The organism is Pseudomonas sp. BW16M2 (genome assembly GCF_014268865.1).
Classification (GTDB): Bacteria; Pseudomonadota; Gammaproteobacteria; order Pseudomonadales; family Pseudomonadaceae; genus Aquipseudomonas; species Aquipseudomonas peradeniyensis.
On record NZ_JABWRI010000010.1, the window covers coordinates 1 to 56139 of the forward strand.

Here is a 56139-nt window from a genome sequence, read left to right on the forward strand (position 1 = left end):
GGTGGACGATGGGAATCGAACCCACGACAACCGGAATCACAATCCGGCGCTCTACCAACTGAGCTACGCCCACCATATTGCGGTACTGCTTACTTGCCCAGGCCTTAATGGCGCACCCGGCAGGACTCGAACCTGCGACCATCCGCTTAGAAGGCGGATGCTCTATCCAGCTGAGCTACGGGCGCTTAAGCTTACAGTCCAGCCGAACAAACGAACCGCTTATTCTGCCCGACTTTGCCAACCCGTGCCAGGCAGTGCCCGACAAGTGCGGCGAATCTTATAGGCGACCCTGCAGGTCGTCAACACCTTTCGCAAAAAAATTTAAATTATTGAAGGGGTTAGGGGATTTGCCCGACCACCCGCCTTTGCCCTTGGGCCGTGTCGTGCGAGAATGCGCGCTTCTTATATATGTTCCCTTCTCGATGGTTAATCACGCGTCTATGACTGCACACCTAATCGATGGCAAGGCGATCGCCGCCAACCTGCGCCAGCAGATCGCCCAACGTGTCGCCGAGCGCCGCCAGCAGGGCCTGCGCACGCCAGGCCTGGCGGTGATCCTGGTCGGTACCGACCCGGCCTCCCAAGTCTATGTCTCGCACAAGCGCAAGGACTGCGAAGAGGTCGGCTTCATCTCCCAGGCGTTCGACCTGCCCAGCGAGACCACGCAGCAAGCCCTGACCGACCTGATCGATCGCCTCAACGATGACCCGGCCGTCGACGGCATCCTGCTGCAGTTGCCGCTGCCCGAGCACCTGGACGCCTCCCTGCTGCTCGAGCGCATCCGCCCGGACAAGGACGTGGACGGTTTCCACCCCTACAACATCGGCCGCCTGGCCCAGCGCATCCCGCTGCTGCGCCCGTGCACGCCGAAGGGCATCATGACCCTACTGCACAGCACCGGCCAGGACCTGTACGGCATGAACGCAGTGATCGTCGGCGCTTCCAACATCGTCGGTCGGCCGATGGCCATGGAGCTGCTGCTGGCCGGCTGCACCGTCACCGTCTGCCACCGCTTCACCAAGGACCTGGCCGGCCACGTCGGCCGCGCCGACCTGGTGGTGGTCGCCGCCGGCAAGCCGGGCCTGGTCAAGGGTGAGTGGGTCAAGGAAGGCGCCATCGTCATCGACGTCGGCATCAACCGCCAGGACGACGGCAAGCTGGTCGGCGACGTGGTCTACGAGACCGCCCTGCCCCGCGCCGGCTGGATCACCCCGGTGCCGGGCGGCGTGGGCCCGATGACCCGCGCCTGCCTGCTGGAGAACACCCTGTATGCGGCTGAAGAGCTGCACAAGTAAGGTTGTTCCGGCAATGACGCAACGGCGCCTCTCGAGGCGCCGTTTTCATTTGCGCACTTCATCCTCGTGGGAGCGGGCTTGCCCGCGATAGCGTCGCCAGCCCCATCGCGGGGCAAGCCCGCTCCCACGAGGGTGAAGGCCTTTTCTGTGACATCAGCCGATTCGGCTGGTAACCCATCCATTTCAGCTGGACCGGCTGCCCAGCTCTCACGCTTCAACCAGGATTGCCTCGCGATCCCTCTGACAATGGTCACACAGCCCACCCGTGGATGCGTGCCCAATGCAAACAACAAATACCGTCCTCATGATTCGCCCGGCGCGGTTCGCCTTCAACCCCGACACCGCCGCCAACAACCGCTTCCAGCAGGCGCCGCCGGACCCGCAGGCCGCCAGCGAGAAGGCCCTGGAAGAATTCGACGGCTACGTCGACACCCTGCGCCAGCACGGCGTCGATGTGCTGGTGGTACAGGACACCCCTGAACCCCATACACCCGACTCGATCTTCCCCAACAACTGGTGGAGCAGCCACGCCGACGGCAGCCTGGTGCTGTACCCGATGGAGGGCGAAAACCGCCGCCTTGAGCGCAGCAAGGGCGTGCTGGCCGTGCTGCAGGAGCGCTTCGCCATCCAGCGCACCATCGACCTGAGCCCGCTGGAACAGCAGAATCTGTTCCTCGAAGGCACCGGCAGCATGGTCCTGGACCGCGAACACCGCATCAGCTACGCCTGCCACTCCGGGCGCACCCATGAACACGCCCTGCGCCAGTTCGCCGAGCGCCTGGACTACCGCCTGTGCCTGTTCCACGCCGTCGACCGCCGCCAGGCGCCGATCTACCACAGCAACGTGATGATGAACGTCGGCCGCCAGCTCGCCGTGGCCTGCCTCGACGCCCTGCCCCGCCACGATGAACGCCGCACCCTGGAGCATTCACTGCGCGATACCGGCAAGCAGGTGCTGGCGCTGAACTTCGACCAGCTGGAGAACTTCGCCGGCAACATGCTCGAAGTCCACGACCGTGACGGCCGCTCCCTGCTGGTCATGTCGCGCAGCGCCTGGAATGCGCTCGACGCCGACCAGCGCCGCCAGGTCGAGCGGCACAGCCACCCACTGGTGGTGAACATCGACCATATCGAACGCATCGGTGGCGGCAGCGCGCGCTGCATGCTCGCCGAAGTCCACCTGCCCTCGCGCCACTGATTCGACAAGGAGAATCATCATGACCCGCTACATCGACGTGCACGACCTCGCCCACCTGGTCAACCGCAAGGGCCTGCCCACCTGCCTGGCCGAGATGGCCGAGTACATCCGCCAGGACTACCTGCGCTGGCACGACTTCGAAAAATGCCCGCGCCTTGCCAACCACTCGGCAGACGGGGTGATCGAGCTGATGCCGGTGTCCGACGCCAACCTGTACGCCTTCAAGTACGTCAACGGCCACCCGAAGAACACCCACAATGGGCTGCTCACCGTGATGGCCTTCGGCGCCCTGGGCGATGTCGACACCGGCGCGCCGGTGCTGCTCAGCGAGATGACCCTGACCACCGCCATCCGCACCGCCGCCACCTCGGCCCTGGCCGCCCGCTACCTGGCACGCCCGGACAGCAAACGCATGGCGCTGATCGGCAACGGCTCGCAGAGCGAGTTCCAGGCCATCGCCTTCCATACCTTGCTCGGCATCGAGGAGATCCGCCTGTTCGATATCGACCGCAAAGCCTCGGAGAAACTGGTGGCCAACCTGGCCGGTTTCCCGCTGCTTAAGCTGATGATTGCCGGCAGCGTGGCCGAGGCGGTGCGCGGTGCCGACATAGTCACCACGGTCACCGCCGACAAGGCCTACGCCACCATCCTCACCCCAGAGATGATCGAGCCAGGCATGCACCTCAATGCCGTGGGCGGCGACTGCCCGGGCAAGACCGAGCTGCACCGCGACATCGTCGAGCGGGCGCGGGTGATCGTCGAGTACGAACCGCAGAGCCGGATCGAGGGCGAGATCCAGCAGATGCCGATGGACTCGCCGACCACCGAGTTCTGGCAGGTGGTCGAGGGGATCGCCGCCGGGCGCGAGAACACCGCGCAGGTGACGCTGTTCGACTCGGTCGGCTTCGCCCTGGAGGACTACTCGGCGCTGCGCTATGTGCTGGACGCGGCCAGGGCGCTGGACATCGGGCGCGATATCGCGCTGGTGCCGGAGCTGGAGAATCCGAAGGACCTGTTTGCCCTGCTGCAGCCGAAAGCGGCGCAACGCAAGGCCAGCGCCGCCTGACCGCCCCCCTGTAGGAGCGGCCTTGTGCCGCTCCTACAGGGGACCGCGTACACCGTGACCGACAAGCATGACGGTCGCTCGACCTGACAGAAACCGCTGTCGCACTTCCATAAATCTTTGTCGGAACAGCCGATTCGGCTGCAAAAAGAAACTTTACAGCCGAATCCGGCAGCCCACGCGCAGGCAAACGACACAAAAAACCTGTCTATCTCGCGCATTCTGAGCCCGACCCATGAGTCACCGACGGACCTACACGCGCTAATCGCCCTACTACCAATAACAACACCCAGGGACCCAAGACCATGCCCTCCATGCGAAAACGCCTCGGCGTGCTGCTGTTCTCGTTGTGCGCCACCACCCTCACCCAGGCCAAGGAGTGGACCGAGATCCGCTTCGGCGTCTTCCCCGAATACCCACCGTTCGAATCCGTCGCCGCCGATGGCAGCCTGCAAGGCTTCGACATCGACCTGGGCAATGCCATCTGCGCCAAGCTGCAGGTCAAGTGCACCTGGGTGCACAACGAGTTCGACGGCATGATCCCCGCCCTGCGCGCCCGCAAGTTCGACGCCATCATGTCGTCGATGGCCGTTACCCCGGCACGACTGAAGCAGATCGACTTCACCAATCGCCTGTTCCTCAGCCCCACCTCGGTGATCGTGCGCAAGTCGGCCGACTTCGGCGACAGCGCCGAATCGCTCAAGGGCAAACAGGTCGGCGTGCTCCAGGGCTCGCTGCAGGAAGCCTACGCCCGCGCCGTGCTGGCGCCGCTGGGCGCGCAGGTCAAGGCCTACCAGGGCCAGGACCAGAACTACGCCGACCTGCTCAACGGCCGCCTCGACGCCACCGTCACCGACAAGCTCGAAGCCCAGCTGAACTTCCTCTCCAAGCCCGAGGGCGCCGATTTCAGGAGCGGCCCGGCGATCAAGGACCCGACCCTGCCGCTGGACATCGCCATGGGCCTGCGCAAGACCGACCCCGAGCTCAAGGCCCTGCTCGACAAGGGCATCGCCATGATCCACGCCGACGGCACCTACGCCGAGATCCAGAAGAAATACGTCGGCGACCTGGACATCTACAACGAGTGACCCGGCAGGCCGCCCGCCTCCCTGTGGGAGCGGGCTGGCCCCGCGATAGCCTCCCCGCGAGATCCCTCCCATGCACGACTTCCTCACGAGCGGCCTGCAAGGCTTCGGCCCGCTGCTGGCCCAAGGCACCTGGATGACCGTCAAGCTGGCCCTGCTGTCGCTGGCGCTGAGCCTCGCGCTCGGCCTGATCGGCGCCAGCGCCAAGCTGTCGCGATCCCGGCTGCTGCGCCTGCCGGCCACCCTCTACACCACGCTGATCCGCAGCGTCCCGGACCTGGTGCTGATCCTGCTGATCTTCTACAGCATGCAGATCTGGCTCAACGACCTGACCGAGGCGCTGGGCTGGGACTATGTCGAGATCGATCCGTTCGGCGCCGGGGTCATCACCCTGGGCTTCATCTACGGCGCGTACTTCACCGAGAACTTTCGCGGCGCCATCCTCAGCGTGCCAGCTGGCCAGCTGGAGGCCGCCACCGCCTACGGCCTGAGCCGGGCACAGCGGTTTCGGCTGGTGCTGTTCCCGCAACTGATGCGCTTCGCCCTGCCGGGGCTGGGCAACAACTGGCTGGTGCTGCTCAAGTCCACCGCGCTGGTGTCGATCATCGGCCTGGCCGACCTGGTCAAGGCCGCGCAGAACGCCGGCAAGAGCACCAACGACGTGTTGTTCTTCCTGTGCCTGGCGGGCCTGGTGTACCTGGTCATCACCAGCCTGTCCAACCGCCTGCTCAAGCACCTGGAGCGGCGCTACAACATCGGCATCAAGGAGCTGGCGCGATGATCGAACTCCTTCAGGAATACGGCCTGGCCTACCTCTACCACGACGGCAGCGGCCTGTCGGGCCTGGCCATGACCCTCTGGCTGTTCCTGGCCAGCATGGTGCTGGGCTTCGCCCTGTCGCTGCCGCTGGCCCTGGCACGCACCTCGCGCCACGCCTGGCTGCGCCTGCCGGTACAGCTGTACACCTTCGTGTTCCGCGGCACGCCGCTCTATATCCAGCTGCTGATCTGCTACACCGGGCTCTACGGCCTGCAGGTGGTGCGCGAGCATGCCCTGCTCGACCAGTTTTTCCGCAACGCGCTCAACTGCACCCTGCTGGCGTTCGTGCTCAACACCTGCGCCTACACCGTGGAAATCTTCGCCGGGGCCATCCGCAACCTGCCCGCCGGCGAGCTGGAAGCGGCCCAGGCCTACGGCCTGCGCGGCTGGAGGCTCAACCTGTTCCTGGTCCTGCCGGCGGCCCTGCGCCGTTCGCTGCCGGCCTACAGCAACGAGTTGATCCTGATGCTGCATGCCACCTCGCTGGCCTTCACCGCCACCGTCGCCGACATCCTCAAGGTGGCCCGCGACGCCAACGCCGCGACCTTCCTGACCTTCCAGGCCTTCGGCGTGGCCGCCCTGCTGTACATGCTGCTGTCCTTCGCCCTGGTCGGCCTGTTCCGCGTGGCCGAACGTCGCTGGATGCGCTTCCTTGACCCTGCCCGAGGCTGAACCCATGACCGCTACCGCACTGCCACTCACCACCTTCGAACAGGCTCCCAAGGCGCGCGCCCATGCCGGCGCCATCAAGCTCAGCGTCGAGGGGCTGCACAAGCACTACGGCGAGCACCAGGTGCTCAAGGGCGTCTCGTTGCAGGCGCGCAAGGGCGACGTGATCAGCCTGATCGGCGCCAGCGGCTCGGGCAAGAGCACCTTCCTGCGCTGCATCAACTTCCTCGAGCAGCCCAACGCCGGCAGCATCACCCTCGACGGCCAGACCCTCGACCTGAGCAAGGGCGCCCCGCCAGCGGCCCAGCTGCAGAACCTGCGCACGCGCCTGGCCATGGTGTTCCAGCACTTCAACCTGTGGAGCCACCTGACGGTGCTGGAGAACATCTGCCTGGCGCCGCGCAAGGTGCTGGGCATCAGCGCCGGCGAAGCCGAGGCGCGGGCACGCAAGTACCTGGACAAGGTCGGCCTGCCGGCCCGTGCCGCCGACCAGTACCCGGCATTTCTCTCCGGTGGCCAGCAACAGCGCGTGGCCATCGCCCGGGCGCTGGCGATGGAGCCGGAAATCATCCTGTTCGACGAGCCCACCTCGGCGCTGGACCCCGAGTTGGTCGGCGAAGTGCTCAAGGTGATACAGACGCTCGCCGAGGAAGGACGTACCATGCTCATGGTCACCCATGAAATGGGGTTCGCCCGCCAGGTGTCGAGCCAGGTGCTGTTCCTGCACCAGGGCCTGGTCGAGGAAAGCGGCAGCGCCGAGATCCTCGACCGGCCACAGAGCGAGCGCCTGCGGCAGTTCCTCTCCAATCGTCTGAAGTGAAGTCACGCCGCATATGGATACCAAGGCCATCACCCCCGCCGCCGCACCGCTGGATCGCATCGACGAAGCGATCATCGACGTGCTGCGACACCAAGGAAGGATCACTTACGAGAAGCTCTCCACCCTCGTGCACCTGACCCCCAGGCCCTGCCTGGAACGGGTGCGCAAGCTGGAGCGGCGCGGGGTAATCCGCGGTTACGGGGCCATCATCGACCTGCAGCAGGTCTCCCCCGGGTTGTCGTTGCTGGTGCTGGTGGCGTTGTCCAACCAGAGCGGGCGCTCGGCGCAACGGGCCTTCGAGGCCACCGTGCGCGCCTGCCCGCAGGTCTACGAGTGCCAGCTGATCAGCGGGCACTTCGACTACAGCCTGCGCATGCGCTGCCGCGACATGGAGCACTATCGGGTGCTGACCGAGACCTGGATGAACAACGACGAGCTGCATATCGACAAGCTGGTGGCGCATCCGGAGCTGGCGGCGGTGAAGAGCACGGCGCCGCAGGCGTGAACAGGCACTACCCCTGCAGGAATGGGTTTGTCCGTTCCTGCTGGGGCAAGCTCAGCACCACTGCTGCGGCTGCCGGTAGTCCGCCACCCACTGCGCCACCGCCTCCACCGGCATCGGCCGGGCGATGCCGTACCCCTGGGCCAGCTCGCAGCCCAACCCCATCAGCACCCGACCGTGCTCGACAGTCTCCACCCCCTCGGCGATCACTTCACGCCCGAACGCCCGCGCCAGTCCAATCACCGCGCCGGTCAGGGCCAGGTCGTCATGATCATGAAGGATGTCGCGCACGAAGGACTTGTCGATCTTGATGGTCTGCGCCGGCAGGCGCTTGAGGTAGCTCAACGAGGAATAGCCGGTACCGAAGTCGTCCAGGGAAAAACGCACACCCAGGGCTCGGCAGGCATCGAGGCAACGGCCAACCCGCGGCAGGTTGTCGATCGCCACCGACTCGACGATTTCCAGGTCCAGACGCCCCGGCGACACCCCGGGATGACGCGCCAACAGGTGCGCAAGGCGCTGGGCGAAGTCGCCGCGTTGCAGCTGGCGGGCGGCGATGTTGACGCTCAGTGACCAGTCACGCCCGGACAGCTGCCACTGCTGCAACTGGGTCAAGGCCTGGTCGATGACCCACTCGCCCAGCTCGACGATCAGGTCGGTCTGCTCCACGAAGGGCAAGAACTCCCCCGGCGGCACCGGCCCCTTGGACGGATGCATCCAGCGCAGCAACGCCTCGAAACCAATCACCTGGCCGCTGCGCATGTTCACCTTGGGCTGGTAGTACAGGCACAGTTCGCCCTGGCGCAGGGCCTGGCGCACCCGCGCCACGGTCTGGTGGGTGGCTTTGAGCTCAAGCTCCTGGGACACGTCGAACAGGTGGTAGCGGTTGCGCCCGCGCTGCTTGGCCACGTACATGGCTTGGTCGGCGTGGCGCACCAGAGTATCGGCGTCCTCGTCATCCTGCGGGAACAGGGTCACGCCGATGCTCGCGCTCAGGCTCAGCGGGTGATCGCGCACCACATAGGGCGCGGCCAGCGCCTGGAGAATGCGCTGCAACGCCGCATGCAACTGCTGCGGGCCTTCGATATGGCGCAGGATCAGCACGAACTCGTCGCCCGACAGCCGCGCGACCGCATCGCCGCCGCGCAGGATGTTCTGCAGGCGCTGAGCGACTTCCACCAACAGCAGGTCGCCGGTGGCATGGCCGTAGCCGTCGTTGACCGCCTTGAAGCCATCGAGGTCGAGCATGCACACCGCCAACGGAATACTCTCCCGCCGGGAGAACGCCAAGGCCTGGTTGAGCAGGTCGGACAGGTAGGCACGGTTCGGCAGGCCGGTCAGCACGTCATGTCCCACCCGCCACTGCAAGGTGTGCAGCAACTGGCGCTTCTCGGTGACGTCGAAGCGGATCGACACGTACTTGCGCACCTGGCCGGTGTGCGGGTCGATCAGCGGCACCATGGTGCTGTCCACCCAGTACAGCGAGCCGTCCTTGGCGCGGTTGCAGATCTCGCCCTTCCACACCCGGCCGGCGGCCAGCGCGCGCCACATCTCGAGGAAGAAGGTCGGCTCGTGCAACCCGGAATTGAGGATCCGGTGGTTGGCCCCTAGCAGTTCCTCGCGGCTGTAGCCGGAGATGCTGCAGAACTGCTGGTTGACGTAGGTGATGTGACCGCGCAGGTCGGTTTCGGAAAAGATCGCGGCCGCATCGACGGCCGCGCGGTAGTTATCGTCCATAAGCCTCGCAACCTAGCGGTTGAAGCGCTCCACTAGGGCGCGCAGCCCGGCGCACACTTGCTCCAGTTCAGCGCCGCGCACGGCCGCGGCATTGGCGCGGCGGGCGCTCTGCTGCACCGTGCCGGCCACGCCGTTGATCTGCCGCGAGACATCCTCGGCCACGCTGGACTGCTCCTGCGAGGCCGCGGCCATCTGCTGGCTCATGTCGCTGATGCGCTGCACCGCGTGCTGGATGCCCTGCAGGGCCTCCCGGGTCAGGGCGACCTGGGTCACGCCCTGCTGCGCGCCTTCCAGGCCCTGGCTGGCGATGCTCACGGCCTGCTCGGCACCGCCGCGCAGGCTGTCGATGATCGACTGGATATGCAGGGTAGACTGGCGGGTCTTGTCGGCCAGGGCGCGGACCTCGTCGGCAACCACCGCGAAGCCGCGCCCTTGCTCGCCAGCGCGGGCCGCTTCGATGGCGGCGTTGAGCGCCAGCAGGTTGGTCTGCTCGGCGATGGCGCGGATCATTCCGGCTGCCTCGGCAATGGCTCCGGTCTGACCGGCCAGGTCGTTGACCGCCTGGTTGATCTGCCCGACCGTGCCGGCCAGACTCTGGATCGCCGCCCCGCTGGCGTCGGCCACCTGGCTGCCCTGACCGGCCAGCAGGTGCGCGGTGTGCGCCTGCTCGGCGGTCAGTTGCACGTGGCCGGCGACCTCGCCGATGGAGGCGGCCATCTCGGTCATGGCGGTGGCGGTGAGGTCGGTCTCGGCACGCTGCTCGAGCAGCGCCGACTCGGTACTGCGCGACAACCGCCCGGCATCCTGGGCAGCGCCGGCCATCTGCACGGCGAGGTCGCTCAGGCGGGTGAGCGCGGTCTTCAGGCGTGCCTCCTCGCTGACCAGGATCAGCTCCAGCTGCCCGGCGGCACCGGGCAGGTCGCTGTAGGTCAAGGCCGCGACCGGGTCGCTGAAGGTGTTGTCGGCAACCTGAACGATGCGCCGCAAGTGGCGTCCCATGCGGCTCTGCGCCCACAGGCCGACACCAGCGAACAGCGCCAGGGTCAGACCTTGGGCGGGTAGTTCCGGCAACACCTGACCGGCGCCGATGGCCACGGCCCCCGCCAACAGCGGCAACGCCATGGCCCGAACCAACAAAGCCAGGCGCCGGGTCGGCGACAGCGCCGCCTTGCCTTCACGCAGCCGAGCGTACAGGGCTTCGGCGCGGGCCACCTGCTCGCGGGTGGGACGCACGCGCACCGACTCGTAGCCGACCACCTGGCCATTGTCGAGCATCGGTGTGACGTAGGCGTTGACCCAATAGAAGTTGCCGTTGCGACAGCGGTTCTTGACGATGCCCATCCAGCTGCGGCCAGCCTTGAGGTACTGCCACATCAGCTCGAACACCGCCTCGGGCATGTCCGGGTGACGCACCAGGTTGTGCGGGCTGCCGATCAGCTCGTCCTGGCTGTAGCCGCTGATGGCGGCGAACTCGGCGTTGCAGTAGGTGATCAGGCTGGCCGTGTCGGTCGCCGAAATCAGCCGCTGGTGCTCGGGAAAGCTTTGCTCGACCGGATTGACCGGCAGGTTCTGACGCACGATGAGACTCCGTTCATACACGGTCCGACGCACGGCCTGACAGGAGGCCAGGGGCGCCGGAACCGTTCATCCTGGATCAGTTCCAATGTCCGACAACGCTTGCACACGGGCCGGCAAATGGCCGGATCGCCCTGGACGACGACTTGAATGACTGATCAATCAAAGCGGCGAATTCTACGAATTCCATCACATTTTGCAAATAAAGGTGACGAATCATGGCGTTGCGCCATATCGACATATATCGTTAAGTGCTTGATTCTAAATGGGAATTGAGCGATGACGAGAACAGGTCTAGGTCCAGCCCTGCGCCGCTACCGCAAACTGGCGGGCCTCACTCAGGCGCAACTGGGCGAGCGAACCGGCTTCGACCCCAAGACCATCAGCCGTTTCGAAACCGGTACCTACACCCCCAGCATCGAGTCATTGGTGAGCTTCGCCGAGGCCCTGGGGGTCAAACCGAAAGTGTTCTTCAGCGACCCCGACGACGAAGACGAACAGCGCGCCTACCTCTTCGGCGTGATCCACAACGCCCCTCCCAAGGACCTTGGCAAGCTGATCGCCGCCGTCGATCAGGTGCTTTCCAAGCCCTGAAATCCCCCCGCGCACCACACTAGAGCAGTAGCGTCTTCACTGCACCACAACTGGTCAGACCGGTAAGGCCGAAATCACTTGCAAAGTGAAAAAAATCGGCGTTTTATGGCTCGGCAGTGAACAAACCGGTAAGACCACAATAATTAAGTCCTGCGCTCTTTCGCTCCGTGTGGCTTGGGGGGCAAGGACACCGACCAGAGACTCCTCCCATGCTCAAATGGTGTTCGCGTTCGATCTTTCTCCAGGTTGTGCTCGGCCTTGCCCTCGGCATTGTCTGCGGCCTGAGCTTCCCCGACCTGTCCCTGCAACTCAAACCCCTGGGCGACGGCTTCATCAAGCTGATCAAGATGCTCATCGGCCTGATCGTGTTCTGCGTGGTGGTCAGCGGCATTTCCGGCGCCGGCGACCTGAAGAAGGTCGGACGCATCGGCCTGAAGTCGGTGATCTACTTCGAAGTGCTGACCACCCTGGCCCTGGTCATCGGTCTGGTGTTCGCCTTCTCCACCGGCATCGGCAGCGGCGCCAACATCCACCTCGACCAGCTGTCCAGCGCCGACGCCGGCGCCCTGGCCGAGCGCGGCGCGCACATCCACAACACCACCACCTTCCTCATGGACCTGATCCCCACCTCGGTGGTGGGCGCCTTCGCCGACAACAACATCCTCCAGGTGCTGCTGTTCTCGGTGCTGTTCGGCAGCGCGCTGAACCTGGTGGGTGAGTCGGCCTCGGGCATTTCGCGGTTGATCAACGAGCTCAGCCACGTGATCTTCCGCATCATGGGCATGATCGTGCGCCTGGCCCCGATCGGCGTGTTCGGCGCCATCGCCTTCACCACCAGCAAGTACGGCCTGAGCTCGCTGCAGCACCTGGGCGGCCTGGTGGCGCTGTTCTACCTGACCTGCGCCGGCTTCGTGCTGATCATCCTCGGCACGGTGATGCGCCTGTCGGGCCTGAGGCTGCTGCCGCTCATCAAGTACCTGCGCGAGGAGCTGTCCATCGTCCTCGGCACCGCCTCTTCCGACGCCGTGCTGCCCCAGGTGATGCGCAAGCTCGAACACCTCGGCATCGGCAGCTCCACCGTCGGCCTGGTGATCCCCACCGGCTACTCGTTCAACCTCGATGGCTTCTCCATCTACCTGACCCTGGCCATCGTGTTCATCGCCAACGCCACCGGCACGCCGCTGGCGATGACCGACCTGCTGACCATTCTTCTGGTCTCGCTGGTGACTTCCAAGGGTGCCCACGGCATCCCAGGCTCGGCCCTGGTGATCCTTGCCGCCACCCTGACCGCGGTGCCGGCGATCCCGGTGGTGGGCCTGGTGCTGGTGCTGGCCGTGGACTGGTTCATGGGCATCGGCCGGGCGCTGACCAACCTGATCGGCAACTGCGTCGCCACCGTGGCCATCGCCCGCTGGGAGAAGGACATCGACCTGGAGCGCGCCCATAACGTGCTGGCCAACAAGCCTGGCTTCGCCCCGATCACCCGCAAGCAGGGCCAACCCCATCAACAGGAATTCTAAGCCCAAGGCCGCCGGCGCCCAGCGCCGGCCGGCCAAGCGCAAAGATGCCGCGTCAACCAAGGAGCGAACCGTGATCAGCTCTTCGACCGTAGTCAATTCAGTGGTGGAGAAACTCCGCCTGGCCCTGGCCCGCGGCCAGTGGCGCAGCGGCGACATGCTGCCCGGCCAGCGCGAGCTGGCCGAACAACTGGGGATCAGCCGGCCAAGCCTGCGCGAGGCGGTGATCGTCCTGGAAACCCTGGGCCTGGTACGCTCGATGCCCGGCAAAGGCGTGCTGGTGCTGGATGCCGAAGCCGCCCAGGCGCAGGAAGCGGATACCATCGCCGAGGCCAGCCTGGCCGACGTGCTCGAGCTGCGCTACACCCTCGAGCCCTTCATCGCCGGGCTGGTGGCGCAATCGGCCGGCAGCCAGGACATCGGTCAGCTGCGCCTGACCCTGATGGACATGCGCGAAGCCCTCGAGGCCGGTGACAGCGAGGCCGGTATCAACGCCTATATCACCTTCCACGAGGCGTTGTTCGCCCTGACCACCAACCCGATCTTCCAGAGCGTGGTGCAGCAGACCGGCAATGCCCTCAAGCAGAGCGCCGCCATGCTGCGCAACTCGCCCGAACACCTGGCCGCGCGCCTGAGCGAAAACGAGGCCGTGGTGCGCGCCATCCGCGAGCGCAACAGCGCCAAGGCCAGCCAGCAGATGCGTCAGCATATCCTTGCCGAAGGCCAGCGCATGGGCATCGCCCTGAACATCCCGGACGACCAACCAGGCACCTGAACAAAGAAGGAGAGCGACCATGACCGCCTGCGCCCAAGCCGCCCCCCGCCTGCCTGCCCTGCTCGGTGCCGGCGAGACCCGCCTGTCGGCGGAACAGATCTACCCCCGGCTGTTCGACGCCATCCTCGAACAGCGCCTGCCGCCCGGCAGCGCCCTGCCCGAGCAGGCGCTGGGCAATGCCTTCGGCGTCAGCCGCACAGTGATCCGCCGGGTGCTCGGGCGCCTGTCCGACCAGCAGGTGGTGGTGCAGCGCCCCAGCCATACCGCGCACCTGGCCGCACCCGACCCCGAGCAGGCGCGCCAGGTGCTCAGCGCCCGGCGCCTGGCCGAGACCACCCTGATCGGCCTGGCCACCCAGCGCGCCCGGCCGGCACAGATCCGTCAGTTGCGCCAGCTGGTCGAGCGCGAGCGCCAGCACCATGAGCGCGGCGAACGCTGCACGGCGATCCGCCTGGGCGGCGAGTTCCACATGAAACTGGCGCAGATGGCCGCCAACGCGCCACTGGCGCGCTTTCTCAATGGCCTGGTGCCGATGACCTCGCTGATCATCGCCCGCTATGAATCACCCTGCTGCGAGCACTGCGCGTGGCAGGAGCACGCGGCGATCATCGATGCGGTGGAAAGCGGCGACGGCAAGGCTGCGCTGAGCCTGATGCACGAGCACCTGGACCGCCTGGAGGACAAGCTGGAACTGGACGGACCCAAGGGAAGCCGTGCCGGATGATCAGGCGGCGGGATCCGGGCGAGACTCCAGGGCATCCCGACATCCCGTCGGGCTTGTCCAGCCGAAGGCGCCATGAACACAACTGCAACGCTTACCCAATCAGTCAGCCATTCACCCGATCGCATTCCCACGGCCCCGCCGGAGGCAGCGCCCGCGCCAAGACCAAGCCCAGCGGGCGGTGAACTCAGCGCGGCAATGTCACTGGACACGCTGGCCAGTGACGAGTCGTATGTACTGTTCGACGAACACGGGCGAGTCCTGTGCGCCCAGCAGCAAGGTTCATGGGGCTGGGCCTACCTGGGCGACTTCGACACCTACAACTCGGACGTGCTCTACATCGCCGTATCGGCCTCAGGCCATGGGCGCCTTGCCGCACTGGATGTCTCGGCGAACGATCGCCCCTGGCGCCTTTACGCCAATGGCCCCATCGGCAGGGACCCTTGGCTGTTCGCCTCCGGCCAGAACTGGCCAGGCTATCCGCGCATCAACCTGTGCCCCGTCAGCAACGGCAACGACGCCCAGCAGTTCACCCTGCAGGTCGAAATCGACGGTGAGCGCAAAGCCTTCAAGGCCGGCAGCAGCACCTGGGACTGGCTGTACCTGGCAAGCCCCGGAAAGGAAGACACGCGCTTCACCCTGCATCGTTACCATATCACCGGCCAACGCCTGTTCGACCTCATCAAGACGACCTGGCCGACCGTTGCCGCCGACGCGCTTTGTGAAGCCGACAGCGCCTACCAGGCCATCTCGTCACACCATGCCAGGCAAATCTGGCAGGACACGGGCCTTGGCCGTTGCCGCTGGCGCAGCGAAAGCTTCGACTGCGATGACTTTGCCTTCGTCTATAAAGGCCAGGCCTCGCTCGACGCCTACCACGGCAATGCAACCTACCCCTACGCCGTAGGCTGGATCGCAGGGACGTGTGGGGACGAAGCACACGCGGTGAACCTGTTCCTGGACCTGGATGGCCATCTCAAGACCCTCGAGCCACAAACCGGCGAGATCATGCTGGCGCAAGACTGGTCCTATGCGCCGTATCAAGTACTGATCTGAGACCTGTCACTTTCCACCTGCTGCATCGACCAAGCTGAACGCCACCGAGTCGACGCCAGGCAGGATCAACACTTCGTCCCCCAACGACCATTCCGCCACCCGCGCCGCCAGGGCGGCGGGCACACCCGGCGAGTCACCTGGGCCGGCCGGCACGTCGTAGGTGGCGTGGGCGTCGTGCGCCAGCAACACCTCGAAACCCCGTTGCAGCGCGGCGCGGGCGGTGGCGGCCAGGCACATTTCGGAGAGCAGGCCGCACAGGGCCAGGCACTGGACGCCCAGCTCATCCAGCAAGGCCTGCAGCCCGGTCTCGACAAAGCCGTCGTCCTCGGACTTGAACAGCACGTGCTCGCCCCGGCCCGCCGGGAAGTACAACTGCCAGCCGGCTGTGTGCGGGGCGTCCGGGGTGTCGGGGGCGCCGTCGTTCTGCAGGAAAATCACCGGCACGCCAGCCTGCCGCGCACGTGCCAGCAAGCGGGCGATGCTCGCCTGCAGGGCGAGGTGATCGGGTACGGCGTCGGCCCCTTCCATGAACGCGCATTGCACGTCCACCAGCAACAGGGCCTCGGCCCGGGGGATCGGTTCAGCGGGCATGCGACGCTCCAGGGTGAGAGATGAAAGGCCGAGCATAGCGCAGCCCCAAGGCGCGCCGTACCATGAGCGCCGATTCATCAGAGTGCCTTGGAGGCCAACATGAAACACGCTATCGCGCCGGTGGGCGCGGAACATTTCGATCGGCTGGCCGATCTGTGGGAAGCCTCGGTGCGGGCGACCCATGACTTTCTTCCCGATGGCTATATCGAGCGTCTGCGGCCGCTGGTGCGCGAGCAGTACCTGGGGTTTGTCGAACTGCGTGCCTGGCGGGACAGCGACGGCCATATCCAGGGGTTTGCCGGGGTGCATGACGGCAAGCTGGAAATGCTCTTCATCGACCCCGCCTGCCGCGGCCAGGGCATCGGCAAGACACTGCTGGCCGCTGTGGTCGAGGAACTGGGCGTGCGTGAGGTGGACGTCAATGAACAGAACCCGCAAGCAGTGGGGTTCTACCTGAAACAGGGGTTCGTTCAGGTGGGCCGTTCCGAGGTGGATGGCCAAGGCGATCCGTATCCATTGCTGCACTTGAAGCTGGAGGGGTGAGCATGTCATTCACGCCTGCAAAGGGGGCCGCTTTGCGGCCCATCGCGGGGCAAGCCCGCTCCCACAGGTACTGCGTGGTGGTCTCTGTGGGAGCGGGCTTGCCCCGCGATGAGGCTGCCAAGACAAACCTATACTTCGGATAACCACCCAGCCTCTCGCCAAGGGGGCAATCCGCGTGAAATCAATCCTCGTGATGTTTGCGCTCTGCCTTCTGCTGGCCCTCGCCGGCTGCGCCGGCAAACGCCCCCCGGCCCCGCCGCCACCGCAGAACCTGCCCCCCGCCGTCTGGCAACGCATCGACCAGGACATCATCGAGGCCTCGGTCGCTGCCGCAGGCTCGGCCAACGACTATGCCCGACGCTCCATGCGCGTGTGGAAGGAGCAGGTGCAGCAACGCACCGAGAACGACTTCATCCCCTGGTTCACCGGCTACTGGACCCAACAATGGCTCACGCTCAAGGTGGCCTGGTACACGATGAACAGCGGCAACGGCAACGAGCCGCCGGAAAAGCGCCTGGGCTTGTATCTGCAGGCGCAATACCGCGAACGGGTGATCGACCCGGTGGCCGAGCAGATCAACCCCGAGGGCATCCGCGACCGTGCCAGCGAGCTGTACCTGCAACTGCTTGGCCAGCAACTGCCGGCGATCATCCAGCGTTACAACGCGCCGCCCGAGCAGTTCAGCCGGCGCCTGAACCGCATCCCGATCATCGCCCTGGGGCCGCCGGACGCACGCAACGCCTCGCTCTACCAGTTGCTGCGGGCCAAGTCGCTGGACCAGCAACCGGCCTGGCAGTCGCTGCGCCAGCACCTGCACCAGCAGGCCGCGAAGGGCCCTGGGCAGACCGAGGCGGGGCTGTCGTCGGTGGCCACCCAGGCCAGCGAGAAACTCGGCGCCACCCTGGCCCCGCGCGGCGCCGCCAGCGCGATCGCGGCGGCGGTGGGCAAGGCGGCGGGGGCGTTGATCTCGGTGGCGGCAACCGGCTACGGCATCATCACCCATGACCGCGAGCAGCCGCAGATGGTCGAGCAGTTGCGGGTGATCCTCAATGTGGCGCTGAACCAGGAATGGCAGGAGCTGATGGAGAACCGCCAGAGCGGGGCCATGGCCGGGGTGTACTACCTGTCGGGGCAGGTGGAGGACAGTTTACTGGGTTATCGAGCGCCCTGATCCGAAGCCAACACGCTCCTACAGAAAGCTCAGGCTGGCGCCATTGCCGAGGTCGGCAGCCCAAAGATCCGGTCGAACGCCCAGTTGTAGACGAACGTGTAGCACGGCACCAGGATGATGAACGCCAGGTCCACCAACAGTGCTTCCAGCAGGGTCATGTCCAGCCACCAGGCGATCAGCGGGATCAGGTACACCACCAGGGTCAGCTGGAAGCCGAAGGCATGCGCCACCCGCCGGCCCAGGCTGCGGCCGCGCTTGGCCTGGCGGCTCTCCCAACGCTCGAACAAGGTGTTGTAGATGAGGTTCCAGACCATGGCAATGGTGGTGATCATCACTGCCAGGGGGCCGGTGTGCGAGGCCTGGGTGTCGGACAGGTAGGCCAGGCCCAGGGTCGACATGCACAGGCCGATCAGTTCATAGAAAGTCACGTAGACCAGTTTGCGTTTGAGTCCTTGCACGGGATTACCTTGCTGCGGGGATGACGAAGGCGCGCAGGATGCATCAACACACTTGACAGAAAAAGTCGGCAGCTTTCAGATTTACTGAAAGGAGACTGCCATGAACTTTTCCAGCGACACCATCCTGCTGTTTCTCGCCGTGCTCGACCGCGGCTCGTTTTCCGCCGCCGCTCGGGCACTCGGGCGGGTGCCCTCGGCGGTGAGCATGGCCATCGGCAACCTCGAAGCGGAACTCGGCTACCCGTTGTTCGAGCGCGGCTCGCGCGAGGCGCGCCCGACTGCCCAGGCCCAGGCCCTGGAACCCCATGCCCGGCTGATCGCCGAACAGCTCGGGCTGCTGGAAGTGCACGCGCTGGAGCTGTCGCGCGGGCTGGAAAGCAGCCTGGCCATCGCCGTGGTCCCGGACATCGACCAGCGCCCGTTGCTCGACGCCATTACCCGCCTTGGCCAGCGCTACCCGCTGCTGGACATCGAACTGCTCGCCGCGCCCCAGGAGGAGGCCCTGCAGTTGCTCGACAGCGGTCGCGCCGGCCTGTGCCTGGCCTTCGCCGGGTTGCAGGTGGACCCGCGGCGCAGCTTCCAGCACATTGCCATGGAATCGCTGGTGGCCACGCTGTCGCCGCAGCACCCCGCCCTGCGCGAAGGGCGCATCCGTCACCTTGAAGACCTGGTCAACCTGCGCCAGATCCTGGTACGCGGCCGCGACCTGCCGCTGTCCGACCCACGCTCGCTGATCGGCACCTCGCACTGGCGCACCGACAGCCTGGACCTCGCCATGCAGATGGTCGAGGCCGGCCTGGGCTGGGGCGATTTGCCCCTGTCGCGGGTTGCGCCGCTGATTGACGCCGGGCGCCTGGTGCGCCTGGAATTCCACAACACCCGCAACGAACTGCAGTTGCCGGTGAATGCCTTCTGGCTCAAGCAGCAACCCCTCGGTCAGGCGGCCAGGACGCTGGTTGGCTTGCTGGCATCGAAACAACTTGTCACCCACTGAAGGCGATTCGGCCAAGCACTGCGACATTTAGTCTTTCAACATTTTTCAGATTCGGCCGATAGCGTTGCAACAGGCTCCGCCATTCGTGCCACAAGCACGCGGCGCCCTCCTTTCACTGGCTCAAGGTCTCGAAACATGAACCTGAAATTCCGCCACAAGATCCTGCTCAGTGCCTGCGCCGTCGTTGTACTGGCCTTTGCGCTGTTCACCCTCTACAACGACTACCTGCAACGCAACACCATCCGCCAGAACATCGAGTCGTCGGTGCGCCAGGCCGGCGCGCAGACCGCCAGCAGCGTGCAGAACTGGATGAGCGGACGCATCCTGGTGCTGGAGAACCTGGCCCAGGACATCGCCCAGCAAGGCGCCGGCAGCAACGTGCCGGGCCTGGTCGACCAGCCGTCGTACACCAGCAACTTCCAGTTCACCTATTTCGGCCAGAACACCGGCCTGTTCACCCAGCGCCCCGACGCCAAGATGCCCGATGGCTACGACCCGCGCCAGCGCCCCTGGTACACCCAGGCCGTAGCCGCCAACCAGACCATGCTGACCCCGCCCTACATGGCGGCGGTAGGTGGCCTGGTGGTGACCATCGCCATGCCGGTCAAGGCCAAGGGTAGCGGCGAGCTGATCGGTGTGGTCGGCGGTGACCTGAGCCTGAACACCCTGGTCGACATCATCAACGCCGTCGACTTCGGCGGCATCGGCCACGCCTTCCTGGTCGACCGCAATGGCCAGGTGATCGTCAGCCCGGACAAGGACCGGGTGATGAAGAACCTCAAGGACATCTACCCGGGCTCGCCGCTGCGTGTGGAAACCGGCATCCAGGAAGTGAGCCTCGATGGCAAGGAGCGCATCATCTCCTTCGCCCCGGTCGACGGCCTGCCGTCGGCGCAGTGGTACATCGGCCTGTCGATCGACAAAGAAAAGGCCTACGCCCCGCTGAGCCAGTTCCGCACCTCGGCCATCATCGCCATGCTCATTGCCGTGGCCGTCATCGCCGGCCTGCTGGGCCTGCTGATCCCGGTACTGATGAGCCCGCTGACCACCATGGGCCGCGCCATGCAGGACATCGCCGAAGGCGAAGGCGACCTGACCCGCCGCCTGGTCGTGCAGCAGAAGGACGAGTTCGGCGAACTGGCCACCTCGTTCAACCGCTTCGTCGAGCGTATCCACGCCTCGATCAGCGAAGTGTCGTCGGCCACCCGCCTGGTGCATGACCTGTCGGAAAAAGTCGTGGGCGCCTCCAACGCGTCCCTTTCCGGCTCCGAAGAGCAGAGCATGCGCACCAACAGTGTCGCCGCCGCCATCAACGAACTGGGCGCCGCCACCCAGGAGATCGCCCGCAACGCCGCCGACGCCTCGCAACACGCCAGCGGCGCCAGCGAGCAGGCCAACGGTGGCCGCCAGGTGGTCGAAGAGGCCATCAGCGCCATGACCGCCCTGTCCGAGCGCATCAGCGAATCCTGCGAGCAGATCGAGACCCTCAACGCCAGCACCGACGAGATCGGCAAGATCCTCGACGTGATCAAGGGCATCTCCCAGCAGACCAACCTGCTGGCGCTCAACGCCGCCATCGAGGCCGCCCGTGCCGGTGAGGCCGGCCGTGGCTTCGCCGTGGTCGCCGACGAAGTGCGCAACCTGGCCCACCGCACCCAGGAGTCGGCCGAAGAGATCCACCGCATGATCACCAGCCTGCAGGTCGGCTCGCGCGAGGCGGTGCACACCATGAACACCAGCCAGGTCTCCAGCGAAGAGACCGTGCAGGTGGCCAACGAGGCCGGCGAGCGCCTGGCCAGCGTCACCCAGCGCATCGGCGAGATCGACGGCATGAACCAGTCGGTGGCCACCGCCACCGAAGAGCAGACCGCCGTGGTCGAGAGCCTGAACCTGGATATCACCCAGATCAACGCGCTGAACCAGCAAGGGGTGGAGAACCTCAACGAAACCCTGCGCCACTGCGACGCCCTGAGCCAGCAGGCCGGGCGCCTGAAGCAACTGGTGGGCAGCTTCCGCATCTGACCTGCCGCCCGCTCCCGCACGCATTGCGGGGGCGGGCTTGCCTCAGGCCACCGCCACCTTAGCCCCCCTACCCCGCCGCAACCACCCCACCAGCACCGCCGCCATCAGCACGAATCCCAGGTAGCCGAACAGCGGATACACCTGCCCGACCAGGCTGATGAACCCCACCAGGCTGCAGACGAACCCTACCCCACCGGCCGCCACCGCTCCCCAGCGGAACTTCACCGTGCCCGCCGGCAACAGCCGCGACAGGAACGAGAACAGCGTCCCCACCGCCGTGTTGACGATCATCCCGAAGATGATCAGGCACATCACCAGCCCCAGCAGCGGCGACACCTCGCCGGCGATCGACAGCATCGGCATCGGCAGCACGGCCACGCTGTCCAGGCGCGACAGCAGCCCCGCGCTCATCACCAGCATCAACCCGCCAAGCACCGCGCCACCCAGCAGGCCGCCGACCACGGCGACCCACCCGTTGCGCGCCGAGCCGCCGAGGATCGCCAGGATCGGCGCCCCTGCAACGATGTTGTAGGAGACATACAGGAACGCCCCGAGCAACCAGTGATGGGTGCCCGCCTCCTGCTGGCTGGCCACCTGGTCGAGCGCCGCGAAACTCAGGCTGCGGGTGCACACCGCATACAACGCGATGGCCGAGGCTACCAGGATCAGCAACGGAGTGATCGCGCCGATGGCCACCATCACCTTCTGCACATCCAGGCAGACGATGGCCACCACCAGCACGGTGACCAGCACACTGCCGGCCAGCGCCGGAATGCCGAACTGCTGTTCGAGCAGCGCGCCGCCACCGGCGAGCATCACCACGGTCACACCGAACATGAAGAAGGTGATCAGCCAGTCGACCAGCACGCCCAGGTGGCGACCGCAGATGGCCTGGATCACCTCCTTGTGCGAGGTGGCCTTCAGGCGATTGCCCAGCCCCGCCAGGGCCATGCCGAGGAACGTGAACAACGCGGCGCTGACCAACGCGCCGACCAGGCCCCAGACGCCGAAATCGACGAAGAACAACAGCAGTTCCCGCCCGGACGCAAAGCCCGCCCCCACGATCACGCCGACGAATGCGCCGGCGATCTTCAGCTGCTCTTGCATGTGCACCTCTGGTTCTTATTGTTGTATCTCTTTGAGGGCCCTATCGCCGGCAAGCCGGCTCCCACAGGGCATCGCATAACCTTGTGGGAGCCGGCTTGCCGGCGATGGGCCGCAGCGCGGCCCCGACTTCGATCAATCCTGACCGACGTAGGCCTGCACCTCGATCTCCACATCCACCCCCAGCGCCAGTGCCGAGGCCACCGTCGAACGCACCGGCAGCGCCGCGCCGAAGAACTCCTTGTAGACCTCGTTGAAACCGGCGAAATGGCTCATGTCCGACAACCACACGGTGCATTTCACCACCTGGTCGAAGCGCGCACCGCACACCGCCAGGCTCTCGGCGATACGCTCACAGGCCGCTCGGGTCTGTGCCTGGATATCGCCACGCACCACCTCGCCGCCCGGGCTCATCGGCACCTGCCCGGACAGGAACAGGAAGCCCCCGGCCTTCACCGCACGGGAGAAGGGAAACGGCAGGCTGCTGGGGAAACGCTGGATTTCATTGCTCATGGGATGCTCCGTTCAGGGTTGAATGAAACGTGCCGGGGACAGCCGTGCTGGCTCGACCCCCTGGCTGACAAGGCTGGCGCACAGCGGCAGGCCCAGTAACAGGTCGGCCGCCAAGCGCGAAGCCCCGGCGGCGGACTGGATACCATAGCCGCCCTGGGCGGCCAGCCAGAAGAACGCGGGGGAAACCGGGTCGAAGCCGATCACCAGGTCGCCATCGGCGACGAACGAACGCAGCCCCGCCCAGCTGTGGCTGGGCCGGCGGATCTCGAGGGTGGTCATCGCCTCGATGTTGTAGATCCCCAGCGCCAGGTCCAGCTCTTCGGGCGCGGCGTCCTGGGGTTCGACCGGGTCGGCGTTGGCGGGCGAGCCCAGCAACTGGCCAGCATCGGGCTTGAAGTAGAAGCTCTCGTCGACGCCAATCACCGCCGGCCAGCGGGCGAAGTCGTGCTGCGCCGGGCCGGGGAAGGTGAACGCGCTGCGCCGGCACGGCTGCAGACCGACCTTGCCGACCCCGCACTGCTCGGCCACCCGATCGGCCCAGGCGCCGGCGGCATTGACCAGCACCCGCGCCCGCAGGCGACTGCCGTCGGCCAGCTCGACATGCCACAGGTCATCCAGATAGTACGCCTGCACCAGCTCGGCATTGCAGCGCAGCTCGCCACCGGCCTGGCGCAGGCCGCGCAGGAAGCCCTGGTGCAGGGCGTGCACATCGAGGTCCATCGCCCCGGTCTCGTGCACGGCGCCGGCCAGCAGCTCGCCGCGCAGGCTCGGCACCAGCTCGAGCGCCGCCGCGCTGTCGAGCAGGCTGACGGCGGTGCCATTGGCCAGGTTCTGGGCGTAGGTGCTTTCCAGCAGGTCGTGCTGCTCATGGCTGGCGACATACAGGCAGCCACGGGGTTCGAGCAGCGGGTGTTCGCAGAAGCCTGCCGGCGGCTGCTCGTAGAACGTCCGGCTGGCGCGGGTCAGGGCCTGGATCTGCGGGGTGCCGTAGGCCTCCATGAACATCGCCGCCGAGCGCCCGGTCGAGTGATAGCCCGGCTGCGCCTCACGCTCGAGCAGCAGCACCTGGCGCTGGCCGGCCAGGCGGTAACCCAAGGAGGCGCCGGCGATGCCGGCACCGATGATCAGAATGTCGTGGACCTGTCCCATGCACGCTCCTGCGGCGCCAATTATCATTTGTGAGAATTCTAATATATGAGAATTTAGGATTGCGCAAGGCGCCAAGGTAAGATGCCCGACCAAAGCACAGCCCGAGAGCCCCGATGCCCGACGTCCCCTCCACCCGCCCCCCGCTCGACCGCAGTGAAGTCGGCGCGCGTCTGCGCCAGGTGCGCAAGGCCCGGCAGATGACGCTCAAGCAGCTGTCGGCGCTCAGCGGCGTGCCGCTGTCCACGCTGTCGAAAATGGAGTTGGCGCAGGTCTCGGTGAGTTACGAAAAACTGGCCGCCGCCGCCCGCGCCCTGAACCTGGATATCGCTCAATTGTTCCGCGCCAGCGGCCCGGTGGGCGAACCGCAGCCGGCCACCGTGGTGGTCGATTCGTTGGCGACGGTGGCGGGCTATTCCACCGGCACCTACGACTACTACCCGATAGCCGGTGCCTTCCCCGAGCGGCGCATGACCCCGGCCTATGCCCGCATCATCGCCCGTGAACGTGGCCAGTTCGACGATTTTATCCGCCACCCCGGCCAGGAGTTCGCCATGGTCATCAGCGGGCGCGTGCGCATCGAGTTCGAGACCGGCGAGGCGGTCAGCATCGGCCTGCGGGAGACGGCGTATTTCGACAGCCAGGTGGGGCATATCTACCTGTCGGAAAGCGAGGATGGTGGCGATGCGCAGGTGATGGTGGTGATGACTGATCGGTGAAGCGCCTGGAGGCTACTCATCCCCCGGTAGGAGCGGCCTTGCCGAGGCGTCGGACCGGCCGGAAAGGGGCGCGAAGCGGCCCCAGGATTTCAGCGGTTAAGCAACAATCGCCGGGGCCGCTTTGCGGCCCTTTCGCGACACAAGGCCGCTCCTACACAAGGCCAGTGGACTCCCGCAACAGTTATAACCTAATAACGAACAAGTCTATTTGGCTATAAAAAAATCTATATGCTGGCATGCATCCGATCACGGGCAAGCTGGGCGTCGAGTAGCGTATGGATGTAGGTTCTTTCGGTTTCACCATTGCGGGCCTGGTTGTGGGCTTCATCGTCGGCATGACCGGCGTCGGCGGCGGTTCGCTGATGACCCCGATCCTGCTGTGGTTCGGCATCAACCCGGCCACCGCCGTGGGCACCGACCTGCTCTACGCCGCCATCACCAAGGCCAGTGGCGTCTGGGTGCATGGCCGCAACAAGAACATCGACTGGAAGATCACCGGTTGGCTGAGCCTGGGTAGCGTCCCGGCCGCCGCGCTGACCCTGTGGTTCCTCAGCACCCTGCATGCCGACACCTCCGCGCTCAACGCCATCATCAAGCAAGGCCTGGCGGTGGTGCTCATCCTCACCGCCCTGGCAATCCTGTTCAAATCGCGCCTGCAGGCCTTCGCCAGCAAGCATGCCGGCGATCACTACCACCTCAGCGACCGCACCCTGAACATCCTCACCGTGATCACTGGCGTGGTGCTGGGCGTGATGGTCACCCTCACCTCCATCGGCGCTGGTGCGCTGGGCACGGTGGCGCTGTTCCTGCTGTACCCGTTCCTGGTCACCCGCCGCCTGGTCGGCACCGAGATCGCCCACGCCGTGCCACTGACCCTGGTGGCGGGCTTGGGTCATGCCGGCATGGGCAACATGGACTGGTCGCTGTTGGGCTACCTGCTGCTGGGCTCGTTGCCAGGGATCTACCTGGGCAGCCACCTGACCGGGCGCATCTCCGACCGCGTGCTGCGGCCTTGCCTGGCGACCATGCTGTTGCTGATCGGTTACAAGCTGGCGTTCTGAACCGCGCTTCAGGCCATGCACACGCCCTCTGTAGGAGCGGCCTTGTGTCGCGAAAGGGCCGCATAGCGGCCCCGGCAATATCAACTTGATGCGCAGATCTGGGGGCGCTTCGCACCCCTTTCGCGACACAAGGCCGCTCCTACAGGGGACGTGTCAACCAAGGCGCCATAGCACCGGCCAGAACTCCGGTTTCACGTACCCACAGCGATCCAGCCGGGCCACGCGCTCCAGGCGCATGTGCTCACCGTCATAGCGCCATTGCTGGACCAGCCCGCAACCGCGCTCCAACAGGCTTTTATCAGTGACCTGTAATTGGCCACTTTGCGGATCGAACGCAACATGACCACTGAGTTGCGGCGCCAATAGCGGCGACGGGGTCTCGAACGCCATCTCGTGGATCTGGTAAGGCGCAGTGCGGGACACCCGATACAGGTAATTGGCGCAGAACTCGCCACTGCACCCGACATTGAGAATGACCAGGGCGCTGTCAGCGTCAAGCGGGTACACCTCATAGTGGCTGGAGCTGAGGCCTGGCACATCACCCTCGACCTTCGCCTGGCGTTTCACCGCCCTGCCGATCTCATGGGCCTGCTCGTCGTTCATGCCCGGCGCGACGACGAACCGTGGCAACGCCGCCACGGCAGGAGCTTCAGGCACCTCGGCAGCCGGGGCGTCACCCACCCGCACCAGCGCATCGACATGCCCTACCCGCCCCTGAACCGCATCGATGGCCAACAACGCGCCACTGATCCCCTGCAACGACGCCACAAGCTCGCCATCCTCGGTCAACGAACTCAGGCGATTGCCATTGCGTATCTGACGGATCAGCGCCAGAGCCGCATCGCCTTCGAGCTGCAGGTCGAAATCGTACTCACCTTGGATCCGCCGCCATTGAGCCGGCAGTTCCTGGCCATCGAGCAGCACCTGGTCGGCAAACGCCGGCCCAACACGCAGCGTCAGCTCGAGCTTGCCCTGCGGCCCCGCCTCGCGCCGGACGATGGTCTTCAGGCCGCTCATCAGCTCGTCGTCGATCGCCAGCAACGCGGTACAGGCGCGGGTGTTGTCACAGCCGACCGCCCAGTCCTTGACCTGCCGGTACAGCGGTACCGCTTCGAGTGCTGTCTGGGCGCTTTCGGCCTGCGCGGCCAGTGGCGCCACGAGCACCAGCAGCAGTGCCGCACGGTAGTGTTTCATCCATTGCATGGTGTTGCCCCTGACGTCCCTTTCACGTTTTCAGCCTTCGCTGCGCCATAGTACCGGCCAACTGTTAGTGCCCACTTCGGCGCATCGGTCCATCCGCGCCAACCTGACCAGGCGCATGCGCATGCCGTCGTAGCGCCAGCTTTCCTCGACCCCGCAACTGCCGGGATAGTCGTCCTTGGCATAACTGTAGAGTTCGCCCTTTTTGGGGTAGAACTCGATGGCGTCGCGCATTCGGCTGATCAGCACCGGGCTGGACGGTGCCTCGAACTCCAGCGGCCCAAGGGCGTAAGGCGCCTTACGCGACACCTTGTACAACGCGTAGAGGCAATGGAAGTCGTTGCAGTTGTAGCTGAGCAACGCCAGGGCGTGCTGGTCGTCCAGGGCGTGCAGCTCAAGCTTGGGAGCGACATCGTATTCGTTCTTCAACTGGTCTTCGGCGGCCGCCTTGGCCATCACTACCGGATTGATGCCCGCCAGCTCCTGCTCGCTAAGCGGCGTGGCTACCACAAACGCCGGTACCTGGGGCTTGGCCGGGATGGGCAACTGGGCGTCCGCGACGCTGTCGCCGGGGCGCACCAACGCACTGTAGTGACCGACCCGGCCCTGCACCGCATCCATCAGCAGCAAGGCGGCGCTCAGGCCTTGCAGCGAACTCACGCGCTCCCCTGGCCGGGTGTCGTCCACCAGGCGCTGGCCGTTGCGCAATTGCCGCAACACGGCGTAGGCATCGGCACCTTCCAGTTCCAGGGTGGTCTCGACACCACGGGTCATGCGCCAGGGGGCGACCAGCAGCTGGCCGTCGAGCAGAGGCTCGCCCGACCAGTCGGTGCTACCCACCAGGGTCAAATGCAGGTTGCCCCAGGCGCCCGCCTCGCGCTGCACCAGCATGCCCACCCGCATCTTCTCCGGATGATCGGCCAGCACCGCAGTGCAGAAACGCGTGTTGTCGCAGCCCACCACCCAGTCCTTGATCTCCCGGTACACCGGTACCGGCTCTGGCTCCGCCGCGCCGACCAGGCCCGGTAGCAACGCCAGCCCCAGGGCCAGCCAGTTCCTTGTTGTTGCGCGCATCGTGCTGCATTCCTGTAATAGCCGTGAAAGCCCCACTCCAGAGGCGGCGCAATGATTCCACAGATCAAATGCCAGGTGCGGAAAATCGACAGTGGTGGTTGCGCCATGGGATCTGGCAGTATCGGATGCGTCCTGTTCAGAGCCTGCGCCATGTCCGTTACCGTCAGCCCGCTGTTGCTTGCCTTGCGCGAGGGTACCCGCGCCTGCCACGAAGGGCTGGAGGCGCGCCTGCCGTTCTTCAGTGAAGGTTTCGACCGGGTGGCGTATGCGCGTCTACTTGCGGCTTACCATGGCTTCCATGCACCGCTGGACACCTTGCTGGCCGAGTACCAGGGCACCGAACGCAACAAGACACCCGCCTTGTCTCGCGACCTGGGCGCCCTGGCCATCGATGTCGAAGCGCTGCCCTTGTGCCATGCCCTCCCTCGCATCGACGATGAAGCCAGTGCACTCGGTGTGATGTATGTACTGGAAGGCTCCACCCTGGGCGGCCAGGTACTCAAGCGAGCCATGGCTGAACGCCTGGGCATCGACGCCGACAACGGCGGTGCGTTTCTCGACGTCTACGGCCCGCAGACCGGAGCGCGCTGGCGCAGCTTCCTCGATCGACTGGCTGGCGCCGATCCGGAGCCTGCCTCCCAGGCCCGGACGGTAAAGGCAGCGGTCGAGACCTTCACCTGCTTCGAACGATGGCTCGAGGAACGACGCGTGCTGGTCTGCTGATCCCCCGCGCTGGGGCCCTCACCTGCGGCACCTGTTCAACAGCGATGTCACCGTGGGCGTCATGCTGATCGCCGCCCCGCACAAACTACCGCATAGCAGCGCGAAGCCCAGCGCCCGCAACGGGTGCAGGGTATTGAAGAACGCCAGCACCAAAAGCACCAGCAACAACGCCAGCGCGTAGCGGATTGACGCTCTTGGAATGGCCACCATCAGCAGGTTGAAGAGCACGAAGGCGTAGAACACCATCATCGTCGCCAAGCCGGCGCTGACGCCTCGCGCCATGGGCGGGCCGACATGCTGCCGGTACAGATCGAAGCCCAGGCTCAAGAGGAAGGGAAACGCCACACAGGCCAGTGCGTGCAGCAGGAAACGGGAAAGCAGCGGCAACATTCGTCCTTGATCCTGGAGCCGGCCATGCTTTGCGCAGGGCCGTGAGTGAGGAAAGCGGATGCTAATGGCCTGAATGGATGCCAGCAAGCCGCAGCATTGACTGGCAACCCCTCGTGACAAAGACTTGCTTTTCCGGCTAAGCGCCACACAGCAGAATCCCTACGTCATGAATTGCTCCAGATGATGAAGGAACTGAGCCATGCCCCTGACTGAAAAAGAACTGATGCAGCGCGATGCCAAGCGCAATATCGCAGAAGAGCTGCTTCAGTCCATTCGCGATGTCAAAGCCGGACGATTTGGCGCTGTACACCAGGTCGAGGTGACCGAAGCCGCAGAGGCCCGTAGCAAGACCGGCTTGTCCCAGCTGAAGTTCGCCGAGATGCTCGGCGTATCCGTACGTACGTTGCAAGAGTGGGAACAAGGCCGGCGCACGCCTTCGGGAGCTGCACGTACGCTACTGCATATCGCCTCTGTACGGCCGGATGTGTTTCATGAAATCCTGCAGGATCGCCCCACATAGCAAGGGCGCTGGACAGCCTGATAGCGAGCCCCGACATGAACGTCATTGCCTGTGATCTGCACCACCTGGACGCCGCCGCGGACCTCTTCAACCAGTACCGGATGTTCTACCAGGAGGCGGATGACCTCCCCGCTTCCCGCACGTTCCTCAAGGCCAACCTCGAAACCGGCAACTCGCGTATCTACCTGCTGCTGGACGCCGACGGCCAGGCCATCGCCTTTGCCCAGCTGTACCCGGCGACCTGCTCGCTGGCGATGAAGCGCTTCTACTGGCTGTATGACCTGTTCGTTGCCCCGCACGCCCGCAGGGGCGGTCATGCCCGCTACCTGATGCAGCAACTGACCGATATTTTCCAGGCCGAGGGCGCGCAGCGGTTGAGCCTGGACACCGCCCGGACCAACCTTGCCGCCCAGGCGTTGTACGAATCGCTGGGGTATGTGGCCGAGCAGGACTTCGTGACCTATCACAAGATGCTCGATCACTGACGGGCAGGTGCAGGGTCGGGCCGCACAGGCGGCCCTCGCTGCCATCGACTAACCCCGCTCTATTCCATCCAGCACAGCCGACGCCAAGGCCAGCCCTTTCTCCAGGGAGTTCTCCGTCGCCACCAGCAGACTGCGCAGTGGTTCGCTGGCTTTCTCCAGGGCCATGGCATTGGTTTCGTAGGCCGCCTGCAAGGCCGCTACCGCGCACACCAGCGCATCCTCGCCATCAATACCGGCATGCACCGAGAACATCGGTGGATGGGCGTCGTGGCAGGTGCCGAAATGGGCGTGGGCCGTGGTGGGGCGGGAGGTTCGAGGGGTCGTATCGAGGGTCATGGGCGAACCTCCCGGGGCAAGATGCGGGGTGGGTCGGGCACGATTTTCAGCATGGTTCAGCACTCCTGTACCGTCATGGGAAAACTGCCTGAATCCGCTTGCACTCGAATAGGTGGCAGCTATACGCAGGTGTGCAAGACCGAGGGTACAGGAACTCGGCAGGCCCAAGGGCCTCCCACGCATAGCCGCCATTGGAGGGCCCGAACCGCAGACTGCCGGCAAGGCCCAAAAGCGCTTTCGCGTTGTACCTGTACGGGCTTGCACACCCGGTCGTTGAATCAGCAACGACAGGCCGAGACTAAGGAATGCGACTGGCCAGAACAACAGCTGAAAGGCCGGAAAAGCATGCTTGGGAAACGTCCTACGTGAAATAGGGAAAGTCTTAGTAATCCGCTTGAAACAACCGTCCTGGCCTCATCGCGGGGCAAGCCCGCTCCCACGCATCTCCTCCAATTTGCCCTGCTACTTGCCCTGAAAGTCAGGACAATTTCTTATTTCCCTGTACACGAAACATCTACTAAAGGTTTATATTCCGCCCGCCGAAACAGAAAAGGTAGCAAGTGGCCACCACTTAATCGAAGCGGCCATGTGCACCCTTCACTCTCACGGATGGGCGTCACCATGAAAATAAAAAACAAACTGATCCTGGCCTTCGTACTGGTGGCCTTCATCCCGGTGGCCCTGGTCGGCGGGATCTCGGTGCTGAACATCCGCAGCGAGGCGGTCGACCAGTTCCTCGACGGCAGCACCCGGGAAATCCGCCAGATCGACGGCAACATGCGCCAGTTTTTCGATGGCACCTTGCAGAACGTCGATCAAATGGCGAAGGATCCTGTATACACCTCGGTTACCTCACTCAAGGACTACACCGGCGCCGACGCCGCCAACCAGCCGATGCCCGAGGCCGCGCAGCGGGTGATCGACGCCTTCGCCCGCTACGGCACCACCCACCCGGCGGCAGCGATCCTGTCCATCGGCCTCGAGGACGGCAGCTACGCCAAATGGCCGGACGACCCGCAGCTGGCCAAGTACGACCCGCGCACCCGCCCCTGGTACAAGGCCGCCATGGCCAGCCCGGACAAGACCGTGCGCACCGCCGCCTATTACTACGACAAGGATGACGTGGCCCTGGTCGGTACCGCCCGGGCGCTGCTCGACGAGGCCGGCAAGGCCAAGGGCGTGTTCGTGGTCAGCGTGTCGCTGAAGAACCTCACCGAGCTGGTCAAGAGCATCAAGCTGGGCGACAGCGGCTACGTGATGCTGATCGAGGACGGCACCGTGCTGGTCGACCCGCGCAACGCCTCCCACGGCTTCAAGCAGCTCAAGGACCTCGGCGCGCCCTACGCGCAACTGGCCGCCACTTCCCAGGGTTCCACCGAGGTGGTGATCGACGGCGTGCGCTACATGGCCAACGTGTGGACCTCTCCGGGCCTGGGCTGGCGCTTCGTCGGCCTGATCGAGTACGACGAGGTGATGGCCGCGGCCACACGCATGACCTATGTCACTGCGTTGATCGTGGTGGTGCTGGCCCTGGTCTTCGCCCTGGTGGCCGCGGCGTTCTCGCGGGTGATCGTCAAGCCGATCGGTCAGGTCAGCATCGGCCTGCAGTCGATCGCCGAGGGTGAAGGCGACCTGCGCCGCGACCTGCAGGTCCAGGGCAAGGATGAAACCGCCGAACTGGCCGGCTGGTTCAACAAGTTCCTCGCCGCCATCCGCCAGCTGATCCAGCGCATTGGCGCGGCCTCGACCAACCTGCATGAAGCCTCGCGCAGCAACAGCGAGATGGCCGGCAACATGAACGAGGCCGCCGGGCGCCAGCGCGAGGCGGTGGAGCTGGTGTCCACCGCGTTCAACGAGATGGTCGCCACCGCCAACGAAGTGGCGCGCTCGTGCAGCAGCGCCGCCGACGCCGCCGAGCACGGCCACCGCCGGGTGGCCGAGGGCAAACAGCAGATCGAGGCGACCACCGACAACGTCAATCGCCTGGGCCGGCGCCTGAGCGAGTCGTCCCAGGCCATGGTCGAGCTGGAGGAAGGCAGCCGCAGCATCAACCAGATCCTCGGCACCATCCGCGCCATCGCCGAGCAGACCAACCTGCTGGCACTGAACGCCGCCATCGAGGCGGCCCGGGCCGGCGATCAGGGCCGTGGTTTTGCCGTGGTGGCGGACGAGGTGCGGGCGCTGGCCAAGCGCACCGCCGACTCCACCGGCGAGATCGACCAGTTGCTCAACACCCTCGGCGGCAAGACCCAAGAGGTCTCGCAGAAGATGGAAAGCTGCCTGGACCTGTCGCGGGCCAGCGTGTCGTCGATCGAAAGCGCACGAGACAGTTTCGAAGGCATCCAGCTCTCGGTGAACGAGATCCGCGACCAGAACCTGCAGATCTCTGCCGCCGCCGAGGAGCAGCACAGCGTGGCCGAGGAAATCAACCGGCATATCCAGCAGATCTACGACGAGGCGCGGCTGGTGGAGGGGCTGGCCAGCTCCGCCCAGGCCGACTCCGGCAGGCTGGCGCAGCTGTCAGACGAGTTGAACGGGTTGGTGGGACGCTTCAAGTCGTGACCCTTGGCTTCACGCGGGCCCTGTAGGAGCGGCCTTGCCGAGGCGTCGGACCGGCCGGAAAAGGCTGCGTAGCAGCCCCGGCGATTGATGCGTCAAAGCTGAAACTGCGGGGCCGCTACGCGCCCCTTTCGCGGCACAAGGCCGCTCCTACAGGGGTTGCGCATGGCTCGGCTACAGTGAACTCGACGCCATCCTCGAGAGCACCATGCCCAACCATCACCCCATCCCCCGCAGCGTCTGGGCCCTGGGCTTCGTCTCGCTGCTGATGGACATCTCCTCCGAGATGATCCACGCCCTGCTCCCCCTGTACATGGTCACCGTCCTCGGCACCTCGGTGCTGGCCGTGGGCCTGATCGAAGGCATCGCCGAGGCCACGGCGGCGATCACCAAGGTGTTCTCCGGCGCCCTCAGCGACCGTCTGGGCAAACGCAAGCTGCTGACGGTGATCGGCTACAGCCTGGCCGCCGTGACCAAGCCGATCTTCCCGCTTGCCCCCGGGCTGGAATGGCTGACCGCAGCTCGTTTCGTCGACCGCGTCGGCAAGGGCATCCGCGGCGCGCCACGGGACGCGCTGATCGCCGATATCACCCCCGCCGAACTACGCGGAGCGGCATTCGGCCTGCGCCAGGCGCTGGATACGGTCGGGGCGTTTCTCGGGCCATTGCTGGCGACCCTGTTGATGTGGCTGACCGCCAGCCACTTCCAGACGGTGTTCTGGGTGGCGGTGATTCCGGCGTTCATGGCGCTCTATGTGCTGGTTGTCTTCGTCCGCGAGCCCGAAAAACCGGCTGCGCTCGGCACAGTGGCTACACCTCTGGCACTTCGCGAACTGGCCCGGCTGGGCAACAGTTACTGGCGCCTGCTCATCCTGGCCACGCTGTTCACCCTGGCGCGCTTCAGCGAAGCGTTTCTGCTGCTGCGCGGCCAGGCGCTTGGCCTTGCCCCCTTGTGGGCGCCAGCGGTGCTGGTGCTGATGTCGCTGGCGTATTCACTGTCGGCCTATCCTGCCGGGGCACTTTCCGACAAGGTCGGGCGACGGGGTGTGTTGATGTTCGGGCTGGCCCTGCTGGTGCTGGCCGATCTGCTGCTGGCCTGGTTGCCGGGCCTGCCCGGCCTGGCCCTGGGTGTGATCTTGTGGGGACTGCACATGGGCTTTACCCAAGGCGTGTTCAGCGCCTTGATCGCCGACAGCGCCCCCGAGGACCTGCGCGGGACCGCATTCGGCCTGTTCAACCTGGTGACGGGGGTGGCGTTGCTGGTGGCCAGTGTGCTGGCCGGAGGGCTGTGGGACTGGGTGGGGTATCAGGCGACGTTTATGGTGGGGGGCGTGTTTGCGCTGATCACACTGACTGGGCTGTGGCTTACCCGGTGAAGGGGCATGCAAGAGCAACCTTGTCGCGTGCGCTAAAGCTGTCGCAGGACAATCATGGAACTGCACATTGCTCATTGACTTAGCAGGGGCCTGTAGGAGCGGCTTTAGCCGCGAACACCGGCGAAGCCGGTGCCCGCCACCGCGTCGCTTGCTTCGCGGCTAAAGCCGCTCCCACAGGATGCGCACAGGTCGCGCAATCATAGTTTTCTGCGCGACAGCGCAGCCCAAAAGGCTGGATGATCTCTTGCAAAGGTTTACGCCAGCGCGCTGAAATCAGACTGCAGCTTGCGGTATTTACGCAGCAGTTCCTCGCGGGTGGGAAGCTCACGCTCAGCCGCGTCCGGTGACACGGTGAAGCCCTCTAGCCGCAGGCTGGCTACATAGTTAGAACGACGTGTCTTGGCACAGTAAGCCTTCTTGGTTTCCAGGCTGATCCCTTTCACCTTTACACACCTTGATGGGTGAACACTTCGCGATTATAGCGGATCGAGAGAAGCACCGTGCTACGTATAGACGCTAGGCAGGCACTTCCGTCGCAGGCTGCTGCTCCAGCAACGACCATCCCCCCTGCCCATCCACCTCCAGCCGATGAGAATGGAACCCCGCCAGGGTGCTGCGGTGCCCGACACTGACCAGCAGCGTCGCCGGCAGCTCCGCGCGCAGCAGCGAATACAGCGCATGCTCCAGCCCTTCGTCCATCGCCGAGGTGGACTCGTCGAGGAACACCACCTGCGGCCGGTTGAACAACACCCGGGAAAACGCCAGGCGCTGCTGTTCGCCCAGCGAGAGGATCCGCGACCAGTCGCGCTGTTCGTCCAGCCGTTCGGCCAGATGGGCGAGGTTGACCTGGCACAGGGCCTGCTGCATGCGCGCATCGTCCCCGGGCACGCCCTGTGCCGGGTAGGCGATGGCGGTACGCAGGTCGCCCAGCGGCAAGTACGGACGCTGCGAGAGGAACAGTGCCTGCGTCCCCAGCGGCCGCCTGACCTCGCCCTCGGCATAAGGCCACAGGCCCGCCAGGGCACGCAGCAAGGTGGTCTTGCCGCTGCCCGATGGCCCTTTGATCAGCAGCGCCTGACCGCTGTGCAAATTCAGGTCGAGATCGGCGATCAGCGCGTGGCCGTCGGGACGGCGCACCTGCAAGCCCTGGATCCCCAATGCGTGCTCCTGATCCACGCTGACTACGCGCGGCAACTCACTGGCCTGCTGGTTGGCGTCGAGAAAACCGGTCAGACGATCCAAAGTGGCGCGGTACTGGGCAAAGGTGTCGTAGGACTCACGGAAGAACGACAGCGAATCCTGCACCTGGCCGAACGCCTGGGCGGTCTGCATCACGTCGCCGAGCTTGATCGCGCCGCTGAAGAAACGCGGCGCCTGGAGGATGAACGGGAATACCACCGCCACCTGGCTGACACCCAGGTTGAAGCCGCTGAACTTGAGGTTCCGGAACACCAGCGCCCAGGCGTTGCCGATCAGCGCGAAGAAGCGCCCGAGCAAGGTGCCCCGCTCCACCTGCGCGCCCTGGTAGAAGGCGATGTTCTCGGCGTTCTCACGCAGGCGCATCAAGGCGTAACGGAAGTTGGCGGTGAGTTTCTCGTTGAGGAAGTTCAGTCGGATCAACGGCTGGCCGAGGCGGAAGGCAATCCAGGTGGCGATCAGCACATAGACATACACGGCGAATACCATCGCCCGGGGGACTTCGATGCCGGCCACCGCCAGCGGCGCGGAGAGCCCCCAGAGAATACCGGTGAAGGCCACCATCGACACCAGCGCGCTCACCGCACCCAGCGCCAGCGACACGGAGCCGGTGACGAAGGCGTTCACATCCAGTTCGATACGCTGGTCGGGGTTGTCCACCGGCTCGGTGAGGAACTGCCCGCGGTAGTAGGCATCGCCGTGCATCCAGTCGGCGGTCAGGCGCTCGGTGAGCCACACCCGCCAACGGATGTTGAACGCCTGGGTGACGTAGAAGGCGAACAGCGAGCGCAATACATGAATGGTCGCCAGCACCGCGAACACCCCGAGCAGGTACCAGAACGCGGTCTGGTCCAGTGCCTGCAAGGCGCTATAGAAGCCGTTGTACCAGAACGAGAACAGCACGTTCAGGCGCACCGCGAACAGCGTCAGGACCAGCAGCAGGGCGAAGGCCAGCAAGGGCCGCAAACTGCGACGCAAGCTGAAATAGGGTCCGGCCAGTTGCCAGAACTGAGCCCCCCAGCGGGTGTAGCGCACCGCCAGCAAGGCGGTAATGGTGAAGCAGACAAGGGTGACCAACGAGGCGATTGCCAGCCAGCTCAGGCTCTCTTGCAGGGCCTGGTGCCAGTTCATGTCCATGGTGCGAGTCCGTAGAGGCTATTTTTGCGAGCGTAGCACCGGACCCGCATCAACCCTGCAAACATGACGGACATTTCATCTTGAATCTGTTCCGGCCCATCGCGGGGCAAGTCGCATCGGCGCACCGCGATGGGCCGGAACAGGCTAAATCACCGCCTGGCCCAATGCCTCCCTGACCTTCTGATCCAATCCCTCTCCTGCGTGGGCCTCGGTCCACTCCTGCAACTGCCTACGCATGCCCGGCGTCCAGAAGCTCTGCAGATGTTGCCTCACCCCCTGCACCGCCTTGGCGTGATCCGGCTCGCTGTCGAAGTAATGGGCGATCTGGTTGGCCATCTTCACCAGGTTGTCACTGCTCATCGGCGCACCTCCGCCGCTTCGGCCTGGCGCCGTTCCTTGAGCAACCTGCGCTGCTCGTCACTGAAGCGCTGGTAGCGTTTCTGCCACTCCGACGGCTGGAACACCTTCGCCACCTCCACCGCAGTGACCTTGTATTCCGGGCAGTTGGTAGCCCAGTCGGAGTTGTCGGTGGTGATCACGTTGGCGCCGGATTCGGGGAAGTGGAAGGTGGTGTACACCACCCCCGGCGCCACCCGGCCGCTGACCCTGGCGCGTAGCACGCTCTGCCCGGAGCGGCTGCCGATGCCCACCCAGTCGCCGTCGCTGATTCCCCGACTCTCGGCATCGCTGGGGTGGATCTCCAGGCGGTCCTCGTCGTGCCAGGCGACGTTGTCGGTGCGCCGGGTCTGCGCGCCGACGTTGTACTGGCTGAGGATGCGCCCGGTGGTCAGCAGCAGCGGGTAGCGGCTGTTGACCTTCTCGTCGGTGGGCACATAGCCGGTGAGCATGAAGCGCCCCTTGCCGCGCACGAACTGGTCAATGTGCATGGTCGGCGTGCCGTCCGGCGCGGCGTCGTTGCACGGCCATTGCAGGCTGCCGTGACGGTCGAGCTCGACGTAGCTGACCCGGCGGAAGGTCGGGGTCAGGCGAGCGATCTCGTCCATGATCTCGGAGGGATGGCGGTAGTGCATGGGGTAACCCAACGCACCGGCCAGGGCCACGGTGGCCTCCCAGTCGGCCTTGCCGGCCAGCGGCTCCATCACCTTGCGCACCCGCGAGATGCGCCGCTCGGCATTGGTGAAGGTACCGTCCTTCTCCAGGAACGAGCTGCCCGGCAGGAACACATGGGCGAACTTGGCGGTCTCGTTGAGGAAGATGTCCTGCACCACCACGCACTCCATCGCCAGCAGCGCGGCGGTGACGTGCTGGGTGTTGGGGTCGCTCTGGGCAATGTCCTCGCCCTGGCAGTACAGCGCCTTGAAGCTGCCGTCCAGCGCGGCCTCGAACATGTTGGGGATACGCAGGCCCGGATCGGGCTGCAAGGTCACGCCCCAGGCCTGTTCGAACTCGGCGCGCACGCTTTCGTTGGAGATATGCCGGTAGCCGGGCAGCTCGTGGGGGAACGAGCCCATGTCGCACGAGCCCTGCACGTTGTTCTGCCCCCGCAGCGGGTTGACCCCCACCCCTTCGCGGCCGATGTTGCCGGTGGCCATGGCCAGGTTGGCGATGCCCATCACCGCGGTGCTGCCCTGACTGTGCTCGGTCACGCCCAGGCCGTAGTAGGTCGCCGCGTTGCCGCCGGTGGCGTACAGCCGGGCGGCGGCGCGGATCTGCTCGGCGGGTACGCCGCACACCGGGCCGAGCACTTCGGGGGCGTTGTCGGGCTGGGCGACGAAATCGCGCCAGCGGGCGAAGTCCTCGGGCTCGCAGCGGGCATCGACGAAACGCTGGGCCAGCAGGCCCTCGGTGACGATCACATGGGCCAGGGCGTTGAGCATGGCCACGTTGGTGCCCGGTCGCAGCTGCAGGTGCAGCTCGGCGCGGGCGTGGGGCGAATCGACCAGGTCGATGCGCCGTGGGTCGATGACGATCAACCGGGCACCCTGGCGCAGGCGGCGCTTGAGCTGCGAGCCGAACACCGGGTGCGCGTCGGTGGGATTGGCGCCGATCACCAGTATCACGTCGGCCTGCATCACCGAGTCGAAGCTCTGGGTACCGGCGGACTCGCCCAGGGTCTGCTTGAGGCCGTAGCCGGTCGGCGAATGGCAGACCCGCGCGCAGGTGTCGACGTTGTTGTTGCCGAAGGCCGTGCGCACCAGCTTCTGCACCAGGTACGCCTCTTCGTTGGTACAGCGGCTGGAGGTGATGCCGCCGATGGAATCGCGCCCGTACTTGAGCTGGATCCGTCGGAACTCGCTGGCGGCATAGGTGACCGCCTCGTCCCAGCTGACCTCCTGCCACGGGTCTTCCAGGCGCTTGCGGATCATCGGTTTGCTGATGCGGTCCGGGTGCGTCGCGTAGCCCCAGGCAAAACGCCCCTTGACGCAGGCATGGCCATGGTTGGCGCCGCCGTTCTTGTCCGGGACCATGCGCACCAGCTGCTCGCCCTTCATCTCGGCACGGAACGAGCAGCCCACGCCACAGTAGGCGCAGGTGGTGATCACCGCCCGCTCGGGCTGGCCCAGCTGGACCAGGCTTTTCTCGCTCAGGGTGGCGGTCGGGCAGGCCTGCACGCAGGCGCCGCAGGACACGCATTCGGAACTGAGGAAATCATCGCCACCGGCCGCCGCCACCCGTGAATCGAAGCCACGCCCGGTGATGGTCAGGGCGAAGGTGCCCTGGATCTCCTCGCAGGCCCGCACGCAGCGGTTGCAGACAATGCACTTGCTCGGCTCGTAGTCGAAGTACGGGTTGGACACGTCCTTCTGTTCGCTCAGGTGATTGGCACCGTCATAGCCGTAGCGGACCTCGCGCAGGCCAACCTGTCCGGCGACGGTCTGCAGCTCGCAGTTGCCGTTGGCCGAGCAGGTTAGGCAGTCCAGCGGATGGTCGGAGATGTACAGCTCCATCACGTTGCGCCGCAGGTCGGCCAGGCGCGGCGTCTGAGTGCGCACCACCGTGCCCTCGCTGACCGGCGTGGTGCACGAGGCCGGGTAGCCGCGCATGCCGTCGATCTCGACCATGCACAGGCGGCACGAGCCGAAGGCCTCGAGGCTGTCGGTGGCGCACAGTTTGGGAATGCTGGTGCCGAGCATGGCGGCGGCGCGCATCACCGAGGTGCCGCCGGGCACGCTGATCGAACGGCCATCGATGACCAGGCTGACCTGCACCTCGCTGACCCGTTCCGGGGTGCCCAGGTCGATGTCGTTGCGGGGATCGAAGTAGTTGATCATTGCGCGGCCTCCAGGCCGAAATCGGCGGGGAAGTGCTTGAGGGCGCTGACCACGGGGTACGGGGTCATCCCGCCCATGGCGCACAGCGAGCCGTACTGCATCGTGTCGCACAGGTCACGCAGCAGGCCGGCCTGGCTGGCGCGGTAGGCCGGGTCGGTACTGGCGATCAAGCGGTCGACCACCTCCACGCCACGGGTCGAGCCGATCCGGCAGGGCGTGCACTTGCCACAGGATTCCTCGGCGCAGAACTGCAGGGCGAAGCGGGCCATGCCCGCCATGTTCAGGGTGTCGTCGGCCAGCACCACGCCACCGTGGCCGACCATCGCGCCCAGGGCGGCGAAGGCCTCATAGTCCAGCGGGGTGTCGAACTGCGCGGGCGGCACCCAGGCGCCCAGCGGGCCGCCGACCTGCGCCGCCTTGATCGGCCGGCCACTGGCGGTGCCGCCGCCGTAACCTTCCACCAGTTCGCGCAGGGTCAGGCCGAAGGCGCGCTCCACCAAGCCGCCATGGCGGACATTGCCAGCCAGCTGGAACGGCAAGGTACCCGTGGAGCGGCCCATGCCGAAATCGCGGTAGAACGCCGCGCCCCTGGCCAGGATGATCGGCACCGAGGCCAGGGTGAGCACGTTGTGCACCAGCGTCGGCTGGCCGAACAGGCCTTCGAGCGCCGGCAGCGGCGGCTTGGCCCGGACGATGCCGCGCTTGCCCTCGAGGGATTCGAGCAGCGCGGTTTCCTCGCCGCAGATGTACGCGCCCGCCCCCACCCGCACCTGCAGGTCGAAGGCCACGCCGTTGCCGGCGACATCCAGGTACCCGGCCTCGCGGGCCAGCAGGATGGCCTCGTTCAGCGCACGCACGGCATCCGGGTATTCCGAGCGCACATAGATGTAGCCCTTGCTCGCCCCCACGGCGAGGCCGGCGATGATCATGCCCTCGATCAGCAGGAACGGATCGCCCTCCATCAGCATGCGGTCGGCGAAGGTGCCGGAGTCGCCTTCGTCGGCGTTGCACACCACGTACTTCTGCCCGACCGGCGCCTGGCGCACGGTGCGCCACTTGATGCCCGCCGGAAACGCCGCGCCGCCCCTGCCCCGCAGCCCGGAATCGAGTACCGCGGCGACCACTTCGTCGCCGTCCAGCAGCGTGGCCTGGCGCAGGCCTTCGAAGCCGCCGTTGGCGTGATAGTCGTCCAGCGACAGCGGCCGGGTGATGCCGGCGCGGGCGAACAGCAGGCGTTGCTGCGTCTTCAGGTAGGGAATCGCTTCCACCGGCCCCAGCGCCAGGGCATGGCTGCCGGGGTCGCCCGCCAGGGCGTCGAGCAGGCCTGGCACATCCTCGGGGGTGACCGGCCCGAAGCCCAGGCGGCCCTGGGCGGTGTCCAGCTCCACCAGCGGCTCCAGCCAGTACAGGCCACGGGAGCTGGTGCGTTTGATATGCAGCGGCAGGCGCCGCTGCGCGGCCTCGCGGGTCAACGCCTCGGCCACCTGATCGGCACCGACGGCGCAGGCCAGCGAATCGCAGGGGATACATAGGTTCAGCATGCCTTCACCTCCTCGCGGCAAGCGGCCACCAACGCCTGCAGGCGTTCGGGGGTGACGCGGGCGTAGAGCCGACCATCGAGCTCCAGGGCCGGCGAGCAGGCGCAGGCGCCCAGGCAATACACCGGGCGCAGGTCGAGCGCGCCATCCTCGGTGCGGCCGTGATCCTCCAGCCCGAGCTGCTCGCGCAACTGCGCGGCCAGCGCCTCGGCGCCACGGCTCTGGCAGGACTCGGCGCGGCACAGGCGCAAGGTATGACGGGCCGCTGGCGTGGTACGAAAGTCGTGGTAGAAGCTGATCACCCCGCGCACCTCGGCCTGGCTGAGGTTGAGGGCATGGGCGATCTCGGCGACGGCGCTGTCGGGAATGTAGCCGACACCGGCCTGGATGGCGTGGAGGATCGGCAGCAGGGCGCCGGGGGTGTCCTGTTCACGGGCCAGGACGCGTTGGATCAGGGGCAGGTGGTTCAAGTCATCAGGCATACAGCAGACCTCGGCATCCCGGGGCAGCCCGTTGGCGGGCGGCGGTCCGGCGGTGTTCAGCTGCGGTGCGGGCCAGGTCACGGTGGCGGCAGGCCGGGCACCCTCCTTGTCCGTGGCCGGGCGTCTTGCTGCGCTCGGTCCACGGGCATCCTCAGAGCATGGCAGTTATTGCGCGAGGGGGTTGTGCGCGGGCGACCCGGCGCGTCCTGAAACCGACCATTGGAGGATGAGGAATGGCTTGTGTAGGAGCGGCCTTGTGCCGCGAAAGGGGCGCGGAGCGGCCCCAGGATTTCAGCGTTGATGCAGAGATCGCCGGGGCCGCGTTGCGGCCCTTTCGCGGCACAAGGCCGCTCCTACAAGGACAGCGCAGGCGGTCAGTCCAGCACTACATGGGGCAGGAAGCGCGAGCTGTCCTTGGTGATCAGCGTGTCGTCTTCCCGAATGCCGATCCCCGAGGCCAGGTCGCCGATCACCCAGGAGCCGATCAGTGTGTAGCTGTCGCCGAACTTCGGCAACGGCGCGAAGCCCTGCAAAATGTACGGCGCATCGTCGTACGGCCCGTCCTCGAACACCCGCTGGTCGTCGGCGGTGCGGATATCCACGTTGGCGCCCTCGCGGGAGAAGTACGGCTTGCGTACCCAGCCCTTGGGCACCGGGCGCCGCGGGTCTTCGTCGAGGAACGCCGGCAGCAGGTTCGGGTGCCCTTCGTGCCATTCCCACAGCAGCGGCAGGATGCCCTTGTTGGAGATCAGCGCCTTCCACGCCGGTTCCACGAACTGGGTATCGCAGCCGGCAATGGCCTGGCCGAAATCCTCGTGGAAGATATGCTCCCAGGCATGCAGCTTGAACAGGCGCGGAATCGGCCGGCCCTCGAGGTCGACGAAGCGTCCGTTGCCATTCAGGCCGATGTCCTCCACATCGATATGCCGGGTACTGATACCCACGTGCCCGGCCATCTTGCGCAGAAAATCCGTGGTGCCACGGTCTTCGACCGAGCCGGCGATGGCCGAGAAGTAGAACGGGCTTTCACGCTCGAAGGTGCCGAAGGCTTGCACCAAGTCCTCGGCCAGGGTGTTGAACTGGCTGGCATGGGCCGGCAGCACACCGCGCTCGATCTGCTGCTCGAGCCAGATCAGCTGGAATGCCGCCGCCTCGTACAGCGAGGTCGGCGTGTCGTAGTTGGCCTCGATCAGCTTGGCCGGGCCGTGGCCGTCGTAGCTGAAATCGAAGCGCCCGTAGAGGTGCGGATGCCCCTCTTTCCACGAACGGCGCACCAGGTCGAAGAACGCCGACGGGATCGCCAGGCGGGTCATCAACGCCTCGCTGTCGACGATGCGCTCGACCGCATCCAGGCACATGGCGTGCAGTTCCTGCGTGGGCGCCTCCAGGTCACGGCTGACCTGGGCCTCCCTGAACTGGTAGTAGCCGCGCTCGTCCCAGTAGCGCTCACCGTCGATGGTGTGGAAGGAAAAACCTTCGCGTTCGGCGGTGGCGCGCCAGTCCGGGCGTTCGTCGATGCTGACCTTGCGCATGCTCAACCGCCGAAGCTGAAGCCGCCGCTGCTCTTGCCGCCCCAGCCGCTGCGCGCAGTGGCCTGGCTGCCGAAGCCGCCGCGGGAGATCGACGAGGACACACTGGAGCGGGTCGAGGTTCTGGACTTGTAGCTGCTACCGCCACTGGAGCTGCCGGAGTAGTAGCTGCTGTAGCTGCCGCCACTCTGCTGGGCCTGGTCGGAGCGCTCGAAGCGCTTGCCCTGGTCGATCTGCTGGCCGAGGGTGGTGGTGCGGTAATCGCCGCGGCTGTCGCGGTACTGGTACACCGGCTGCGAATAATACTGGCGGCTCCCGCCACTCATCATCTGACCGAGCAACAGGCCGGTGAGCAGGCCGTTGAAGTTGCTGCCGCCGCTGACGGCCTGGCCGCTGCTCTCGACCTGGGCACGGGCCGCGTCGACCTGCGACTGGCTCACTTCACCCGACACCGCCAGCTCGAAGCCACCCAGGCGCGGCATGTAGCGGCCGTCGCTGGTGACCTGGCAATAATCGGGCACGAAATCGGCCTCGCAGGCTGCCTTGTCGCCATAGGTCGGGGCGACCCGGCGGTGATCGGCCAGCGCCTCCATGTAGGCGTCGGAACACACGTCCACCGGCATCTTGTCATCGACGCAGGCCTGGACGGTGGTGTAGTTGTTGCGCTTGCTGACCGTGTAGGTCTCCTCGGGCGCGCTGCACGCGGTAAGCGCCAGCGGCAGGGAGCTGGCCAGCACCAGCTTGACGGAACTTCGTCTCATGTAGGGCTCCTTGCGCGCTAACGGCTCAGACCGACGGGGTCATGCAGGCCGAGTTGAGGAAGCCCACGCTGATCGCCACGGCGGCGGCGTAGATCGCGGCGGCCATCTCGCCCTTGGCGATCCGGCTGGCCAGGCCCTTGAGCACCAGGCTGGTGATGCCGAAGGCCAACAGTTGCACCACCGCGGCGATCACCACCCAGACCACGAAGTCGAGCAGGCTGACGCTGTAGGCGATGATGTTGCTGGCCGGCAGCGAGAAGCCGATCAGCGCGCCGCCCAGGGCGATGGCCGCGGCGCTGTTGTTGTCGCGGATCAGGGCGAACTCGCGGTGCGGGGTGAGGTGCGTGTAGATGAACTGGAACACCCAGAACAGCACCAGCGCCACGCTGATGTAGAGGATGAAGCCGATCACTGCCTGGGCGTTGAGCGACATGCGAAGAGCGTCGAGCATGGTGAATCCTTGTCAGATGACGTTGAAGTCCGTTGATTGCAGGGTGACACCCACCGAAGTGGTCAGGCTGACATTGCCTTGCTCATCCTCCTCCACCGACAGCAGGAGGAACTCGCGGCGATCGGTCAGGCCGGTCTCGCGGGCATACAGCATGGACAGGTGCTGGATGCGGTAGCTGGTCTCGGGGCTGGTGACCCGTTCGCTGATAGGCGTCAGCTCGGTCTGCCCCTCTTCGCTGCCCCACTGGCGGACGAACTCGTAGCCTTCGTGTTCGTAGTACGGCAGGCCGATGGTCGACTCAGGGCCCACCAGGCGCTTGAGTTCGGCGTCACTGTTGATCGGCAGCACACTGTAGTAGCCGAACAGGATGATATCGCGCACGTCCTCGGCGGAAGTGCCGTTCATCACCACCTGCAGCCAGTAGTCTTCGTCTTCCATGTAGAAGCGCGCCAGGCGCACCGACTGGCCAAGGTCGACCTCGCCGACGGCCCAGACCACTTCCTGCTCGGGGACCTCCAGTTCGGAGTGACCGTCGAGCAGCAGCTTGAGCGAGGGGTCGAGCTTGAGCATGCGCCCGCTGCCCAGGCCGAACGGCAGGTTGCCTGGGGCCTGGCTGCCGGCGGCAGGTTTGGGGGCTTCGAAGCCCATGAAGCGTTTCAACCAACCCACGGGGCATCTCCTGGATGAGAGGGTGACGGAACCGGAGCCAATGCAGGTGCTGAAGCGAACAGGCAGGGCCTGTGGGGAGAAGGCGACATTGAAGATCCCTTGGGTCGCGGCAGTCCTTTGGCGGGGGCGACACGATACTGCTTTTCGTGCGCTCCGCCAACGGGTCTGCAGCAGGGTTTTGCGCCAGCCGGGCCGGCCTCATCGCGGGGCAAGCCCGCTCCCACGGAGCGCGGTGAGGCCGCCCCACTCAGCGGATCACTCCGCCGGCTTCGCCGCCTTGGCCTTCAAGCGCGCCAGCACATCATCGGCGCCGCTGTTGCTAGCGCCGATCCCGGCCGCCTTCAGGCGTGCCTCCAGGTCGCTGCCATCGGCCTTGCCGGCCAGTTCCGCCGCCGCTTCCAGCTCGGCCGCGCGTTCGCTCTGGCGCTTCTTGATGCGGTCCAGCGAGCCGACCGCCGTCTCCAGGCTGCCATTGGCGCCGCCGGTGGCTGACGCCGCGCTCACTTGGGCGCGCTGCACGCTCTCGCGGGCCTTGACCAGGTCCACCTGCTGCTTGAGGCCCTTGATCTGCGCCTCGGTCTTGCTCACGGTGGCGGTCAGGGTCGCCACCGACGCGCCGAACTGGTCAGCCAGCGCCTGCTCGGAATCGCGCTGGTTGGTCAGGTCGGCGATGCGCGCCGCGCATTCGTGGGCCAGCCCTTCCTCGCCCTTGTCCAGGGCGGCGATGGCCTTCTGTTCCCAGTCACCGATGGTCTTGTCGAACTCGGTGATGCGCTGCTGCGCGGTCTTGTGCTTGGCCATGATCTTGACCAGCTGGTTGCGCGCATCGATCAGGTTGTTGTCCGCGTCGCGGATCTCCTGGTCGAGGATGCGCAGGGCCTGGGAGTCGACGATCGCCTCACCGACTTCCGAAGCGCCGCCACGCAGGGCGGTGACGATCTTTTTCAACAGGCTCATGGGGCAATCTCCGGAATCAGTGGGTGAAGTAGTCTTCGAAATCTTCGGCGGCGGTGATGACATTGTCGGCCAGGGTGTGGATCTCCTGGACGATGTTGTCCAGCGAGGAGGCCGCGCTCAGGGCGCCGAACATGGTGTACACCGACTCGCCCGAGGGCAGCGTGTGCAGGCCGATGGACGACAGCGGGAACACGTCGCGGGTGCGCAGCACCGCATCGTTGAAGGCCGCCGCGTCCTTCACCTGGCTGGCTTCGACCAGCAGCGTGTCGACCAGGATCTGCTCGCCGGCCACGGCGATGTACAGCGGCAGGCCGTCCAGCTCGTGCATCACCAGTTTCAGGCTGGGTTCGGCGCCCTGTTGCAGGGACAGGCCGATCGCGCCGCCGCGTACATCCTCGAGACCCTGGAGGGCGCTGTGCAGCGATTCGATCGTCCAATGGTTGTGCTCGGTCATGAAATCCTCCGTTCTGACCTGTTTGCCCGCGAGGGGCTGACGTAAAGCCTTCTCGATACCGCGCAAGGCGGCGGCATGCTCTGGCAGGATCCACAGCTCACGCTTGACCAGGCCCGCGGCCTTGAGCCGGGCGCGCATGTCGCGCATGTAGTCGGTGGAGCTTTTCTTGCCTGCCATCGAGGGGTGTCCTTGTCTCACATGTGAGGTACGTTACGCCTGGATTGTGACGTTCGCAAGTCTCACATGTGATGCAATCCCCGGGCTTGCGAAAGCATCGTCTGGCCGGTCAGCCTGGCGGTCACGACTCAGCCCTGTGCAACCCGCAGCAGCTGCTTCAACCTGGGCAGGATGAGGGTCCGCCCCAGATAGAGGGAGGCGGAGGGTGTGAGGTGCCCATAGTCCACAACCAGCAGTGACTTGCCATCATCGACCTTGGCCAGGCATGCGCCGCCCTCGCAGACTCCGCCAATGATCGAGATGTAGGTAATGAGCGCAGGATCGAGCTTCTGCTTGAGTGCCGCGTCAGACGCGAGCATCCGCGGATCCAGCCCCTGATCCACGATGCGAGCGTCCGTCGAATGCCAGTGCCGCTTGACCATCACGATCGGCAACGACGGCCGCCACTGAGGCACAGGCCCTACAAGCACGACATCCCTGACACCCAGTGACCTGAGATGGACGGCGATCTCGTTCCAGTCGGTGAGCTCATGAAACTGCTGTTGGGCCATGACCACGATCTCGGGCCTGAGCCTGGCAATTTCCTCGAGCGCAAAGCCATTGGAGGCATTGCACGTCGGCTGAAATTCGGCCGAGGCCTTGTCCTTGCCCAACGTTGCCCCGCAGGCCGACGAGGTCACCTGATAGAACGGTACACCGGCCGGCAGGTTGCTGCGGATCCCGTACGACAGCGCCTCGGCATGGGAGTCCCCCCACAGGAAGACGCCGCCCTCGCCCTTTTTCTCGGTGCAGGACGCATCAATCCTGGTCCCCCCGGTCGCCACCGACACTTCGTAGGCATTGCACTTCAGCCAATAGGGCTCGGCCAGTTGCTTGTGCAGCACGGCGTATTCGTCGATGAACTGCGACTTCTCATTGATGTCCTCACCGCGGATGCTCGAATTCAGGCCATCGACCTTGTAGATGAACACGCTCATCGCCACCACGCCGATGACAGCCGCGCACCAGGCAAGCGCTCCGCCCGCGCCCGCATGCGTGCGTCGCGTTCGCTCGATCATTGAGTAGGACACATAACCCAGCAGCAAAGAAACGATCATGCCGATGACCCGGCTGGATACATCGTGCAACAGCCCCGAGTAACTCATGTAGACCATGACCGGCCAATGCCAGATGTAGATCGAGTAGGAATACAGGCCGACCTGCTGGAACACGCGGTTGCCGGTCAGCAATGAGTCCTGCCGGTTGGCCACGATCACCATGAGCGTGCCAAGCACCGGCATGAGCGCATAGTAGCCCGGCCAGCGCACCGCCTTGGAGATCAGCACATAGCTCGCCAGGATCAACGCCAACCCCATCCACTCGACCAGACGGCCTCGGGCCCGCTCCAGCTTGAGCGGGAACAGGAACGCCAGGCCCCCGGCGCACAGCTCCCAGGCCCGCGACGCCAGCAGGTAGAACGCCTTCTCGGGATGCTTGCCGGTAAGAATGACCGAGTAGGTGAAACCGATCAGGACTGCCGCCAATACACAGCCGCGTATGGCGTTGATGCCGAACAGCCTGGCCAGCACCATCAGGACGATGGGATAGACCATGTAGAACTGCCATTCCACCGACAACGACCAGGTGTGGAGCAGCCAGCGTTCGTTGGTACTGGCGGTGAAGTAGCCCGCTTCACGCAAGTACAGGTTGTTGGAATAGAAAGCGAGGCTACTGTAAACGTGACGCGCCATTTCCTTGTATTCGGTGGGCAGCAGGGCAAACCAGCCAAATGCCATCAACACCCCGCACATGACGGCGAGCACAGGCACGATCCGCTTGGCACGCGCCTTGTAGAACCCCAGCAGGCTGAATGTGCTGCCCGCCAGCCCTCGACAGACGATGGCGGTCATCAGGTACCCGGAGATGACAAAGAACACATCAACGCCGGCAAAGCCTCCCGGCAGCCATAGCGCGTCAAAGTGATAGACGACAACCGCCAGGACCGCCAACGCCCTCAGGCCGTTTATATCCTTTCTGAATTCCATTCTTTGCAACCCGGTCACCACACCCTGAATAATTGGTTATGCCGCCAATGACAGCACCGTACAGATAAACTGACGATCAACTCAGGCTTTGCGCCATGGAAGTCTTGCCAGTTTCATTACGCGCCGAGAGTTTCCCGACAAGAACGCGACTGAGCCACGCGCTGGCCCGTTTCTCGATGAACTCATGCGTCACAGCTGAAAGCGCCAGAACCAACGTAATCATGAAAATCACATAACCGATATTATTGATATATCCGGCAAACTGAGTATTCGAAATGATGCGAGTCAAGGACAAGCCCACCGTCGTGTGCAAGATGTAGATGGAGAACGAAATATTCCCCAGCCACATCAGCAATGGACCAGGCCTCCAGCCAGATCCGGTTTTCTCTGCAATGGCAAACCCCAAGACAAGGGCAATGGCACTTGCACCCATGCCATAGATACCGGGTTTGTTATAGAAACTGCCGAGGTACTGCCAGGCAGCAAAGGCGATCAACACGCCTGCCAGCGGCAGACCAAGCCCCTTGGCTACTCGGATGTCGGACATGAAGAACGCTGCGATGAGCATGCCCGCGAAGAACTCCGGGATGCACGGGTGAATGGCCTGAAGCAGAAGAGGAACCATGAACCCGAGGCTTTCAGGCAGGAAGGCGAATGCGGTGCCAGTTGACTGGACCAAGAGCGTCGCCACGATCCACACACCCGCCACCAGCCAGCGCAAACGGTCGAAGAAGAGGCAGGCCGCGAAGACGAGGTAGAAGTAGATTTCTATATTCAGCGTCCAGCCAACGTCGAGCGTCGGCGCGGGAGTGACAGGGTAAAAGACAAGACTTAACGCTGTTTTGATATATTCTTCCTTGGTCATCCAACCCAAGGCGAGCAAAAACACCACATAGAGTGCCGTGCCAAATGCATACAACGGCCAGATCCTGGCAAAGCGCTTGGCCAGGAACAGCAACGCTTGCCTTGCTCCTCCGCCCTTACCTCCGGTGGCATACACCATGATAAAACCACTGATGACAAAAAATACATCAACGCCAGCAAAACCATTTGTAAAGAACAGGTTAAGCACTGAAGTTTCAAGTTCTCCCTTTACCGTCGACTTGAAGTGCCATATCAACACCAACATTGCCGCAATGGCTCTGAGCGCTTGAATAAAATGGATCTGGGGCTTGTCGGTCATAGCGGATGCCGGCGGAAAAAATGGAGCCGCATTTAAGCATCATCGGCAGGCTATTTCCATCTTCCCACCACTGCTGGAAACAAGCACTTACTCGTCGACCGCTCAGGTGCGACGCCGACGCTCCTGCCGGCCCACCGACCAGGCTGCAGATCTCACCAGAAACTCAGAAAGCTCCTACATCGCCACGGCATGAAATGTTCAGGTTGATAGCCGACGCCAGCCTTACGAGATCATTTCTGATTTCATAAGCCTTGACCTTGTAATAGCAAATGGCTAGCTAGAGAATCGGATCCGAATCCAGCAAACACGGACCGTTTACCCCACATGCTTCGTTCTCGCAAAAACCGCCTGGCCTTGCCTATCACCCTGGTCGTTACCGGTGCTGCCTCGCTGCAAGCCCAAGGTGCGGACTTTTTCATCAGCCATGCCACAACCGTTCCACAACAATTGCGTGGCACCGACAGGCTGACCATCGAGTCGTCCGGCAGCATCACGACCGCAGGACCTGCCTTGACACTCAACGACCCCGTCTACGTTTCTTCGGTCTGGGTGGATAACGCAGGCACCATCCTTTCCACCGGCTCCCGGGCTATCGACACCCTCGACCTGCCTGACACCGGGGGGTACTACCATATCAACAACCACGCTGGTGGACTGATCCAGGGTAACGGCGATGCCATCCGCATCAACAACACCACCTCCTACGGCTCCCTGGATATCGTCAACAGCGGCACTATCACCTCCACTCTGGGCCAGGGCATCAATCTCGATGCCATGGTGGGCAGCCCCTACTACACCACCCATGTCACCAACGCACGCGGCGGTGTGATTCATGCCGATGCCGCCGACGCCATGACTACCGGCTCGAACGCCAGGATCGACAACTTCGGCGAGATCTCCAGCGATGGCTTCGACGGCGTCAACCTGCGCGCTGCTACCGGTACCTATGTCACCAACCATGGGCAGATCTCCGGCGGTCGGCATGGCGTCAACGCCGATGCGCAGGGAACTTTCAACACCTTCGGCACGGTCATAGGCCGCAACGATGCCGGGTTCAACGCGTCCGGCAACGGCAACGTCTTCAACCAGGGTGGCCTGATCGTCGGTGGCGCCAACGGCGCGCAGGCCCACGGTGACGGGGATGGCGTGCGTATCGCCGGCATCGGCGAGGTCTCCAACAGCGGCACGATTCGCGGCGAAGGTGCCGCTGGCCTCGATCGCAACGGCATCGCGAACACCAGCGAGGGTGTCGTACTGGGTGGCGGCCGGCTGGTCAACGGCCCGGACGCCCTGATCACCGGCGCTGACAACGGCGTGACGATCGGCAGCGCACGCAACATTGATGGCGCGGCGCTGGACGGCACCTGGGTGAGCAACGTCGGCACCATCCAGGGGCTGAACGGCCATGGCGTCAAGTTCGTCGGCGGGTTCGACGATACGCTTGTCAACGATGGCCTTATCAGTGGCAGCAATGGCCTGGCGCTGGACCTTGGCGGCGGCAACGACCTCCTCCAGGTCTCCACGCGGGGCCGCTTCGAAGGCCTCGTCGACGGGGGCAGCGGCCATGACACCGTGGCGCTGGGCGGCAAATACGAATGGTCAGGCCGCGGCAGCTTCGGCAACAGCCGCAATTTCGAGTCCCTGCAGGTCCTGGGCGGAACCTGGACCGTCACCAGCCAGGGCGACTTCAGCGACACCAGCCGGGTGTTCGACTACGCGCACCTGGTCAACCAGGGCGCCCTCAACGGCACCGTGGATGTCGATCAATTGGGCACCTATGCCGGCGGCGGCTCGGTCGGCCATCTCAATGTCAACGGCACGCTGTACAGCAAGCCCGAAGGCGCCACCCGGGTCATCGGCAACCTGACCCTGGGCAACCAGGCAATCGTCGATATCGGCGTCAACCCCGACGGCAGCAGCGGCACGCTGCGGGTGGGCGGCACCGCCTACCTCAATGACGCCAGCCTGCGTATCACCCCCAATTTCGGTGATACGCCATGGCCATGGCACAGCCACTACACCTTGCTCGAAGCTGGCCAGGTCGTCGGCCGTTTCGCTCAGGTTCAGGACACTTACTATGCGTTCCTGACTCCGGAGCTAAGCTACACCGACACCCGCGTGAACATGACCTTGACGCGCAACGACGTGGAGATGACCGAGTACGCCACCACGCCCAACAGCCAGCGGCTGGCCGAGAGCATCCGACCGAACTACAACTGGTGGGAGAGCGATCCCAACACCCCGGTTTACGGCGCCCTGCTCTACGCCAGCCCCGCCACGGCCAGTTCGGCCCTGGAACAACTGGCCGGCAGCGGCAACGCCAACCTCGGTGCCGCGATTCTCGGCAGCAGCGCCCAGGTCGGCACGAGCATGCTCGCGGCCATGTACCAGATGGGCAGTGGCGCCGGCCTGGCCCTGGCGCTCGACCCGGTGCAGACCCCGAGCGTCGCCGCCACCGGCGTGCCCAGCGAGCTGCGCAACCTCAACGACCCGCACGCCCGTGGCCGGGTGTGGCTGCAGGGCATCGGCGGCTACGGCAAACTGGATGGCGCCCACGGCAGCGCCGGCCTGGAGCAACGCACCCAGGGCACCCTGCTCGGCGTCGACTGGGCGCTGGACGATACCTGGCGCCTCGGCGTGCTGGGCGGCTATTCGAAAACCCGTCTGGACAGCGGTGCCGACGAGGGCACCCTGGACAGCTGGCACGCCGGCCTCTATGCCTTGCGCCAAAGCGGCCCGCTGGCCCTGCGCCTGGGCGCCGCCTATAGCCGACACGACGGCGACAGCAAGCGGCGCATCGAATTCGAGCGCTTCAGCGAGCGCCCCAAGGGCGACTACGACGCCGACAGCCAGCAGGCCTTCGTCGAGCTGGGTTACAACCTCGGCAGCGGCCGCCTGAATGTCGAGCCCTTCGCCAACCTCGGCTACCAGCGCTATCACCGCGACAGCTATCGGGAGAAAGGCGGCATCGCCGCGCTGGACGTCGACGGGCAGAGCCAGGACAACTTCAGCAGCACCTTCGGCGTACGCCTGGCGCACTTGAGCCAACTGGACAACGGCATCAGCCTGACGCCACGGGCCAGCCTCGGCTGGCGGCATGTGTATGGCGGCGTGGACAGTGAGGTGCGCCAGGCCTTCGTTTCCGGCGGCAGCGCCTTCAGCGTCGAAGGCACCGCACTGGATCGTGACAGCCTGATGCTCGAGGCCGGGTTGGGGATTGGCCTGTCGGCACGGCACAGCCTGAACCTGGGGTACAGCGGCGAACTGGGCAGCGATAGCCGCAACCAGGCGCTGACGGCGCAGTGGCAGATGATGTTCTGACGGTAGCGGTCGATGGCCCCACACAGGGGCTATCGGCCACGCCTCATCTGTATCAGAACGCGTAGACCAACGTCGCCGTGGCGCTACGCGGGGTGCCATACCAGCCACGCGCGCCGATCGCCGAGTAGTACTTCTCGTCCAGCACGTTGTTGAGGTTCAGCGAGACTCTGGTCTGCGGCGTGAACGCGTACTGCGCCATCAGGTCGACCACGCTGTAGGCGTCCTGGGTGAACGTCTCGCCATGGGGCCCCGCTTTCTTCTTGTACTCCATGCCCTGCCAGCGCACGCCGCCGCCGACTTTCAGCTGCGGCAGGGACTGCAGTTGATAGCTGGTGAAAAGCTTGAAGGTGTCGCGGGGTACTTCGGTGAGCAGGCGCTTGCCTTCGGCGTCCTCGGCCTGGGCATAGGTGTAGCTGGCGGAAACTTGCCAGTCGGGCAGGATCTGCCCGGCCGCCTCCATCTCGAAACCACGGGTCTTGGTGCCGGACTCGGCGCGGTAGGCCTGGTTGCCGTCCGGTGCCAGCTTGTCGCCGTCGGCCACGGCCAGGTTGTCCTGCTGCACTTCGAAGACACTGAAGGCGGTGGTCAGGCGCTTGTCCCAGAACTCGCTCTTGATGCCCAGTTCGTAGTTCACGCCCTCCAGCGGTTCGATATAGCCACCACTGGCATCCTGCCTGCTCTGCGGCTTGAAGATGGCGGTATAGCTGGCGTAGGCCGACCAGTTCTCGGCGAAGTCGTAGATCAGCCCCACATAGGGCGTGACCACCCCGGTCTCGCTGCGCGAGGTACGCTTGGTGGCGCCGGTGGCCAGGGTGGTATGGCTTTCGTCGCGTTTCCAGTCGATCAGCCGCGCACCGGTAATCAGCGCCAGCTCATCGGTCAGGCTCCAGCGTACCGAGGCCACCAGGCCGTCCTGGGTTTCATCCAGCGCATCCTCCGTGGACTTGGTGTGGATGGCCGCCGGGATCGCCAGCGAACCGTCCCAGGTGTGGATATTGTCGATGGTCTGGAACGACCACAGCGGGTAACCGTTGTTACGGTAGTAGGCGCGGTAGTGGCTGGCCCCCAGGTACCCCTGGTGCTCACGTGAAAACAGCTCGAACGGACCGGACGCCGACAGGTCGAACGACGTCTGCCGCGGGTCCCCTGCCCAGCGCCCCGTCCAGGTGCTGATGCCGCTACCGTCGGGCTTGACGGTACCGCTGGCGGCGGTGGCAAAGGCATCATCATAGCTGCGCCGACTGTGCTCGGCGTTCAGCTTCAGTTGCCAACCGTTGTCCAGCTGGTGCTCCAGGGTGGTGAACAGGGTTTTCGCGCTGCGCTTGTGGTAGCTCCAGTCCGACGCCGAGTTGAACGAGCGTGACGGGTTGAAGTGGCTGCCATCGGCGTTGTACATCGGAAAACCGTGGTTGCCCGCGCCGTCGTTGTCCATCTCCTGGTATTCCGCGCCCACGGTCAGCAGGGTGCTGTCGGTGACGTCCCATTCCAGCACGCCGTAGGCGACCTGCCGGTCCAGCGACTGGCGGTCGACATTGCTCTTGCTGTCGGTGGTCGAGGCCACGAAACGCCCACGCACATGGCCGCTTTCCGACAACTTGCCGGACACGTCCAGCTCGGTGCGGTAGTTGTCCCAGGAGCCGGCCTTGAGGGTCAGTTTGCGTTGGGTCTCGACGGTCGGTTTCTTGCGAATCAGGTTGACCGTGGCACCGGGATCGCCGGTGCCCGACATCAAGCCGGTGGCACCACGCACCACTTCCACCCGGTCGTACGACACCATGTCGGCGAGATCATCGCGGAACCCGTAGCTATCCGGGCGGTTGACGCCATCGACCTGGATGCTGCCGACCTGGAAACCCCGCACGTAGATATGGTTGGCGTCGCTACCGGCCGGCCCCATGCTGTCGACAACCACGCCCGGCGTCTGCTCGAGCACCTGGGTCACGTCCGTGAGGTTCTGGTCCTCGATCTGCTGGCGGGTCACCACGCTGACGGACTGCGGCGTCTCTCGTGCCGACAGGCGCAGGCCGGTCGCGGTGCTGGCGGAACCCGTGGTGTAGCTGCCGGTACCTTCGGTGGTGCTGCCCAGGCCCAGGGCATCGACACTGGTCGCGCCCAGCTCGACGGCGCCGTCGTTCTGCACCTTGCTCAGCACATAGCGTTTTTCGCCCACCTGCTGCACCCGCAACCCGGAGCCCTGCAGCAATGTGGCAAAACCGTGCTCCAGCTCGAAGCTGCCCTGCAGCCCCGATGAATGCAGCCCGGTGGTTTCGTCGTTGCTGAAGCTGATGGTCACGCCGCTGGCGGCGGCGAACTGGCTGATCGCAGCGGCCAGGCTGCCGGCCGGGATATCGTAGCGCTGCGGGGCGGCCCAGGCGGTCGAGGTCGCCAATGCGCCAGCGCACAGGCTCAATGCGAGGGTCGCCTGGCGGATGCTGCAGGCTAGCGAGGTACGGCGTGCGGACATGAAAAGGGGTTCCTGTACTGGTTGGCATGGACACGCTTGAAGCGCGCGCCCTGAAGAGCCGAAGCAGCACGAAAAATCTGCTACCCCAAATGCGAAAAATTCTCGAATGTTGAGAGAGGATGAGCAATCAGCCACGAAAAATTTTCAGAAGG

General features: G+C 65.1%; 51 protein-coding genes and 2 tRNA genes. 25 read left to right on the plus strand and 28 right to left on the minus strand.

Annotated features, from left to right (window positions below):
• Window positions 1-73: transfer RNA gene (locus HU735_RS11205), tRNA-His, on the minus strand.
• 35 nt (window positions 74-108) lie between these two features.
• Window positions 109-185: transfer RNA gene (locus HU735_RS11210), tRNA-Arg, on the minus strand.
• A gap of 255 nt (window positions 186-440) precedes the next feature.
• Between HU735_RS11210 and folD the strand changes: the two genes are divergently transcribed.
• From folD to HU735_RS11250, 8 genes are all read left to right on the plus strand, one after another.
• Window positions 441-1295, plus strand: coding sequence for a bifunctional methylenetetrahydrofolate dehydrogenase/methenyltetrahydrofolate cyclohydrolase FolD (folD, locus tag HU735_RS11215; protein ID WP_050705047.1), 855 nt, complete (start codon window positions 441-443; stop codon window positions 1293-1295).
• A 280-nt stretch (window positions 1296-1575) separates the two neighbouring features.
• Window positions 1576-2493, plus strand: coding sequence for an arginine deiminase-related protein (locus HU735_RS11220; RefSeq protein WP_186713571.1), 918 nt, complete (start codon window positions 1576-1578; stop codon window positions 2491-2493).
• 19 nt (window positions 2494-2512) lie between these two features.
• A complete protein-coding gene (locus tag HU735_RS11225; RefSeq protein ID WP_186713572.1) occupies window positions 2513-3559 on the plus strand; it encodes an ornithine cyclodeaminase in 1047 nt (348 codons plus the stop codon).
• A 311-nt stretch (window positions 3560-3870) separates the two neighbouring features.
• A complete protein-coding gene (locus HU735_RS11230; protein WP_186713574.1) occupies window positions 3871-4644 on the plus strand; it encodes an ABC transporter substrate-binding protein in 774 nt (257 codons plus the stop codon).
• A gap of 70 nt (window positions 4645-4714) precedes the next feature.
• Window positions 4715-5422: an ABC transporter permease gene (locus HU735_RS11235; RefSeq protein ID WP_186713575.1), complete on the plus strand. Its 708-nt coding sequence runs from the start codon at window positions 4715-4717 to the stop codon at window positions 5420-5422.
• Window positions 5419-6132, plus strand: a complete 714-nt coding sequence (locus tag HU735_RS11240; RefSeq protein ID WP_096049809.1) for an ABC transporter permease — start codon at window positions 5419-5421, stop codon at window positions 6130-6132. The genes HU735_RS11235 and HU735_RS11240 overlap by 4 nt, the downstream gene beginning before the upstream one ends.
• A 4-nt stretch (window positions 6133-6136) precedes the next feature.
• A complete protein-coding gene (locus HU735_RS11245) occupies window positions 6137-6949 on the plus strand; it encodes an ATP-binding cassette domain-containing protein (RefSeq protein ID WP_238349801.1) in 813 nt (270 codons plus the stop codon).
• A gap of 13 nt (window positions 6950-6962) precedes the next feature.
• On the plus strand, window positions 6963-7454 hold the full coding sequence (locus HU735_RS11250) for an Lrp/AsnC family transcriptional regulator (RefSeq protein WP_050705041.1): 492 nt from the start codon (window positions 6963-6965) through the stop codon (window positions 7452-7454).
• Window positions 7455-7505: 51 nt separating this feature from the next.
• Here the strand turns inward: HU735_RS11250 and HU735_RS11255 are convergent, their stop codons facing one another.
• Complete coding sequence (locus tag HU735_RS11255; protein WP_186713577.1) at window positions 7506-9188, minus strand: GGDEF and EAL domain-containing protein; 1683 nt, start codon at window positions 9186-9188, stop codon at window positions 7506-7508.
• A gap of 12 nt (window positions 9189-9200) precedes the next feature.
• Window positions 9201-10766 (minus strand): methyl-accepting chemotaxis protein, encoded by a 1566-nt coding sequence (locus HU735_RS11260; RefSeq protein ID WP_186713578.1) that lies wholly within the window; start codon window positions 10764-10766, stop codon window positions 9201-9203.
• Window positions 10767-11042: 276 nt separating this feature from the next.
• On the opposite strand from HU735_RS11260, the gene HU735_RS11265 reads away from it, so the two are divergent.
• The 5 genes from HU735_RS11265 (at window position 11043) to HU735_RS11285 (ending at window position 15426) form a co-directional block, all read left to right on the plus strand.
• A complete protein-coding gene (locus HU735_RS11265; RefSeq protein WP_186713580.1) occupies window positions 11043-11357 on the plus strand; it encodes a helix-turn-helix transcriptional regulator in 315 nt (104 codons plus the stop codon).
• A gap of 209 nt (window positions 11358-11566) precedes the next feature.
• Entirely contained in the window at window positions 11567-12877 is a 1311-nt protein-coding gene (locus tag HU735_RS11270) for a C4-dicarboxylate transporter DctA (RefSeq protein WP_050705037.1), read from the plus strand.
• 70 nt (window positions 12878-12947) lie between these two features.
• On the plus strand, window positions 12948-13649 hold the full coding sequence (locus HU735_RS11275; RefSeq protein ID WP_186713582.1) for an FCD domain-containing protein: 702 nt from the start codon (window positions 12948-12950) through the stop codon (window positions 13647-13649).
• 19 nt (window positions 13650-13668) lie between these two features.
• A complete protein-coding gene (locus HU735_RS11280) occupies window positions 13669-14373 on the plus strand; it encodes a GntR family transcriptional regulator (RefSeq protein WP_186713584.1) in 705 nt (234 codons plus the stop codon).
• A 195-nt stretch (window positions 14374-14568) separates the two neighbouring features.
• A complete protein-coding gene (locus HU735_RS11285; RefSeq protein WP_186713585.1) occupies window positions 14569-15426 on the plus strand; it encodes a lectin MOA-related protein in 858 nt (285 codons plus the stop codon).
• A 6-nt stretch (window positions 15427-15432) separates the two neighbouring features.
• Here HU735_RS11285 and HU735_RS11290 read toward each other — a convergent pair whose 3' ends face one another.
• Window positions 15433-16017, minus strand: a complete 585-nt coding sequence (locus tag HU735_RS11290) for an isochorismatase family protein (protein WP_186713587.1) — start codon at window positions 16015-16017, stop codon at window positions 15433-15435.
• Window positions 16018-16116: 99 nt separating this feature from the next.
• Between HU735_RS11290 and HU735_RS11295 the strand changes: the two genes are divergently transcribed.
• The gene (locus HU735_RS11295; RefSeq protein ID WP_186713589.1) at window positions 16117-16560 is read left to right on the plus strand and encodes a GNAT family N-acetyltransferase; all 444 of its coding nucleotides are present in this window, start codon (window positions 16117-16119) and stop codon (window positions 16558-16560) included.
• A gap of 193 nt (window positions 16561-16753) precedes the next feature.
• On the plus strand, window positions 16754-17731 hold the full coding sequence (locus HU735_RS11300) for a hypothetical protein (RefSeq protein ID WP_186713717.1): 978 nt from the start codon (window positions 16754-16756) through the stop codon (window positions 17729-17731).
• Window positions 17732-17760: 29 nt separating this feature from the next.
• Here HU735_RS11300 and HU735_RS11305 read toward each other — a convergent pair whose 3' ends face one another.
• On the minus strand, window positions 17761-18189 hold the full coding sequence (locus HU735_RS11305; protein ID WP_186713591.1) for a PACE efflux transporter: 429 nt from the start codon (window positions 18187-18189) through the stop codon (window positions 17761-17763).
• A 100-nt stretch (window positions 18190-18289) separates the two neighbouring features.
• Between HU735_RS11305 and HU735_RS11310 the strand changes: the two genes are divergently transcribed.
• Complete coding sequence (locus HU735_RS11310; RefSeq protein WP_186713592.1) at window positions 18290-19183, plus strand: LysR family transcriptional regulator; 894 nt, start codon at window positions 18290-18292, stop codon at window positions 19181-19183.
• Window positions 19184-19318: 135 nt separating this feature from the next.
• Window positions 19319-21205: a methyl-accepting chemotaxis protein McpA gene (gene mcpA, locus HU735_RS11315; RefSeq protein WP_186713593.1), complete on the plus strand. Its 1887-nt coding sequence runs from the start codon at window positions 19319-19321 to the stop codon at window positions 21203-21205.
• 42 nt (window positions 21206-21247) lie between these two features.
• On the opposite strand, the gene HU735_RS11320 is transcribed toward mcpA, so the two are convergent.
• From HU735_RS11320 to HU735_RS11330, 3 genes are all read right to left on the minus strand, one after another.
• Window positions 21248-22312: a hypothetical protein gene (locus HU735_RS11320; protein ID WP_186713594.1), complete on the minus strand. Its 1065-nt coding sequence runs from the start codon at window positions 22310-22312 to the stop codon at window positions 21248-21250.
• 132 nt (window positions 22313-22444) lie between these two features.
• Window positions 22445-22822, minus strand: a complete 378-nt coding sequence (locus HU735_RS11325; RefSeq protein ID WP_186713595.1) for a RidA family protein — start codon at window positions 22820-22822, stop codon at window positions 22445-22447.
• Window positions 22823-22834: 12 nt separating this feature from the next.
• Window positions 22835-23971 carry an FAD-dependent oxidoreductase gene (locus HU735_RS11330; RefSeq protein WP_186713596.1) on the minus strand — a complete coding sequence of 379 codons (1137 nt, stop codon included), beginning with the start codon at window positions 23969-23971 and terminating at the stop codon, window positions 22835-22837.
• Window positions 23972-24084: 113 nt separating this feature from the next.
• On the opposite strand from HU735_RS11330, the gene HU735_RS11335 reads away from it, so the two are divergent.
• Together HU735_RS11335 and HU735_RS11340 are read left to right on the plus strand one after the other, a co-directional pair.
• Entirely contained in the window at window positions 24085-24687 is a 603-nt protein-coding gene (locus HU735_RS11335) for an XRE family transcriptional regulator (protein WP_186713597.1), read from the plus strand.
• 275 nt (window positions 24688-24962) lie between these two features.
• A complete protein-coding gene (locus tag HU735_RS11340; RefSeq protein ID WP_050705024.1) occupies window positions 24963-25748 on the plus strand; it encodes a sulfite exporter TauE/SafE family protein in 786 nt (261 codons plus the stop codon).
• A 153-nt stretch (window positions 25749-25901) separates the two neighbouring features.
• Here the strand turns inward: HU735_RS11340 and HU735_RS11345 are convergent, their stop codons facing one another.
• The gene (locus tag HU735_RS11345) at window positions 25902-26951 is read right to left on the minus strand and encodes a DUF1176 domain-containing protein (RefSeq protein ID WP_186713598.1); all 1050 of its coding nucleotides are present in this window, start codon (window positions 26949-26951) and stop codon (window positions 25902-25904) included.
• Between the two features lie 30 nt (window positions 26952-26981).
• On the minus strand, window positions 26982-28022 hold the full coding sequence (locus HU735_RS11350; RefSeq protein WP_186713599.1) for a DUF1176 domain-containing protein: 1041 nt from the start codon (window positions 28020-28022) through the stop codon (window positions 26982-26984).
• Between the two features lie 150 nt (window positions 28023-28172).
• Between HU735_RS11350 and HU735_RS11355 the strand changes: the two genes are divergently transcribed.
• Window positions 28173-28745: a biliverdin-producing heme oxygenase gene (locus tag HU735_RS11355; protein WP_186713600.1), complete on the plus strand. Its 573-nt coding sequence runs from the start codon at window positions 28173-28175 to the stop codon at window positions 28743-28745.
• 18 nt (window positions 28746-28763) lie between these two features.
• Here HU735_RS11355 and HU735_RS11360 read toward each other — a convergent pair whose 3' ends face one another.
• Window positions 28764-29135 carry a hypothetical protein gene (locus tag HU735_RS11360; protein WP_186713601.1) on the minus strand — a complete coding sequence of 124 codons (372 nt, stop codon included), beginning with the start codon at window positions 29133-29135 and terminating at the stop codon, window positions 28764-28766.
• 199 nt (window positions 29136-29334) lie between these two features.
• On the opposite strand from HU735_RS11360, the gene HU735_RS11365 reads away from it, so the two are divergent.
• Entirely contained in the window at window positions 29335-29655 is a 321-nt protein-coding gene (locus HU735_RS11365; RefSeq protein WP_186713602.1) for a helix-turn-helix domain-containing protein, read from the plus strand.
• A 35-nt stretch (window positions 29656-29690) separates the two neighbouring features.
• Window positions 29691-30140: a GNAT family N-acetyltransferase gene (locus HU735_RS11370; RefSeq protein WP_186713603.1), complete on the plus strand. Its 450-nt coding sequence runs from the start codon at window positions 29691-29693 to the stop codon at window positions 30138-30140.
• A 48-nt stretch (window positions 30141-30188) separates the two neighbouring features.
• On the opposite strand, the gene HU735_RS11375 is transcribed toward HU735_RS11370, so the two are convergent.
• Window positions 30189-30476, minus strand: coding sequence for a hypothetical protein (locus HU735_RS11375; RefSeq protein ID WP_036986696.1), 288 nt, complete (start codon window positions 30474-30476; stop codon window positions 30189-30191).
• Between the two features lie 621 nt (window positions 30477-31097).
• Between HU735_RS11375 and HU735_RS11380 the strand changes: the two genes are divergently transcribed.
• Window positions 31098-33038 (plus strand): methyl-accepting chemotaxis protein, encoded by a 1941-nt coding sequence (locus HU735_RS11380; protein WP_186713604.1) that lies wholly within the window; start codon window positions 31098-31100, stop codon window positions 33036-33038.
• Between the two features lie 205 nt (window positions 33039-33243).
• Complete coding sequence (locus tag HU735_RS11385) at window positions 33244-34410, plus strand: MFS transporter (RefSeq protein ID WP_186713605.1); 1167 nt, start codon at window positions 33244-33246, stop codon at window positions 34408-34410.
• A gap of 254 nt (window positions 34411-34664) precedes the next feature.
• Here HU735_RS11385 and HU735_RS11390 read toward each other — a convergent pair whose 3' ends face one another.
• The 14 genes from HU735_RS11390 to HU735_RS11455 all read right to left on the minus strand — a co-directional run bounded on the left by HU735_RS11390 (window position 34665) and on the right by HU735_RS11455 (window position 50202).
• Window positions 34665-34853 carry a YhfG family protein gene (locus tag HU735_RS11390; protein WP_186713606.1) on the minus strand — a complete coding sequence of 63 codons (189 nt, stop codon included), beginning with the start codon at window positions 34851-34853 and terminating at the stop codon, window positions 34665-34667.
• Window positions 34854-34926: 73 nt separating this feature from the next.
• Complete coding sequence (locus HU735_RS11395) at window positions 34927-36744, minus strand: ABC transporter ATP-binding protein/permease (RefSeq protein WP_186713607.1); 1818 nt, start codon at window positions 36742-36744, stop codon at window positions 34927-34929.
• A 144-nt stretch (window positions 36745-36888) separates the two neighbouring features.
• A complete protein-coding gene (locus HU735_RS11400; protein ID WP_186713608.1) occupies window positions 36889-37104 on the minus strand; it encodes a formate dehydrogenase subunit delta in 216 nt (71 codons plus the stop codon).
• On the minus strand, window positions 37101-39977 hold the full coding sequence (fdhF, locus tag HU735_RS11405) for a formate dehydrogenase subunit alpha (protein WP_186713609.1): 2877 nt from the start codon (window positions 39975-39977) through the stop codon (window positions 37101-37103). The genes HU735_RS11400 and fdhF overlap by 4 nt, the downstream gene beginning before the upstream one ends.
• The gene (locus HU735_RS11410; RefSeq protein ID WP_186713610.1) at window positions 39974-41518 is read right to left on the minus strand and encodes a formate dehydrogenase beta subunit; all 1545 of its coding nucleotides are present in this window, start codon (window positions 41516-41518) and stop codon (window positions 39974-39976) included. The genes fdhF and HU735_RS11410 overlap by 4 nt, the downstream gene beginning before the upstream one ends.
• Entirely contained in the window at window positions 41512-41997 is a 486-nt protein-coding gene (locus HU735_RS11415) for a formate dehydrogenase subunit gamma (protein ID WP_186713611.1), read from the minus strand. The genes HU735_RS11410 and HU735_RS11415 overlap by 7 nt, the downstream gene beginning before the upstream one ends.
• A 374-nt stretch (window positions 41998-42371) precedes the next feature.
• Window positions 42372-43529 (minus strand): glutathionylspermidine synthase family protein, encoded by a 1158-nt coding sequence (locus HU735_RS11420; RefSeq protein ID WP_186713612.1) that lies wholly within the window; start codon window positions 43527-43529, stop codon window positions 42372-42374.
• A gap of 2 nt (window positions 43530-43531) precedes the next feature.
• Complete coding sequence (locus HU735_RS11425) at window positions 43532-44287, minus strand: DUF1190 domain-containing protein (protein WP_186713613.1); 756 nt, start codon at window positions 44285-44287, stop codon at window positions 43532-43534.
• A gap of 25 nt (window positions 44288-44312) precedes the next feature.
• A complete protein-coding gene (locus HU735_RS11430; protein WP_028692698.1) occupies window positions 44313-44738 on the minus strand; it encodes a DUF350 domain-containing protein in 426 nt (141 codons plus the stop codon).
• 12 nt (window positions 44739-44750) lie between these two features.
• Window positions 44751-45407 carry a DUF2491 family protein gene (locus HU735_RS11435; RefSeq protein WP_186713614.1) on the minus strand — a complete coding sequence of 219 codons (657 nt, stop codon included), beginning with the start codon at window positions 45405-45407 and terminating at the stop codon, window positions 44751-44753.
• Between the two features lie 255 nt (window positions 45408-45662).
• Entirely contained in the window at window positions 45663-46364 is a 702-nt protein-coding gene (locus HU735_RS11440) for a PspA/IM30 family protein (RefSeq protein WP_028692700.1), read from the minus strand.
• Between the two features lie 16 nt (window positions 46365-46380).
• A complete protein-coding gene (locus tag HU735_RS11445) occupies window positions 46381-46995 on the minus strand; it encodes a YjfI family protein (RefSeq protein ID WP_186713615.1) in 615 nt (204 codons plus the stop codon).
• A 128-nt stretch (window positions 46996-47123) separates the two neighbouring features.
• Entirely contained in the window at window positions 47124-49019 is a 1896-nt protein-coding gene (locus tag HU735_RS11450; protein WP_186713616.1) for an acyltransferase family protein, read from the minus strand.
• A 76-nt stretch (window positions 49020-49095) separates the two neighbouring features.
• On the minus strand, window positions 49096-50202 hold the full coding sequence (locus tag HU735_RS11455; protein ID WP_186713617.1) for an acyltransferase: 1107 nt from the start codon (window positions 50200-50202) through the stop codon (window positions 49096-49098).
• A gap of 324 nt (window positions 50203-50526) precedes the next feature.
• Between HU735_RS11455 and HU735_RS11460 the strand changes: the two genes are divergently transcribed.
• The gene (locus HU735_RS11460) at window positions 50527-53523 is read left to right on the plus strand and encodes an autotransporter outer membrane beta-barrel domain-containing protein (protein ID WP_186713618.1); all 2997 of its coding nucleotides are present in this window, start codon (window positions 50527-50529) and stop codon (window positions 53521-53523) included.
• A 52-nt stretch (window positions 53524-53575) separates the two neighbouring features.
• Here HU735_RS11460 and HU735_RS11465 read toward each other — a convergent pair whose 3' ends face one another.
• Complete coding sequence (locus tag HU735_RS11465; RefSeq protein ID WP_186713619.1) at window positions 53576-55987, minus strand: TonB-dependent receptor; 2412 nt, start codon at window positions 55985-55987, stop codon at window positions 53576-53578.
• Window positions 55988-56139: the final 152 nt, after the last annotated feature.

What these genes read in the sequence shown, in the direction of transcription:
- folD (WP_050705047.1), top strand. Translation starts at nt 441, where the DNA reads ATGACTGCACACCTAATCGATGGCAAGGCGATCGCCGCCAACCTGCGC.
- HU735_RS11220 (WP_186713571.1), top strand. Translation starts at nt 1,576, where the DNA reads ATGCAAACAACAAATACCGTCCTCATGATTCGCCCGGCGCGGTTCGCC.
- HU735_RS11225 (WP_186713572.1), top strand. Translation starts at nt 2,513, where the DNA reads ATGACCCGCTACATCGACGTGCACGACCTCGCCCACCTGGTCAACCGC.
- HU735_RS11230 (WP_186713574.1), top strand. Translation starts at nt 3,871, where the DNA reads ATGCGAAAACGCCTCGGCGTGCTGCTGTTCTCGTTGTGCGCCACCACC.
- HU735_RS11235 (WP_186713575.1), top strand. Translation starts at nt 4,715, where the DNA reads ATGCACGACTTCCTCACGAGCGGCCTGCAAGGCTTCGGCCCGCTGCTG.
- HU735_RS11240 (WP_096049809.1), top strand. Translation starts at nt 5,419, where the DNA reads ATGATCGAACTCCTTCAGGAATACGGCCTGGCCTACCTCTACCACGAC.
- HU735_RS11245 (WP_238349801.1), top strand. Translation starts at nt 6,137, where the DNA reads ATGACCGCTACCGCACTGCCACTCACCACCTTCGAACAGGCTCCCAAG.
- HU735_RS11250 (WP_050705041.1), top strand. Translation starts at nt 6,963, where the DNA reads ATGGATACCAAGGCCATCACCCCCGCCGCCGCACCGCTGGATCGCATC.
- HU735_RS11255 (WP_186713577.1), bottom strand. Translation starts at nt 9,188, where the DNA reads ATGGACGATAACTACCGCGCGGCCGTCGATGCGGCCGCGATCTTTTCC.
- HU735_RS11265 (WP_186713580.1), top strand. Translation starts at nt 11,043, where the DNA reads ATGACGAGAACAGGTCTAGGTCCAGCCCTGCGCCGCTACCGCAAACTG.
- HU735_RS11270 (WP_050705037.1), top strand. Translation starts at nt 11,567, where the DNA reads ATGCTCAAATGGTGTTCGCGTTCGATCTTTCTCCAGGTTGTGCTCGGC.
- HU735_RS11280 (WP_186713584.1), top strand. Translation starts at nt 13,669, where the DNA reads ATGACCGCCTGCGCCCAAGCCGCCCCCCGCCTGCCTGCCCTGCTCGGT.
- HU735_RS11285 (WP_186713585.1), top strand. Translation starts at nt 14,569, where the DNA reads ATGTCACTGGACACGCTGGCCAGTGACGAGTCGTATGTACTGTTCGAC.
- HU735_RS11290 (WP_186713587.1), bottom strand. Translation starts at nt 16,017, where the DNA reads ATGCCCGCTGAACCGATCCCCCGGGCCGAGGCCCTGTTGCTGGTGGAC.
- HU735_RS11295 (WP_186713589.1), top strand. Translation starts at nt 16,117, where the DNA reads ATGAAACACGCTATCGCGCCGGTGGGCGCGGAACATTTCGATCGGCTG.
- HU735_RS11300 (WP_186713717.1), top strand. Translation starts at nt 16,754, where the DNA reads ATGTTTGCGCTCTGCCTTCTGCTGGCCCTCGCCGGCTGCGCCGGCAAA.
- HU735_RS11310 (WP_186713592.1), top strand. Translation starts at nt 18,290, where the DNA reads ATGAACTTTTCCAGCGACACCATCCTGCTGTTTCTCGCCGTGCTCGAC.
- mcpA (WP_186713593.1), top strand. Translation starts at nt 19,319, where the DNA reads ATGAACCTGAAATTCCGCCACAAGATCCTGCTCAGTGCCTGCGCCGTC.
- HU735_RS11320 (WP_186713594.1), bottom strand. Translation starts at nt 22,312, where the DNA reads ATGCAAGAGCAGCTGAAGATCGCCGGCGCATTCGTCGGCGTGATCGTG.
- HU735_RS11325 (WP_186713595.1), bottom strand. Translation starts at nt 22,822, where the DNA reads ATGAGCAATGAAATCCAGCGTTTCCCCAGCAGCCTGCCGTTTCCCTTC.
- HU735_RS11330 (WP_186713596.1), bottom strand. Translation starts at nt 23,971, where the DNA reads ATGGGACAGGTCCACGACATTCTGATCATCGGTGCCGGCATCGCCGGC.
- HU735_RS11335 (WP_186713597.1), top strand. Translation starts at nt 24,085, where the DNA reads ATGCCCGACGTCCCCTCCACCCGCCCCCCGCTCGACCGCAGTGAAGTC.
- HU735_RS11340 (WP_050705024.1), top strand. Translation starts at nt 24,963, where the DNA reads ATGGATGTAGGTTCTTTCGGTTTCACCATTGCGGGCCTGGTTGTGGGC.
- HU735_RS11345 (WP_186713598.1), bottom strand. Translation starts at nt 26,951, where the DNA reads ATGCAATGGATGAAACACTACCGTGCGGCACTGCTGCTGGTGCTCGTG.
- HU735_RS11350 (WP_186713599.1), bottom strand. Translation starts at nt 28,022, where the DNA reads ATGCGCGCAACAACAAGGAACTGGCTGGCCCTGGGGCTGGCGTTGCTA.
- HU735_RS11355 (WP_186713600.1), top strand. Translation starts at nt 28,173, where the DNA reads ATGTCCGTTACCGTCAGCCCGCTGTTGCTTGCCTTGCGCGAGGGTACC.
- HU735_RS11360 (WP_186713601.1), bottom strand. Translation starts at nt 29,135, where the DNA reads ATGTTGCCGCTGCTTTCCCGTTTCCTGCTGCACGCACTGGCCTGTGTG.
- HU735_RS11365 (WP_186713602.1), top strand. Translation starts at nt 29,335, where the DNA reads ATGCCCCTGACTGAAAAAGAACTGATGCAGCGCGATGCCAAGCGCAAT.
- HU735_RS11370 (WP_186713603.1), top strand. Translation starts at nt 29,691, where the DNA reads ATGAACGTCATTGCCTGTGATCTGCACCACCTGGACGCCGCCGCGGAC.
- HU735_RS11375 (WP_036986696.1), bottom strand. Translation starts at nt 30,476, where the DNA reads ATGACCCTCGATACGACCCCTCGAACCTCCCGCCCCACCACGGCCCAC.
- HU735_RS11380 (WP_186713604.1), top strand. Translation starts at nt 31,098, where the DNA reads ATGAAAATAAAAAACAAACTGATCCTGGCCTTCGTACTGGTGGCCTTC.
- HU735_RS11385 (WP_186713605.1), top strand. Translation starts at nt 33,244, where the DNA reads ATGCCCAACCATCACCCCATCCCCCGCAGCGTCTGGGCCCTGGGCTTC.
- HU735_RS11395 (WP_186713607.1), bottom strand. Translation starts at nt 36,744, where the DNA reads ATGGACATGAACTGGCACCAGGCCCTGCAAGAGAGCCTGAGCTGGCTG.
- HU735_RS11400 (WP_186713608.1), bottom strand. Translation starts at nt 37,104, where the DNA reads ATGAGCAGTGACAACCTGGTGAAGATGGCCAACCAGATCGCCCATTAC.
- fdhF (WP_186713609.1), bottom strand. Translation starts at nt 39,977, where the DNA reads ATGATCAACTACTTCGATCCCCGCAACGACATCGACCTGGGCACCCCG.
- HU735_RS11410 (WP_186713610.1), bottom strand. Translation starts at nt 41,518, where the DNA reads ATGCTGAACCTATGTATCCCCTGCGATTCGCTGGCCTGCGCCGTCGGT.
- HU735_RS11415 (WP_186713611.1), bottom strand. Translation starts at nt 41,997, where the DNA reads ATGCCTGATGACTTGAACCACCTGCCCCTGATCCAACGCGTCCTGGCC.
- HU735_RS11420 (WP_186713612.1), bottom strand. Translation starts at nt 43,529, where the DNA reads ATGCGCAAGGTCAGCATCGACGAACGCCCGGACTGGCGCGCCACCGCC.
- HU735_RS11425 (WP_186713613.1), bottom strand. Translation starts at nt 44,287, where the DNA reads ATGAGACGAAGTTCCGTCAAGCTGGTGCTGGCCAGCTCCCTGCCGCTG.
- HU735_RS11430 (WP_028692698.1), bottom strand. Translation starts at nt 44,738, where the DNA reads ATGCTCGACGCTCTTCGCATGTCGCTCAACGCCCAGGCAGTGATCGGC.
- HU735_RS11440 (WP_028692700.1), bottom strand. Translation starts at nt 46,364, where the DNA reads ATGAGCCTGTTGAAAAAGATCGTCACCGCCCTGCGTGGCGGCGCTTCG.
- HU735_RS11445 (WP_186713615.1), bottom strand. Translation starts at nt 46,995, where the DNA reads ATGGCAGGCAAGAAAAGCTCCACCGACTACATGCGCGACATGCGCGCC.
- HU735_RS11450 (WP_186713616.1), bottom strand. Translation starts at nt 49,019, where the DNA reads ATGGAATTCAGAAAGGATATAAACGGCCTGAGGGCGTTGGCGGTCCTG.
- HU735_RS11455 (WP_186713617.1), bottom strand. Translation starts at nt 50,202, where the DNA reads ATGACCGACAAGCCCCAGATCCATTTTATTCAAGCGCTCAGAGCCATT.
- HU735_RS11460 (WP_186713618.1), top strand. Translation starts at nt 50,527, where the DNA reads ATGCTTCGTTCTCGCAAAAACCGCCTGGCCTTGCCTATCACCCTGGTC.
- HU735_RS11465 (WP_186713619.1), bottom strand. Translation starts at nt 55,987, where the DNA reads ATGTCCGCACGCCGTACCTCGCTAGCCTGCAGCATCCGCCAGGCGACC.